Source organism: Halogeometricum rufum (genome assembly GCF_900112175.1).
GTDB classification, from domain to species: Archaea; Halobacteriota; Halobacteria; order Halobacteriales; family Haloferacaceae; genus Halogeometricum; species Halogeometricum rufum.
Genome location: NZ_FOYT01000001.1, coordinates 608,183 through 662,134 on the forward strand (window position 1 = coordinate 608,183; position 53,952 = coordinate 662,134).

General features: G+C 67.6%; 59 protein-coding genes and 2 tRNA genes (1 of these 61 running past the window's edge). 23 read left to right on the forward strand and 38 right to left on the reverse strand.

Annotated elements, in window-relative coordinates; all coding sequences use genetic code 11:
• Together leuS and BM310_RS03210 are read left to right on the forward strand one after the other, a co-directional pair.
• On the forward strand, nucleotides 1-2,058 hold the 3' portion of the coding sequence (gene leuS / locus BM310_RS03205) for a leucine--tRNA ligase (RefSeq protein ID WP_089804557.1). Its footprint begins 819 nt before the window's first position; only the last 2,058 of its 2,877 coding nucleotides appear in the window; its start codon lies beyond the left edge, outside the window; it ends in the stop codon at nucleotides 2,056-2,058.
• 391 nt (nucleotides 2,059-2,449) lie between these two features.
• Complete coding sequence (locus tag BM310_RS03210; protein ID WP_089804559.1) at nucleotides 2,450-2,671, forward strand: DUF7535 family protein; 222 nt, start codon at nucleotides 2,450-2,452, stop codon at nucleotides 2,669-2,671.
• A gap of 4 nt (nucleotides 2,672-2,675) precedes the next feature.
• On the opposite strand, the gene BM310_RS03215 is transcribed toward BM310_RS03210, so the two are convergent.
• The 4 genes from BM310_RS03215 to BM310_RS03230 form a co-directional block, all read right to left on the reverse strand.
• A complete protein-coding gene (locus BM310_RS03215) occupies nucleotides 2,676-3,677 on the reverse strand; it encodes an ornithine cyclodeaminase family protein (RefSeq protein WP_089804561.1) in 1,002 nt (333 codons plus the stop codon).
• Nucleotides 3,678-4,086: 409 nt separating this feature from the next.
• Entirely contained in the window at nucleotides 4,087-5,727 is a 1,641-nt protein-coding gene (gene thsB / locus BM310_RS03220; protein ID WP_089804563.1) for a thermosome subunit beta, read from the reverse strand.
• 356 nt (nucleotides 5,728-6,083) lie between these two features.
• Nucleotides 6,084-6,263, reverse strand: a complete 180-nt coding sequence (locus BM310_RS03225; protein WP_089804565.1) for a hypothetical protein — start codon at nucleotides 6,261-6,263, stop codon at nucleotides 6,084-6,086.
• A 133-nt stretch (nucleotides 6,264-6,396) separates the two neighbouring features.
• The gene (locus tag BM310_RS03230) at nucleotides 6,397-6,786 is read right to left on the reverse strand and encodes a DUF2237 family protein (protein ID WP_089804568.1); all 390 of its coding nucleotides are present in this window, start codon (nucleotides 6,784-6,786) and stop codon (nucleotides 6,397-6,399) included.
• A gap of 294 nt (nucleotides 6,787-7,080) precedes the next feature.
• Between BM310_RS03230 and BM310_RS03235 the strand changes: the two genes are divergently transcribed.
• Nucleotides 7,081-7,536: an OsmC family protein gene (locus BM310_RS03235; RefSeq protein ID WP_089804570.1), complete on the forward strand. Its 456-nt coding sequence runs from the start codon at nucleotides 7,081-7,083 to the stop codon at nucleotides 7,534-7,536.
• 93 nt (nucleotides 7,537-7,629) lie between these two features.
• On the opposite strand, the gene BM310_RS03240 is transcribed toward BM310_RS03235, so the two are convergent.
• The 8 genes from BM310_RS03240 to BM310_RS03275 all read right to left on the reverse strand — a co-directional run bounded on the left by BM310_RS03240 (nucleotide 7,630) and on the right by BM310_RS03275 (nucleotide 13,700).
• Nucleotides 7,630-8,061 (reverse strand): universal stress protein, encoded by a 432-nt coding sequence (locus BM310_RS03240; protein WP_089804572.1) that lies wholly within the window; start codon nucleotides 8,059-8,061, stop codon nucleotides 7,630-7,632.
• A 236-nt stretch (nucleotides 8,062-8,297) separates the two neighbouring features.
• Nucleotides 8,298-8,378: transfer RNA gene (locus tag BM310_RS03245), tRNA-Ser, on the reverse strand.
• Nucleotides 8,379-8,406: 28 nt separating this feature from the next.
• Entirely contained in the window at nucleotides 8,407-8,613 is a 207-nt protein-coding gene (locus tag BM310_RS03250; RefSeq protein WP_089804575.1) for a hypothetical protein, read from the reverse strand.
• A 1-nt stretch (nucleotide 8,614) separates the two neighbouring features.
• Nucleotides 8,615-9,001, reverse strand: a complete 387-nt coding sequence (locus tag BM310_RS03255) for a Rid family detoxifying hydrolase (RefSeq protein ID WP_089804577.1) — start codon at nucleotides 8,999-9,001, stop codon at nucleotides 8,615-8,617.
• 80 nt (nucleotides 9,002-9,081) lie between these two features.
• Nucleotides 9,082-10,116, reverse strand: coding sequence for a cytochrome d ubiquinol oxidase subunit II (cydB, locus tag BM310_RS03260; protein ID WP_089804579.1), 1,035 nt, complete (start codon nucleotides 10,114-10,116; stop codon nucleotides 9,082-9,084).
• Nucleotides 10,116-11,534, reverse strand: coding sequence for a cytochrome ubiquinol oxidase subunit I (locus tag BM310_RS03265; protein ID WP_089804581.1), 1,419 nt, complete (start codon nucleotides 11,532-11,534; stop codon nucleotides 10,116-10,118). Before BM310_RS03265 ends, cydB begins: the two co-directional genes overlap by 1 nt.
• 221 nt (nucleotides 11,535-11,755) lie before the next feature.
• Nucleotides 11,756-12,967 carry a threonine ammonia-lyase gene (ilvA, locus tag BM310_RS03270; RefSeq protein ID WP_089804583.1) on the reverse strand — a complete coding sequence of 404 codons (1,212 nt, stop codon included), beginning with the start codon at nucleotides 12,965-12,967 and terminating at the stop codon, nucleotides 11,756-11,758.
• 304 nt (nucleotides 12,968-13,271) lie between these two features.
• Entirely contained in the window at nucleotides 13,272-13,700 is a 429-nt protein-coding gene (locus tag BM310_RS03275; protein ID WP_089804585.1) for a gamma-glutamylcyclotransferase family protein, read from the reverse strand.
• A 71-nt stretch (nucleotides 13,701-13,771) separates the two neighbouring features.
• Here BM310_RS03275 and BM310_RS03280 point away from each other — a divergent pair, with 71 nt between their 5' ends.
• Entirely contained in the window at nucleotides 13,772-15,151 is a 1,380-nt protein-coding gene (locus BM310_RS03280) for an MATE family efflux transporter (RefSeq protein ID WP_089804587.1), read from the forward strand.
• A gap of 93 nt (nucleotides 15,152-15,244) precedes the next feature.
• Here the strand turns inward: BM310_RS03280 and citZ are convergent, their stop codons facing one another.
• Nucleotides 15,245-16,384 (reverse strand): citrate synthase, encoded by a 1,140-nt coding sequence (citZ, locus tag BM310_RS03285; RefSeq protein ID WP_089804589.1) that lies wholly within the window; start codon nucleotides 16,382-16,384, stop codon nucleotides 15,245-15,247.
• A 266-nt stretch (nucleotides 16,385-16,650) separates the two neighbouring features.
• Here citZ and BM310_RS03290 point away from each other — a divergent pair, with 266 nt between their 5' ends.
• From BM310_RS03290 to BM310_RS03300, 3 genes are all read left to right on the forward strand, one after another.
• Entirely contained in the window at nucleotides 16,651-17,874 is a 1,224-nt protein-coding gene (locus tag BM310_RS03290) for a potassium channel family protein (RefSeq protein ID WP_089804591.1), read from the forward strand.
• An 81-nt stretch (nucleotides 17,875-17,955) separates the two neighbouring features.
• A complete protein-coding gene (locus BM310_RS03295; protein ID WP_177232518.1) occupies nucleotides 17,956-18,594 on the forward strand; it encodes a helix-turn-helix domain-containing protein in 639 nt (212 codons plus the stop codon).
• Between the two features lie 140 nt (nucleotides 18,595-18,734).
• Nucleotides 18,735-19,010 carry a HalOD1 output domain-containing protein gene (locus BM310_RS03300; protein ID WP_089804596.1) on the forward strand — a complete coding sequence of 92 codons (276 nt, stop codon included), beginning with the start codon at nucleotides 18,735-18,737 and terminating at the stop codon, nucleotides 19,008-19,010.
• 5 nt (nucleotides 19,011-19,015) lie between these two features.
• On the opposite strand, the gene BM310_RS03305 is transcribed toward BM310_RS03300, so the two are convergent.
• From BM310_RS03305 to BM310_RS03315, 3 genes are all read right to left on the reverse strand, one after another.
• Nucleotides 19,016-19,333, reverse strand: coding sequence for a DUF7536 family protein (locus BM310_RS03305; protein ID WP_089804598.1), 318 nt, complete (start codon nucleotides 19,331-19,333; stop codon nucleotides 19,016-19,018).
• Nucleotides 19,334-19,366: 33 nt separating this feature from the next.
• Complete coding sequence (locus BM310_RS03310; RefSeq protein ID WP_089804600.1) at nucleotides 19,367-20,695, reverse strand: MFS transporter; 1,329 nt, start codon at nucleotides 20,693-20,695, stop codon at nucleotides 19,367-19,369.
• Between the two features lie 116 nt (nucleotides 20,696-20,811).
• The gene (locus tag BM310_RS03315; RefSeq protein ID WP_089804602.1) at nucleotides 20,812-21,426 is read right to left on the reverse strand and encodes a DUF7504 family protein; all 615 of its coding nucleotides are present in this window, start codon (nucleotides 21,424-21,426) and stop codon (nucleotides 20,812-20,814) included.
• Nucleotides 21,427-21,578: 152 nt separating this feature from the next.
• Between BM310_RS03315 and BM310_RS03320 the strand changes: the two genes are divergently transcribed.
• The 3 genes from BM310_RS03320 (at nucleotide 21,579) to BM310_RS03330 (ending at nucleotide 25,478) form a co-directional block, all read left to right on the forward strand.
• Nucleotides 21,579-22,535 (forward strand): succinylglutamate desuccinylase/aspartoacylase family protein, encoded by a 957-nt coding sequence (locus tag BM310_RS03320; RefSeq protein ID WP_089804603.1) that lies wholly within the window; start codon nucleotides 21,579-21,581, stop codon nucleotides 22,533-22,535.
• A complete protein-coding gene (locus BM310_RS03325; RefSeq protein WP_089804605.1) occupies nucleotides 22,535-23,626 on the forward strand; it encodes a pyridoxal-phosphate dependent enzyme in 1,092 nt (363 codons plus the stop codon). Before BM310_RS03320 ends, BM310_RS03325 begins: the two co-directional genes overlap by 1 nt.
• A 127-nt stretch (nucleotides 23,627-23,753) precedes the next feature.
• Nucleotides 23,754-25,478 (forward strand): PAS domain S-box protein, encoded by a 1,725-nt coding sequence (locus tag BM310_RS03330; protein WP_089804607.1) that lies wholly within the window; start codon nucleotides 23,754-23,756, stop codon nucleotides 25,476-25,478.
• Nucleotides 25,479-25,562: 84 nt separating this feature from the next.
• Here BM310_RS03330 and BM310_RS03335 read toward each other — a convergent pair whose 3' ends face one another.
• The 3 genes from BM310_RS03335 to BM310_RS03345 form a co-directional block, all read right to left on the reverse strand.
• Nucleotides 25,563-25,844, reverse strand: a complete 282-nt coding sequence (locus BM310_RS03335; RefSeq protein ID WP_089806982.1) for a YgaP family membrane protein — start codon at nucleotides 25,842-25,844, stop codon at nucleotides 25,563-25,565.
• An 81-nt stretch (nucleotides 25,845-25,925) separates the two neighbouring features.
• Entirely contained in the window at nucleotides 25,926-26,681 is a 756-nt protein-coding gene (locus BM310_RS03340) for a protein-L-isoaspartate O-methyltransferase family protein (protein ID WP_089804609.1), read from the reverse strand.
• Between the two features lie 21 nt (nucleotides 26,682-26,702).
• A complete protein-coding gene (locus BM310_RS03345; RefSeq protein WP_089804611.1) occupies nucleotides 26,703-27,644 on the reverse strand; it encodes a methyltransferase domain-containing protein in 942 nt (313 codons plus the stop codon).
• A 226-nt stretch (nucleotides 27,645-27,870) separates the two neighbouring features.
• On the opposite strand from BM310_RS03345, the gene BM310_RS03350 reads away from it, so the two are divergent.
• Complete coding sequence (locus BM310_RS03350; RefSeq protein ID WP_089804612.1) at nucleotides 27,871-28,353, forward strand: DUF7344 domain-containing protein; 483 nt, start codon at nucleotides 27,871-27,873, stop codon at nucleotides 28,351-28,353.
• Between the two features lie 93 nt (nucleotides 28,354-28,446).
• Here BM310_RS03350 and BM310_RS03355 read toward each other — a convergent pair whose 3' ends face one another.
• Nucleotides 28,447-29,103: an HVO_0476 family zinc finger protein gene (locus BM310_RS03355; RefSeq protein WP_089804614.1), complete on the reverse strand. Its 657-nt coding sequence runs from the start codon at nucleotides 29,101-29,103 to the stop codon at nucleotides 28,447-28,449.
• A gap of 115 nt (nucleotides 29,104-29,218) precedes the next feature.
• Between BM310_RS03355 and BM310_RS21205 the strand changes: the two genes are divergently transcribed.
• On the forward strand, nucleotides 29,219-29,380 hold the full coding sequence (locus BM310_RS21205) for a hypothetical protein (RefSeq protein WP_177232519.1): 162 nt from the start codon (nucleotides 29,219-29,221) through the stop codon (nucleotides 29,378-29,380).
• A 106-nt stretch (nucleotides 29,381-29,486) separates the two neighbouring features.
• On the opposite strand, the gene BM310_RS03360 is transcribed toward BM310_RS21205, so the two are convergent.
• Nucleotides 29,487-30,446 (reverse strand): aminopeptidase, encoded by a 960-nt coding sequence (locus tag BM310_RS03360; protein ID WP_177232520.1) that lies wholly within the window; start codon nucleotides 30,444-30,446, stop codon nucleotides 29,487-29,489.
• Between the two features lie 190 nt (nucleotides 30,447-30,636).
• On the opposite strand from BM310_RS03360, the gene BM310_RS03365 reads away from it, so the two are divergent.
• Nucleotides 30,637-31,719: a type II glyceraldehyde-3-phosphate dehydrogenase gene (locus BM310_RS03365; RefSeq protein WP_089804618.1), complete on the forward strand. Its 1,083-nt coding sequence runs from the start codon at nucleotides 30,637-30,639 to the stop codon at nucleotides 31,717-31,719.
• A gap of 48 nt (nucleotides 31,720-31,767) precedes the next feature.
• On the opposite strand, the gene BM310_RS03370 is transcribed toward BM310_RS03365, so the two are convergent.
• The 4 genes from BM310_RS03370 to gap all read right to left on the reverse strand — a co-directional run bounded on the left by BM310_RS03370 (nucleotide 31,768) and on the right by gap (nucleotide 35,032).
• On the reverse strand, nucleotides 31,768-32,256 hold the full coding sequence (locus BM310_RS03370; protein ID WP_089804623.1) for a metallophosphoesterase family protein: 489 nt from the start codon (nucleotides 32,254-32,256) through the stop codon (nucleotides 31,768-31,770).
• 60 nt (nucleotides 32,257-32,316) lie between these two features.
• Nucleotides 32,317-32,598, reverse strand: a complete 282-nt coding sequence (locus BM310_RS03375) for a hypothetical protein (protein WP_089806984.1) — start codon at nucleotides 32,596-32,598, stop codon at nucleotides 32,317-32,319.
• A 114-nt stretch (nucleotides 32,599-32,712) separates the two neighbouring features.
• Nucleotides 32,713-33,924 carry a phosphoglycerate kinase gene (locus BM310_RS03380; protein WP_089804626.1) on the reverse strand — a complete coding sequence of 404 codons (1,212 nt, stop codon included), beginning with the start codon at nucleotides 33,922-33,924 and terminating at the stop codon, nucleotides 32,713-32,715.
• A 55-nt stretch (nucleotides 33,925-33,979) separates the two neighbouring features.
• On the reverse strand, nucleotides 33,980-35,032 hold the full coding sequence (gene gap, locus BM310_RS03385) for a type I glyceraldehyde-3-phosphate dehydrogenase (protein ID WP_089804627.1): 1,053 nt from the start codon (nucleotides 35,030-35,032) through the stop codon (nucleotides 33,980-33,982).
• A 283-nt stretch (nucleotides 35,033-35,315) separates the two neighbouring features.
• Here gap and BM310_RS03390 point away from each other — a divergent pair, with 283 nt between their 5' ends.
• Nucleotides 35,316-35,678: an Hsp20/alpha crystallin family protein gene (locus BM310_RS03390; protein ID WP_089804630.1), complete on the forward strand. Its 363-nt coding sequence runs from the start codon at nucleotides 35,316-35,318 to the stop codon at nucleotides 35,676-35,678.
• A 24-nt stretch (nucleotides 35,679-35,702) separates the two neighbouring features.
• Here BM310_RS03390 and BM310_RS03395 read toward each other — a convergent pair whose 3' ends face one another.
• On the reverse strand, nucleotides 35,703-36,569 hold the full coding sequence (locus BM310_RS03395; protein ID WP_089804632.1) for an ATP-grasp domain-containing protein: 867 nt from the start codon (nucleotides 36,567-36,569) through the stop codon (nucleotides 35,703-35,705).
• 168 nt (nucleotides 36,570-36,737) lie between these two features.
• Nucleotides 36,738-37,268, reverse strand: a complete 531-nt coding sequence (locus tag BM310_RS03400; RefSeq protein WP_089804634.1) for a 50S ribosomal protein L16 — start codon at nucleotides 37,266-37,268, stop codon at nucleotides 36,738-36,740.
• A gap of 175 nt (nucleotides 37,269-37,443) precedes the next feature.
• On the opposite strand from BM310_RS03400, the gene BM310_RS03405 reads away from it, so the two are divergent.
• Together BM310_RS03405 and BM310_RS03410 are read left to right on the forward strand one after the other, a co-directional pair.
• Nucleotides 37,444-38,961, forward strand: a complete 1,518-nt coding sequence (locus tag BM310_RS03405) for an SLC13 family permease (RefSeq protein WP_245778419.1) — start codon at nucleotides 37,444-37,446, stop codon at nucleotides 38,959-38,961.
• 90 nt (nucleotides 38,962-39,051) lie between these two features.
• On the forward strand, nucleotides 39,052-39,711 hold the full coding sequence (locus BM310_RS03410) for a type 1 glutamine amidotransferase (protein WP_089804638.1): 660 nt from the start codon (nucleotides 39,052-39,054) through the stop codon (nucleotides 39,709-39,711).
• Nucleotides 39,712-39,725: 14 nt separating this feature from the next.
• On the opposite strand, the gene nucS is transcribed toward BM310_RS03410, so the two are convergent.
• Nucleotides 39,726-40,598: an endonuclease NucS gene (gene nucS / locus BM310_RS03415; protein ID WP_089804640.1), complete on the reverse strand. Its 873-nt coding sequence runs from the start codon at nucleotides 40,596-40,598 to the stop codon at nucleotides 39,726-39,728.
• A 110-nt stretch (nucleotides 40,599-40,708) separates the two neighbouring features.
• On the opposite strand from nucS, the gene BM310_RS03420 reads away from it, so the two are divergent.
• A complete protein-coding gene (locus tag BM310_RS03420) occupies nucleotides 40,709-41,164 on the forward strand; it encodes a pyridoxamine 5'-phosphate oxidase family protein (RefSeq protein WP_089804642.1) in 456 nt (151 codons plus the stop codon).
• Between the two features lie 15 nt (nucleotides 41,165-41,179).
• Here BM310_RS03420 and BM310_RS03425 read toward each other — a convergent pair whose 3' ends face one another.
• The 5 genes from BM310_RS03425 to gvpH all read right to left on the reverse strand — a co-directional run bounded on the left by BM310_RS03425 (nucleotide 41,180) and on the right by gvpH (nucleotide 43,811).
• Nucleotides 41,180-41,566, reverse strand: a complete 387-nt coding sequence (locus BM310_RS03425; RefSeq protein ID WP_089804644.1) for a VanZ family protein — start codon at nucleotides 41,564-41,566, stop codon at nucleotides 41,180-41,182.
• Between the two features lie 64 nt (nucleotides 41,567-41,630).
• Nucleotides 41,631-41,831 carry a hypothetical protein gene (locus BM310_RS03430; RefSeq protein WP_089804646.1) on the reverse strand — a complete coding sequence of 67 codons (201 nt, stop codon included), beginning with the start codon at nucleotides 41,829-41,831 and terminating at the stop codon, nucleotides 41,631-41,633.
• Nucleotides 41,832-41,836: 5 nt separating this feature from the next.
• On the reverse strand, nucleotides 41,837-42,658 hold the full coding sequence (locus BM310_RS03435) for an aldo/keto reductase (protein WP_089806986.1): 822 nt from the start codon (nucleotides 42,656-42,658) through the stop codon (nucleotides 41,837-41,839).
• A gap of 174 nt (nucleotides 42,659-42,832) precedes the next feature.
• A complete protein-coding gene (locus tag BM310_RS03440; protein ID WP_089804648.1) occupies nucleotides 42,833-43,027 on the reverse strand; it encodes a cold-shock protein in 195 nt (64 codons plus the stop codon).
• A gap of 310 nt (nucleotides 43,028-43,337) precedes the next feature.
• A complete protein-coding gene (gene gvpH / locus BM310_RS03445; RefSeq protein ID WP_143105100.1) occupies nucleotides 43,338-43,811 on the reverse strand; it encodes a gas vesicle protein GvpH in 474 nt (157 codons plus the stop codon).
• A gap of 382 nt (nucleotides 43,812-44,193) precedes the next feature.
• Between gvpH and BM310_RS21695 the strand changes: the two genes are divergently transcribed.
• The 5 genes from BM310_RS21695 to BM310_RS03470 all read left to right on the forward strand — a co-directional run bounded on the left by BM310_RS21695 (nucleotide 44,194) and on the right by BM310_RS03470 (nucleotide 48,951).
• Entirely contained in the window at nucleotides 44,194-45,102 is a 909-nt protein-coding gene (locus BM310_RS21695; RefSeq protein WP_089804652.1) for a hypothetical protein, read from the forward strand.
• A complete protein-coding gene (locus BM310_RS03455; RefSeq protein ID WP_089804654.1) occupies nucleotides 45,092-45,586 on the forward strand; it encodes a hypothetical protein in 495 nt (164 codons plus the stop codon). Before BM310_RS21695 ends, BM310_RS03455 begins: the two co-directional genes overlap by 11 nt.
• 354 nt (nucleotides 45,587-45,940) lie before the next feature.
• Nucleotides 45,941-47,086 carry an MBL fold metallo-hydrolase gene (locus BM310_RS03460; RefSeq protein WP_089804656.1) on the forward strand — a complete coding sequence of 382 codons (1,146 nt, stop codon included), beginning with the start codon at nucleotides 45,941-45,943 and terminating at the stop codon, nucleotides 47,084-47,086.
• Nucleotides 47,087-47,140: 54 nt separating this feature from the next.
• Nucleotides 47,141-48,043 carry a DUF5995 family protein gene (locus BM310_RS03465; protein ID WP_089804658.1) on the forward strand — a complete coding sequence of 301 codons (903 nt, stop codon included), beginning with the start codon at nucleotides 47,141-47,143 and terminating at the stop codon, nucleotides 48,041-48,043.
• Between the two features lie 140 nt (nucleotides 48,044-48,183).
• Nucleotides 48,184-48,951, forward strand: a complete 768-nt coding sequence (locus BM310_RS03470) for a DUF502 domain-containing protein (protein ID WP_089804660.1) — start codon at nucleotides 48,184-48,186, stop codon at nucleotides 48,949-48,951.
• 54 nt (nucleotides 48,952-49,005) lie between these two features.
• Here BM310_RS03470 and BM310_RS03475 read toward each other — a convergent pair whose 3' ends face one another.
• From BM310_RS03475 to BM310_RS03485, 3 genes are all read right to left on the reverse strand, one after another.
• Nucleotides 49,006-49,314, reverse strand: coding sequence for a HalOD1 output domain-containing protein (locus BM310_RS03475; RefSeq protein ID WP_089804661.1), 309 nt, complete (start codon nucleotides 49,312-49,314; stop codon nucleotides 49,006-49,008).
• A gap of 47 nt (nucleotides 49,315-49,361) precedes the next feature.
• On the reverse strand, nucleotides 49,362-50,714 hold the full coding sequence (locus BM310_RS03480; RefSeq protein WP_089804663.1) for a helix-turn-helix domain-containing protein: 1,353 nt from the start codon (nucleotides 50,712-50,714) through the stop codon (nucleotides 49,362-49,364).
• A 151-nt stretch (nucleotides 50,715-50,865) separates the two neighbouring features.
• A complete protein-coding gene (locus BM310_RS03485; protein WP_089806988.1) occupies nucleotides 50,866-51,243 on the reverse strand; it encodes a DoxX family membrane protein in 378 nt (125 codons plus the stop codon).
• 471 nt (nucleotides 51,244-51,714) lie between these two features.
• Between BM310_RS03485 and BM310_RS03490 the strand changes: the two genes are divergently transcribed.
• Nucleotides 51,715-52,515: a hypothetical protein gene (locus BM310_RS03490; RefSeq protein ID WP_143105101.1), complete on the forward strand. Its 801-nt coding sequence runs from the start codon at nucleotides 51,715-51,717 to the stop codon at nucleotides 52,513-52,515.
• Nucleotides 52,516-52,990: 475 nt separating this feature from the next.
• On the opposite strand, the gene BM310_RS03495 is transcribed toward BM310_RS03490, so the two are convergent.
• Together BM310_RS03495 and BM310_RS03500 are read right to left on the reverse strand one after the other, a co-directional pair.
• Nucleotides 52,991-53,064: transfer RNA gene (locus BM310_RS03495), tRNA-Phe, on the reverse strand.
• A 57-nt stretch (nucleotides 53,065-53,121) separates the two neighbouring features.
• Complete coding sequence (locus BM310_RS03500; RefSeq protein WP_089804668.1) at nucleotides 53,122-53,625, reverse strand: hypothetical protein; 504 nt, start codon at nucleotides 53,623-53,625, stop codon at nucleotides 53,122-53,124.
• Nucleotides 53,626-53,952 lie beyond the last annotated feature (327 nt).

Genomic DNA, 53,952 nt, shown 5'->3' on the forward strand with positions numbered 1-53,952 from the left:
GTCGAACGCCGCGTCCCCGGCACCGAACTGGTCGGCGAACGCGTCACCAACCCCGTCACGGGCGACGAGGTACTCGTCCTGCCCGCGGACTTCGTGGACGCCGAGAACGCCACCGGCGTCGTCATGTCCGTCCCGGCGCACTCGCCGGACGACTACGTCGCCCTGCAGGAGGCGAAGGCGGACGACGGCCGGATGCGTGAGTACGACATCGACCCCGCCGACGTCGAGGCCATCGAACCGGTCCCCATCCTCTCCGTCGAGGGCTACGGCGAGATACCGGCCAAGTCGGCCGTCGAAGAGGCCGGAATCACCTCCTCGGACGACCCCGCTCTGGAGAAGGTGACGAAGGACCTGTACAACAGGGAGTTCCACGCGGGGCACCTGAACGACGACTACGGCGAGTTCGCCGGCGAGTTGGTCGAGGACGTGCGGACGCGCTTCCGCGACGCCCACCGCGACGAGGGGGCGTTCGGGACGATGCAGGAGTTCTCCGAGGACGTCGTCTGCCGGTGCGGCGGCGACGTGGTCGTCGCCGAACAGGACACGTGGTTCCTGCGCTACAACGACGAGGCGTGGAAGGCGAAGGCCCACGACGTCGTCTCGCAGATGGAGGCCATCCCCGAGAACACCCGCGGCGAGTACGACCACACCATCGACTGGCTGAACGAGTGGCCGTGCATCCGCAACTACGGGCTGGGCACCCGCCTCCCGTGGGACGACGACTTCGTCATCGAACCGCTGTCGGACTCCACCGTCTACATGGCCTACTACACCATCGCGCACCGCCTGCAGGACGTGCCGGTGGCGGACCTGGACCGCGAGTTCTTCGACGCGTTGTTCTACGGCGCGGACGCCGTCGAGGACGCCCCCGAACGCGCCCTCGAACTGCGCGAGGAGTGGGACTACTGGTACCCGGTGGACTACCGGTTCTCCGCGAACGACCTCATCTCGAACCACCTGACGTTCTACCTGTTCCACCACGCCGAACTGTTCGACCGGGACAACTGGCCGCAGGGCATCGTCATCATGGGGATGGGCCTGCTGGAGGGCGAGAAGATGTCCTCCTCGAAGGGACACGTCGTCCTCCCCGGCGCGGCCATCGACGACTACGGCGCCGACACCGTGCGCTTCTTCCTGCTCAACTCCGCGGAACCGTGGCAGGACTACGACTGGCGCGCCGAACAGGTCGAGTCCGTCCGGGACCAGTTAGAGCGCTTCTGGAACCGCGCCGACGAGATACTCGCGGCCGACGCGCCGGACGAACGCCCCGAACTCGAACAGGAGGACCGGTGGCTGCTGTCGAAACTGCAGTACACCGTCCGCGACGTCACCGAGGCGATGGAGTCCTCGGAGACTCGGACCGCCAGTCAGGCCGCCTTCTACAACTTCGAGGAGGAACTCCGCTGGTACCGCCGGCGGACGGACCTCGACCGCCCGGCCGCGAAGTGGACGCTCGAACGGGTGCTGGAGACGCGCCTGCGACTCCTCGCCCCGTTCGTCCCGTTCATGACGAACGAACTGCACGAACGGCTGACCGGGACGCCCGCCGAGGACGCGCCGTGGCCCGAACCCGACGCGTCCTTCGAGAGCGCTGCCGTCGAGGCCAGTGAGTCGCAGATAGAGCGGCTGACCGAGGACATCAAGGGTATCCAGCAGTCGCTGGCGAACGCCGAGGAGGACGTGCCCGAGGCCGACCCCGACCGCATCACCGTCACCGTCGCCGCCGCCTGGAAGCGCGACGTGCTCCGGACCGTCGTCGAGGAGGACGCGAATCAGGGGGCCGTGATGAGCAGCGTGATGCAGGACCCCGACCTGCGCGAACGCGGCAACGAGGTGAACGACCTCGTGCAGGAACTGGTCGAGTTCGTCCGCGGACGCGACGAGAGCGAGGTGGCCGCTCTCGCCGAACTCGACGAGTACGCGACGTACGAGGCGGCGACCGACTTCCTCTCGCGGGAGTTCGACGCCGACGTCGAACTCGCTCTGGAGGGCGAGGACGCCGACGCGACGAAGCAGGCGATTCCGCTCCGCCCGGCCATCGAACTCGAAGCCGAGTGAGCGACTCGCGGATTCGGCCTCTTTCCCCCGTGCCGCGCTGTTTCAGCGTTGATAATCTCGCGGCGTAGCGGTTCGCTGACGCCGATTGCTACTCTGCCAGACGTGTCTCTGGCGCGTCGTACACACGGTTCTCGTTCGATCGCTATCACTTCCGACTAGTTACCTAGATTGATACTGACACGCAAACGAACGTCTGGCATGCATTGTTCGGAGTGCGACGTCGAGATGCACCGGGTCGACTCGCGACGCGGGTCCGACTGCGAAGACCACACCACGTTCGAGTGTCCCGAGTGTGGCGACCGGTCCCAGCGAACGCGGTGGCGCCCGCTCTGAGCAGCAGACGCTGCGAACGTCACGAACTGCTAATGCCGACGCGCACGTACTGGTAGTCATGGCAGAAGAAGACTCTCCGAGTGCGCTCCGACAGGTCTACAGAACGGTCACGCCCGGCTACAAGTCCCACCCCGACGCGGAGATGAACTCCGTCGGCTGGGTGATCTTTCTCGTCATGGTCGCCGTGATGCTCCCGCTCTTGCCGTTCCTCGTCGCCGTCTGGGTCGTGACGAAACTCATCGACTACGTCTCCCGCGGCGGCGGCCGGACGGAGACGTGAGTTCTCAGTTCCCGCGGCCGGCGAGTCCCAGCAGGTCGAACTCGTAGCCGTTGTCGTTCTCCCGGGCGTGTTCGTAGACGATGTGCGCGGCGGCGACGTCCTGAATCGCCAGTCCCGTGGAGTCGAACACGGTGATGCCGTCCTCGTCGGTGCGGCCCTCCCTGTCGCCGACGACTATCTCGCCGATTGCGCCGTAGATGTCGTCGTCCGAGAGGACGCCCGCGTTGTAGGGGACGTTTATCTCGCCCGAGTGGGTCGTCTGCTCGTGGTCGTCGATGACGAGTTTGGCGTCCAGCAGTATCTCGTCGGCGAGTTCGTGCTTCCCCTCGGCGTCCGCACCCATCGCGTTGACGTGCGTGTGGTCGCCGACGGCGTCGCGGGAGACGACGGGGTCCTCGACGGGCGTCACCGTCGAGAGGACGTCGCAGGAGGCGGCCTCCTCGATCGACCCCGCGCGGACGTCGAACTCGTCTTCGAACGCGTCGATGAAGCGCGCGACGCGTTCCTCGTCGAGGTCCGAGACGACGACTTCCTCGATGTCGCGCACGGTGGCGATGGCCTCCAACTGCGTGTACGACTGGACGCCCGCGCCGACGATGCCCAGCGAACTGGCGTCCGCGACGGCGAGGTGGTCGGTGGCGACGGCGGCGGCCGCCCCCGTCCGCTTCATCGTCAGTTCGGTGCCGTCCATGACCGCGAGGGGGAACGCCGTCTCAGGCGAGGAGTACACCATCGTCCCCATCACGGTGGGGAGGTCGAACTGCTCCTCGTTGTCGGGGTGGACGTTCACCCACTTGATGCCCGCGGCGTCCCAGTCGCCGGCGTCCATGTAGGCGGGCATCGACCGGAAGTCGCCGTTGTACTGCGGCAGGTCGATGTACGACTTCGGCGGCATCTGGGCGTCGCCGCGTTCGAAGGCCGCGAACGCCTCCTTGACGGCGGGGACGAGTTCCGCCATGTTCGCGTTCTCGTGAACGTCCTCGCTGTTCAAGAGCAGTGTTTGCATCTTGCGTCACGTTTCTGCGGACCGTTACTTAGTTCATGCTAATCCGACCTAACTGCCATCGAACGGATTATTTTCGAATCGAGTTCGCTTTCGGCACCGCATCTCGAACTCTTCTCGGGCTAGACGCAGTTCGTTGCAGCGACGGTGCGTACCGCGAGACGCGTCGCTGGCGGGCGCGGCGTCGAAAGAAAGTCGGGTTCGGCGTGAAGCCGACGGTTTCGCGACGATTCAGGCTGGGGTCGTTGGGGCGTACGGGTCCGGCGTCCGAAGGGGCTCGCGGGTCACGTTCGTTCCCCGCTCGCCTGTCGAGGCGGGTTTCCGCTCCCTTCGGTCGCGTTTTCCCGCCTCGCTCACATCGGCTGCGTCAGGCGGTGCCTGACGGCCTCTGGAAATCTGTCTCCGACAGATTTCACATAGCGCCGCCCATGCCGCCCATGCCGCCCATGCCGCCGGCGCCGCCGGGCGCGCCGCCCTCGTCGCCGTCGCCGCTGGTGCTGAGGTCGCCCGCGGCGATGATGTCGTCGATTTTGAGCACGAGGTTCGCCGCCTCGGTGGCCGAGGAGATGGCCTGCTCCTTGGCGTGGGCGGGCTCGACGACGCCCGACTCGAACGTGTTCTCGACTTCGCCCGAGAAGACGTTCAGACCGGCGCGTTCGTCGCCGTCCTCGTGGGCCGCGCGGAGGTCGACGAGCGTGTCGATGGAGTCGAGACCGGCGTTCTCCGCGAGGACGCGCGGGACGAGTTCGAGCGCGTCGGCGAACGCCTCGACGGCCAGCTGTTCGCGGCCGGAGACGGAGTCAGCGTAGTCGCGGAGGCGCGAGGCGAGTTCGACCTCGGTCGCGCCGCCGCCGGCGAGGACGCGGCCGTCGGAGACGGTCGTCGCGACCACGTCGAGGGCGTCCTCGACGCCGCGTTCGAGTTCGTCGACCACGTGGTCGGTCGAACCGCGCAGGAGCATCGTCACGCCGTGCTTCTCGTCGCCGAGACCCTCGACGTAGAACAGTTCGTCCTCGCTGTCGCGGCGGACGGAGGCGACGCCGAGGTCGGCCTCGGTGACGCTGTCGAGGTCGGAGACGACGTTGCCGCCGGCGACGTTCCGGAGGAACGCGATGTCGGACTTCTTCGTCCGACGGACCGCAAGGATGCCCTCCTTGGCGAGGTAGTGCTGGGCGAGGTCGTCGATGCCCTTCTGGCAGAAGACGACGTCGGCGCCGGAGTCGACGATCTTCTCGACCTTCTCCTTCAGCTGCTTCTCCTCCTGGTCGAGGAACTTCTGGAGCTGGTCGGGGGACTCGATGTTGACCTGCGTGTCGACGTCGGCCTCCTCGACCTCGATGGGTTCGTTGAGGAGGAGGACGTCGGCCTCGTCGAACTCCGTCGGCATGTCGTCGTGGACGGGGTCCTTGTCGATGACCGCGCCGTTGAGCAGTTCGGACTCGGACGCGGAGCGACCGGTCTGCGTCTCGATGGAGACGTTCTCGAGGTCGACCACGAAGGAGCCGTCGTCGGCCTGCACGGTGACCTGTTTGACGGCGTCGACGATGATTTCGGCGAGAAGCTCCTTGTTGAGTTCGGAGCTCTTGCCCGTCATCGACGTCTCGGCGACCTTCTTCAGGAGGTCCTCGTCGTTGGGGTCGACCTGCTCTGCGATGTTGTCTATCTCCTCGCGGGCCTTCTGGCTGGCGAGGTGGAAGCCCTTGATGATGGCCGTCGGGTGGATGTCCTGTTCGAGGAGGTCCTCGGCGTTCTTCAGGAGTTCACCCGCGATGGCGACGGCCGTCGTCGTCCCGTCGCCGGCCTCGTCCTCCTGCGTCTCGGCGACTTCGACGATCATCTCGGCCGTCGGGTTGTCGATGTCCATCTCCTTGAGGATGGTGACACCGTCGTTCGTGATGGTGACGTCGCCCATCGAGTCGACGAGCATCTTGTCCATCCCCTTCGGACCGAGTGTCGAGCGTACCGCCTCAGCGACGGCGCGGGCGGCACTGATGTTGTACTCCTGCGCGTCGCGGTCTTTCACGCGCTGCGCGTCCTCACCCATGATGATCATGGGCTGACCCTGCTGCATTCGCTGACTCATAGTCACCGCAGGATTGTTTGTGATTCTATATAAAAGCTACGTTCGAGAACGTCGTGTGGCGTGTCACCACGATTCACGACCCCGCCCCCGAAGTCGGCGACGTGTCGCGTTTCTGCCGCCGTTCGTCCGCGCGCACGCCGTCGCCTCCGCGACCGAACTGAAGCGAGTAGCGCCTCCCTTTATATACTCAGCGTCGCAGCCGGCGGGTGGCACCACGTCACCGAACGCGGCGTCGCCACTCCGGGTCGGGCGAGAGCGAGTGGACGCGGCGTCGTCACTGGCGGGTGAACCTTCGAAGAATGGAACGGTGACGACCGGCCGGCCGACTACTCGTCGTCCGGCAGTTCGTCCGCGAGGAACTCTGACCGGCGAGTCCGTTCAGACTCGAACGACGGGAGTTCTTCGTCGGCCTCTAGCGCCTCTATCTCCTCCGAGTAGAGACTCTCCTGGAGTTGGCTCCGCTTGTTCCGACCTTTCCGCTCCCGGCCGTTCTTAGTGTCTGGCATTGTCAACCGTGGGTACACGCGACACACTCATGAATCTTTGGGAGGATGTCACACGGTGAATAAACCGCTTCGGCGGCGCTGTGGAGGCGAACTACTCCGGTGGTGGCTGGCGGCAGGCGGGTGCGGTCGGAACCTATTCGTCGTACGCGTGCGCTTCGAGCGTCTCCATCGAGACGGAATCCAGCACCGCCTCGTTCGTCGCTTCGAGGACGACGGGCGGGACGGTGGTCTCCGGCAGGCGTTCGCTCCGCGTGGCTTCGAGCGCTTCGGTCCACCGCCCCAGGCAGAGACACCAGCGGTCGCCCGGTTCGAGGCCGGGGAACCGCAACGTCGGGCGCGGCGTCACGAGGTCGTTCCCCCGCCGTTTGCTGAACGCCAGAAACTCCTCGGTCATCACCGCACAGAGTTCGTGTCGCCCCGGGTCGTCGGGGTGGGTTCCGCAACAGCCGTCGCGCTCGAACCCGGTCGTCGGGTCGGTGCTACAGGGAGCGAGTTCCTCGCCGAGAACGTTCCGTTCGGACATATCGGCACGATAGGGCCGTGCGAACAAAAGGCCCGTCGTGCGGGTATCGCTCCGCCGCCGCGGTTCGTTCGGCTGCGAGACACCTCGCTGGAGGTGTGAAATCGGAGACTCCCGGGACAGAGACTCGAACTCACTCGGCTCTATCGCACCCCCCGCCGCTGGTAGTCTGCTGCGGCCCCGCGGAGTCCGGAGCGCACACTCACGGCCGAACGGGCGACGCGCGCTCCTCACTGCCTTCTCACTACCTGAGAACCTCCACCTGTGGTTACGTTCTCGCGAGTCCCCGTGGTAGGTATGGGTTCAGAAACTCCACAACGACTCACCTTCGACGTCTCCGCGTCGGCGGAGTCCCCGACCCGGACCCGCGTATCGACCCGTGACTTCGAGTTCGTCGTCGACGAACCGGCGACGCTCGGGGGGAGCGACGAGGGACCGAATCCCGTCGAGTACCTCCTCGGCGCACTCGCCGGCTGCATGAACGTCGTGGCCCACCAGGTCGCTCGCGAGATGGACCTGGACGTGCGTGACCTCGAAATCGAAATCGACGGTGACCTCGACCCCGCGAAGTTCATGGGCGAGAGCGACGAGTCGCGGGCCGGGTACCAGGAGGTCCGCGTCGACATCTCGGCCGACGTGGACGCGACGGACGAGACGATTCAGACGTGGCTCTCGGCGGTCGAAGAACGATGTCCCGTCAGCGACAATCTGAGTCACGAGACGCCGCTCGCCGTCTCCTTCGAATCCCGCTGAACGAGTCGTCGGCATCGACTCGGACCTGTTCTGCCTTCTCTCCTACCGGCGGTGGTCCAGTATCCACCGAGTGCAACGGAGGCGGTGACCGGCTCACGCTCGAGCGACCAGAACAGAGACGGTCGCCGACTGAACCACGTCCTCCGTCGTGCTACCGAAGAGCCGCTCTGAGAGGGTCGAATCCTCGCTCTCTCCGATCACGATCAGGTCGATTCCGTTCTCGTCGCTGTACTCCTGTATCGCGTCCTCCGGAAACCCTTCGAGAATGACCCGCTCTGCCGAAACACCGGCTTCGTCGACCATCTTCTCGGCCTGATTCAGCGCCTCTCTCGCCTCCTCGTCGAGGGTTTTCGTGAGGTCGTCCGCGATGTCACCAACACCGGATGCGGCCATCTCCGTCTCGACGTCGACGACGTGCAGGAGATGTACCGTGGCACCCGTCCCAGACGCAATCTCCACGCCCTGTTCCAGCGCGGTCGTGCTCGCAGCGGATCCGTCTGTCGGGATGAGGATATCGTGGTACACGATTCTTTGCTACTGTTTGGACGATGAAAAAAGTGGCGTGGCTCGCTCTGCGACGAGACGCCTCGCTGGAGAAGTGAAGTCAGTAGAACGCCGGGACAGGGATTTGAACCACGGTCACTCTGCTCGCTTCGCTCGCGCCGTTCCCTGATTCAAATCCCTTCGTCGTCGGTTACAGCGAACTCCCCGTCGTCCGCTCGGCGACGAGACGCCTCGCTGGAGGGTAGTTCGCAGAGAAACGCCGGGACAGGGATTTGAACCCTGGATCCCAAAGGGAACACGCTTTCCAGGCGTGCGCCTTACCACTCGGCCATCCCGGCTCTAATCCGGACTACCCGGTTGACGTGTTTAAGTCCTTCCTTTCGCGGCGATGCGCTTCTCGGTGGCGTAGGACGCGGCACCGACGACCACACCGACCGCAACCGCGACGCCGAGGGCCGCCCCCACGTCGAGTCCGAGTGACCCGACGACGAGTCGGTAGCCCTGCACGAGGACGAGGAAGGCGAGTGCGCCGACCACGCCCCACAACGCCGCGGACCTGACGCGCGAGGGCACGCTACTTGTCGGCCACGTCGGCGATGGCCTCTATCTCGACGCCGACGCCCTTCGGCAGGTTGCCCACCTCGACGGCGCTTCGCGCCGGCGGTTCCTCGTCGAAGTACGTCGCGTACGTCTCGTTCATCTCCTCGAAGTCGTCGATGTCGGCGAGGTAGACGTTCACCTTCAGGACGTCACCCGCGCCGGCCCCCTCCGATTCGAGGATGGCCATCACGTTGTCCAGCGACTGCGCCGTCTGCGTCGCGATGTCCTCGTCGTCGAGGAGTTCGCCCTCGGGGGTCAGCGGAATCTGCCCCGCCGTGAACAGGACGGACCCGTTCGTCGTCGCCTGACTGTACGCGCCGACTGCGGCGGGCGCCTCGTCCGTGCTGATGGTTCGTTTCATACCCGACGGGTCTTCCGCCGTGGACTTAAAACCGAAAGAAGCGGCCGCCTCGTCGACGCATCGCACCGTGCTCCGCGGCGTCAGTCGCCGGCGTACGACTCGCCCGCCTCGACGGGGCCGCGGAACGTCGAGTAGAGGACGGCGAAGTAGACGAATATCAGGGGGAGCAGGAGCGCAGAGGCGATGCTCATGAGGTTCAGCGGGAGCGTCGAGACGATGCCCGCCGACAGCGTCAGCCCCGTCACCGGGTCCACGAGGGGGTAGAGCAGCGCGGCCACGAGTGTGACCAGCCCGTACGTCAGACCCGCGGCGGCGGCGAGGGCGAGGACGTATCGCTCGCGCCGCATCGCCGCGACGTAGGCGACGCCGAGGAGGGCGCTCAGGCCGACGAGTCCGAGCGACGCGGGCGCGAGAAGCGCGGGCCGCATCCCCGGCCGGGTGACGAGCAGGTAGGCGACGGCGACGACGACGAGGCCGAGGTAGGCGGCGAGCGCTGGGGTCCCGTACCGGGCCGTCTCCCCGCGGAGCGACCCGCGCGTCTTCAGCCCGAGGAACGCCGCCCCGCTGACGACGGTGAGGGCGACGACGGCGACGCCGACGACGACGGAGGCGACGGAGAGAATCGTCGTCGCGCCGAGCAGCCAGTTCGCCGCGAAGACGCCGAGGAAGAACGGCGCGAGGACGCTGCCGGCGACGAACGCCCGCCCCCACCAGCGCTGCCACGCCTCGTCGTGCCGTTGCTCGTACATCTCGGGGGCGAGGCCGCGCAGGATGAGTGCGCCGAGGATGGCGAACATCAGCAGGTAGTTCCGGCTGAACAGGTCCGCGTACACGGACGGGAACGCGGCGAACAGCGCGCCGCCGAAGACGACCAGCCACACCTCGTTGCCGTCCCAGAACGGGCCGATGGCCGACAGCAACTGCTCTCGCTCCTCCTCGTCGTCGCGCGTGGCGAAGATGGCGCCGACGCCGAAGTCGAAGCCGTCGAGGAACAGGAACGTCCCGAGCATGAAGAACACCAGCCCGAACCATATCTCGGGCAGGGGGAGGCCGAACAGCGGACCGTCGGCCAGCCCGTACGTCTGGAGCGGCAGGGGCGACGCGAACGCGGGCATCAGTCGTCCCCCGCGGCGGCGGCCGTCTCGTCGAGCGTCGCCTGCGTGTGCCCCGTCACCGTCGGCGGCCCGCCCCGGATGATGCGGGCGACGACGTACGTGTAGAGCGTCAGCAGTCCGAGGTAGACGAGGGCGAACCCGGCGAGCGTCAGCGTCGCCTCGAAGCCGGCCAGGCCGGGCGAGACTCCGTCGGACGTCCTCATCACCCCCTGCACCACCCACGGCTGTCGACCGACCTCGGTGACGATCCACCCCACCTCGACGGCGAGGATGCCGAGCAGCGACGACGCCATCAGCGACTTGTGCAACAGGTCGTCTTCGCGGAGTTGCCCCCGCCACCACCGGTAGGCGGCCCAGAACGCCAGCAGGACGAACCAGAAGCCGAGTCCGACCATGATGCGGAAGGACCAGAAGACGATGGCCACCGGCGGCGCCTCCGTCTCGAACTCGTTCAACCCGGTGATGGTGGCCGTGGGGTCGCCCCCGCTTGCCAGCCACGACGCGCCGCCGGGGATGCCGAGTCCGAACAGTTCCTTGGCGCGGGGGTTCGTCAGGTCTTCGAGGTTCGTCGGCACCGCGACGATGTACTCGGGGACGTAGCTCTCGGTCTCCCAGACGGCCTCCATCGCGGCGAACTTCTGCGGTTGCGTCTCCGCGACGTGCCGCCCGTAGGCGTCGCCGTGGACGACCTGCAACGGCGCCGTGACGACGAGGACGACGATGGCTATCTTCAGCGTCGTCTCCCAGAAGGCGACGTTCTTCACCGGGTAGCCCCAGTGGTGGTGTCGGAAGACGTAGTAGGCGGCGACGCCGGCCATGAACAGGGCGACGGAGAGGACGGCGGCGTTCTGCATGTGGACGAACATCCAGGGGAATCGCGGGTTGGCGTAGGCGGCGATGGGGTCCACCAGCGAGATGATGGGCTGACCGTTCTTCGTCACCACCTCGAACCCGCGCGGCGTCTGCATCCAGGAGTTGGCGACGAGAATCCACACCGCCGACAGCCACGTCCCGAGGCCGACGGCGACGGCGGACACCATGTAGAGCGCGTCGGACACCTTCTCGCGGCCGAAGACGAACACGCCGAGGAACGTCGCCTCCAGCATGAACGCCATCATCCCCTCTGTCGCCAGCGGTCCGCCGAACAGTTCGCCGGTGAACGCCGAGAACGCGGCGAAGTTCGTCCCGAACTCGAACTCCAGGACGATGCCCGTCACGGTGCCGACGACGAACGAGACGGCGAATATCTTCGTCCAGAACCGCCGCAACTGCTCGTACACCGGGTCCTCGGAGCGGATGTCTTTCCACGTGAAGTAGACGAGGAACGGTGCGAGGCCCATGCTCATCACCGGGAAGATGATGTGTACGATGGTCGTCAGCGCGAACTGCAGTCGACTTGCGAGAACTGGGTCTATCATGGGGCGAAGGCCGCGTGCGAGCGGAGAGACTCCCGCTCAGCTACTATCTATGCCTTAGAGAGAGACTCATATATCGGGCCGATTGCTTCTCAGCCGCTGGGAACGATTCGGCCGCCGACAGGTCACGGACGGCGACTCGGGAGCGTCGCGGTTCGAGAGCGTCGCGGTTCGGGAGCGTCGCGGTTCGAGAGCGTCGTGCGGCCGGGGACGTCGGCGACCGCTCAGACGAGGACTTCCACGCGGTAGCCCTTCTCGCGGAGGGCGCCGAGGAGGTCCTCGACGTGGTCGTGGCCGCGCGTCTCCAGGTCGAGTTCGACGTCCGTCTCGTTCATGCCTATCTCGCGGGAGGTGCGGTCGTGGCGGATGGCGTAGATGTTCGCCTGCGCGTCGGCGATTATCGCCAGCAGGTCGTGCAGGGCGCCGGGGCGGTCCCGCAGGACCGTCCGCACCTTCAGGTAGCGCCCCGTCTCCACGAGGCCCCGCATCACGACGGTGGTGAGCTGGTTCATGTCGATGTTGCCGCCGCAGAGGGCGGGGACGACGACTTCGTCCGGCGCGAAGTCGAACTTCTCGAACAGGAGGGCGGCGATGGGGACGGCGCCCGCCCCCTCGACCAGCGTCTTCGAGCGTTCCAGCAGGTACGTGAGGGAGACGGCTATCTCCTCGTCGGAGACGGTCACCACCTCGTCGACGTACCGCTGGATGACCTCGAAGGGCTTGTCGCCGACGCGACGGGTGGCGATGCCGTCGGCGACGGTGTTCACGCTGTCGAGTTCCTGCACCGACCCCTTCTCCAGTGACTGGGCGACGCTCGACGCCCCCTCCGCCTGCACGCCGACGACGCGCACGTCGCCGAGTCGCTCCTTGACGGCCGTGGCGACGCCGGAGATGAGGCCGCCGCCCCCGATGGGGACGACGACCGTCTCCACGTCGGGGCAGTCCTCGGCTATCTCCAGCCCGATGGTCCCCTGACCGGCCATCACGTAGTCGTCGTCGAACGCGTGGACGTAGGTGCGGTTCTCCCGTTCCTCTATCTCGTGCGCCTTCGCCTGCGCCTCGTCGTAGTCCGCGCCGTGGAGGACCGTCTCCGCGCCGTACCGCCGCGTCGCCTTCACCTTCGAGATGGGCGCGTGTTCGGGCATCACGACCTTCGAATCGACGCCCGCACGCGTCGCCGCGAGGGCGACGCCCTGCGCGTGGTTGCCGGCACTCGCGGTGACGACGCCCGCGTCCTTCTCCGCCTCCGACAGCGTCGTGATGCGGTTCAGCGCGCCGCGAATCTTGAACGACCCGGTGCGCTGGTTGTTCTCCAGTTTCAGATAGACCGCGGCGCCGGTCATGTCGGAGAACGTGTGTGAGTAGTCCAGCGGTGTGTGCTTCGCGACCCCCTCGATTCGGTCCCGGGCCGCCTCGATGTCGGCGAGCGAAATCATACGCCGCGGTTCCGTGGCGCGACGTGTAAGCGTTCGGATTACAGTTTCGTTCGTTACAATTTATGCGAGCGCGGCGGTCGGCCCGCGCGGTCGCCGTGGCGGCGTCGGGGAGCGTTCGAGACGAGGCGACGATACCGACGGCTGGTCGTTCGTTCCTGCGTCTCAGAACGTGTAAAGGGGGGAATGCACGCGTGTGACGTGCAGTTACTCTACTGTTCGGATGGTATATAAACGTCCTGCAGGCGGAGTGGAAGTGAAATCGCAAGACAGCGGCGACCCGAACGCGCCGTCAGACGCCCGTCTGTCACTCGTCGTGCCCGGCGTCCGTCGGTTCGACGACGACCGAGTTCGCGGAGCGATAGCGTTCGACCCGGGTTCGAAGGTCACCGTCGCCCGGCCACCCGGCGTCGGCGCTCTCGTCTTTGCCGGCGGAGCGAACGCCGAGACGGGCCGCGTCGCCGACGTAGACGAACGCCCGGCCGCCGTCGGTCCGGGGGAGTTCGACTCGGACGTACAGGCCGGAGGCGACGCCCTCGTACCGGTCCAGCGTCGTCACCTCGTCGGTGCGGAGGAGGCGACCCGACACCGACCCGCCGGGTACGAGCGTCGGATACCGCCCCTCGACGCGGTGGAGTCCGTCGACGCGGGCGTCCGGCCCGAACGACCAGTCGTCGAGCAGTTCGTCCGCTCGGTCGGCGTCCGTCAGCGTCCCGTAGACGAAGAACGAGGGCATGGATGTCGATTCACGCCGGAGCGACGTTCCGTTTCCGGTATCGTCAAGCGTCACACGTCGCTGGTGACTGTATGAACGGCGGGCGACTCCGCGACGTCTGGACGCGAGTGTTCGCACTCGCGTGGCCCGTGATGGCCGAACAGACGACGCGGACGCTCATGCGCACCGTGGACATCGTCGTGACGGCCGCGCTCTCGCCCGCCGCCGTCGTCGCCATCGGCCTCGCGGACCTGTTCGCTCGTTTCCCCCTCCGCATCGGCCTCGGACTCGGCGGGGCCGCCATCGCCCTCTCCAGTCAGGACACCGGCAGCGGTGCCGACGCCAACCGCGACGAGGCGGTGACGCAGGCTCTCCTCGTCGCCTTCCTCGTCGGCGTCCCGTTCGTCCTCGTCGGCGTCCTGTTCGGCGAGACGGCCGTGGGTCTGTTCCCCGCCAGCGACGACGCCGTCCGCCTCGGCGGCACCTACCTCGCCGTCGTCTTCGCCACCGCGCCCGCCAGACTCGTCGCCCTCGTCGCCGCCCGGTCGTTACAGGGCCTCGGCGACACGCTGACGCCGATGTACGTGAACGTCGTCGCCAACGTCGTCAACGTCTCCCTCTCGGTCGGACTCGGGTTCGGCCTCCTCGGCCTGCCCCGACTGGAGGTGTTCGGCGTCGGCCTCGCCACCTCGGCGGCGAACGCTCTCTCGGCCACCCTCCTCGTCGCCGCCGTCTACCGCCCCGAGTCGCCGGTGACGTTCGCGCGGCCGACGGACGCGACCATCGGCGCGCAACTCGTCCGCGTCAGCCTCCCCCGCGTCGCCGAGGGGTTCGCCGCCGAACTCGCGGAGTTCCCGTTCAACGCCCTCCTGCTATCGTTCGGGGACGTGGCGAACGCCGGCTTCCAGATCGGACGCCGCGTCTACCAGCAGGTGACGGGACCGCTCGTCCGCGGTTACAACACCGCCGCGAGCATCCTCGTCGGACAGGCACTCGGCCGAGGCGATCCGGCGACGGCCCGGTACGAGGGGTGGGCGACGGCCGTCCTCGCTCTCGGCACCGTCGGCGTCGTCGGTCTCCTCCTCGTCGTCTTCGCCGACCCGGTGGTGGCCGTTCTCGGCTTCGGCGGGTCGGGCGAGGCGCTCACCTACGCCGCCGAGTTCGCGGTCGTCTACGGCCTCTCCGCGCCGCTTCTCGCCCTGTTCGTCGCGCTCTCCGGCGCGTTGCAGGGCGCGGGGGCGACGCGCATCCCCTTCGTCGCCCGCCTCACGGGGATGTTCGGCTTCTTCGTCGGCCTCTCGTACGTCGCCGTCGAGGTCCTCGGTACGGGCCTCGTCGGCGTCTACGTCGGCGTCTTCGCCGCCTACGCGTGGATGGGTCTCTTCGTCTTCGTCGCGTTCCGGTACGCCGACTGGGCGGGGACGGCGGCGGGACTCCTCCGAGAGCGAGGAAGCATCGAGGGCGACGACTGACGCCGTCGACGGCCGCCGGACGGCGTCGCCACTCGCCGTCGGCCGCGAAAGGAGAGCGGGGTGTCCAGCCCGTGTGCGTCGTTCGACCGCCGTCTACCGCTCGTCTATCGGCGTGAGCGTCAGGTCCTCCTCGCCGACGTAGCGCGCGCGCGGTCGGATGAGGCGGTTGTCCTCGTACTGTTCGATGACGTGCGCTATCCACCCGCCGACGCGGGACATGGCGAAGATGGGCGTGTAGATGTCCACGGGGATGCCCATCTGGTAGTACGTCGAGGCGGAGTAGAAGTCCACGTTCGGCGCGAGGCCCTTCTCCTCGCCGATGTACTCCTCGATGGCGACCGAGTAGTCGTACCACTTCATGTCGCCGGCGGCCTCGCCGAGTGCCTCGGACTTCTCGCCGAGAATCTTCGCGCGCGGGTCCTTGACGTTGTAGACGCGGTGGCCGAACCCGGGGACGCGGCGGCCCTCTTCGAGGGCGTCCGTGACCCACTTCTTCGGGTCTTTGTCGCTCTCGTCTATCTCCTTGAGCATCTTCATCACGTTCGCGTTCGCGCCGCCGTGCAGCGACCCCGCGAGGGTGCCGACGGCCGACGTGACCGCGCTGTGCAGGTCCGAGAGCGTCGAGGCGGTCACCTTGGCCGAGAACGTCGAGGCGTTCAGGCCGTGGTCGGCGTGCAGGACGAGTGCCATGTCGAACGTCTCCGCCAGCACGTCGTCCGGTTCCTCGCCGTTGAGCATGTAGAGAAAGTTCTCCGCGTGGCCGAGGTCCTGGCGCGGACTCACCACGTCCTCGCCGTTCCGCAGGCGATTGAACGCCGCCAGCGCCGTCGGAATCTTCGCCGTGATGCGCCGCCCCTTGCGGACGTTCGCGTCGAGGTCCGTCACGTCCTCGTGGTCCGCGTCGTCGTCGTACGCCGACAGCGACGAGACGACGGTCCGCAACGCCGCCATCGGCACCTCGTCGGCCTCGGCGAGCGCCCGAATCTCGTCGAGCACGCCGTCGTCGAGTTCGCGCTCCTCCGCCATCGTGGACGAGAACTCGTCCAACTGTTCGCGCGTCGGTAGCTCCCCGTGCCAGAGGAGGTAGACGACTTCTTCGTACGAAGCGTCTCGGGCGAGGTCTTCGATGGCGTACCCGCGATACACGAGTTCGCCGGCGTCCCCGTCGATGAAGCTCAGTTCGGACTCGGCAACGAGAACGCCTTCCAGACCCCGCTTCAGGTCGTCTGACATACCAATCAGGTTCCCATCGGTATCAAAAAAGCGTTATCGTTCACACCAAAACGAAATCGACTATTGCCGAAAAACGGTTTCGACAGCCGCGCTCTCGGGCGTCGAGGTATCGGGACCGGCGCGACGGGACGCGGAGGGGCCTCTCCCCACGTACCGCCGTGACACGGCCCGTCCCGCCGACACGGAGATATTGCCGCTTCGCGTAGAACGTCCGACGGACGTCGTCGCTAACAAACCTTTTCACCGAACGACGTGAACCTCGGCGTATGAACCCCGAGGACGTGGAGTACGAACCGGTGAGCGTCAAGGAGGTGCTCGCCGAGATGAAAGACACGGCGGAACTCCTCATCGACCTCTCGTTCTCCGCGGTCCTCAACGGGAGCGACGACATCGCCCGCGAGGTGCTGGAACTGGAGGAGCGGATGGACGTGCTGAAACTGCAGGGACGGATGAGCCTGCTCATGGCCGCCCGCACGCCCGAGGACGCCGAGCAACTCGCCTCCGTCCTCGGCGTCGTCGGCGCGGCGGAGAAGATAGCCAACGCCGCGGGCGACATCGCCAAGGTGGTGCTGGAGGACATCGGCCTCCCGGACGCGATTCGCTCGGCCCTCCCGGAGGCGGCGGAGATGCTCGTCCGCGCCACCGTCGTCGCCGACTCCGACTACTGCGGTCGGTCGCTGGCCGACGTGAACATGGAGACGGAGACGGGCGTGCGCGTCATCGCCATCCGTCGGCAGTCGGTGACCGGCAAGCGCCGGTGGATACTCAACCCGAACCGCGAGACGACGATACAGGCCGACGACGTCCTCCTCCTCCGCGGCCCGCAGACGGGCGTCGCGACGGTGTTCGAGACGGCGACGACCGCCCCGTACGAACTGCCCGAGACGCACGACCCGCCCATCGAGGACCTCGAACGCGCCGTGGACTCCATCATCCTGATGAAGGACATGAGCGAACTCGCCGTGGACCTCGCCTACGGGTCGGTGCTGTTCGACTCCGAGGACGTGGCCGAGGAAGTCGAGGAACTGGAAGCCGAGGTGGACGCCCTGAAGTCGCGCTTCGAGGCGTGGGTGCTGCAGGCGGCCCAACGCGTCGACGACCCGGTCCAACTCCGCGGCCTCGTCCACATCGCCTCGGCGACGGAGGTCATCTCCGACGCCGCCCTCGAAATCTCCGAGGGCGTCCTCCGCGGTATCGACGCCCACCCCGTCGTCGCCGCCGCCGTCGAGGAGTCCGACGAGATTATCGTCCGCCTCCACGTCGGCGGTGAGAGTTCGCTGGCGAACGAGACGCTCGGCGACCGCATGGTGAAGACCGAGACGGGGATGCGCGTCATCGCCGTCCGCCGCGCGGACGGGAGCGAGTGGGTGGTCCAACCCGGTCCGACCACCGCGCTGCACCCCGGCGACGCCCTCATCGCGAAGGGCACCCGCGCGGGGGCCGAACGCCTCGGCGAACTCCTCGACGACCCGCAGGCGTTCGAGGAGTGACCGGACGGCGCTCCGCCTCGACTGTTCAGGTGTCCGACCGGTTCGACAAGAGTTATCTCCGGTATCTGCAATACCTCCCACGTGAGTCTCGTCGCCGACTTCTCGCTCCCTCGGAGTGAACTCCTCCTCGAAGGCGTCCCCAGCGACTGGACGGGTCGCGTGGAGTTCGAACGGTTCGTCCCCGCGTCGCCGGACCCGCTCCCGTTCGTCAGAGTCCGCGGCGACAGGGAGGCGTTCGCCGCCTCGGCACGCGCGGACTCGGCGGTGGCGTCGCTCACCGAGCGAGACGTGACGTCGTCGTGGACGCGCTACCGCCTCGCGTGGACGCCGGACGCTCGGCGCTCGATTCGGCGACTGTTCGGCGACCCCGTGGTTCTGGAGGCCGTCGCCGTCAGGGACTGGACGTTCTGCGTCCGCTTCCCCGAGTTCGCCCACGTGGCCGCCTTCCGCGAGACGGCCGAGACGTCTGGGTACCCGCTGGAACTCCACCGCCTGCGCGAGGAGTCGCGGACCGAGGACGCGGCGACGGACCTGACCGACCTCCAGCGAGAGACGCTGGCGCTGGCGATTCGGCGGGGGTACTTCGAGGTGCCGCGGTCGGCGACGCTGTCGGACCTCGCCGCGGAACTCGGCGTCTCGAAACAGGCCGTCTCCGAACGACTCCGCCGCGCCCTCGCACTCCTCGCCCGGGACGCCGTGGGTGAGTCCCCCTCTCGGTGACTTAAACGCCCGGACAAATCAATGCGGACGCTCATCCGTTCACCCGTGGTTGTGAGTAGCACGATGAGTGGAGTGACGTTTTGGAACGGTAGCAGTCAGAGTCCGTCGTCCGACACGACGGGTCGGTGGGTGGGACACCCGTGACGACCCCCGCGTCCGGGTCGTCAGACGGTATCGTCGCGGGCGGCCGCCTCGACGTTCGTCTCGTCCGACGAATCGCGCGAACGCTCGACCGAGACCCGATGGACCTCCCGCCGTTGGCGTGGGAGGTAGACCTGGACGCGCTCTCGACGCTGGCGACGAACGGGCACGTGAGCATCACCTTCGAGTACGAGGGATGCGACGTTCGTATCCACAAGGACGGCACCGTCTCCATCTCCATCGACGACGCGGACGCCGACACCGCCTCGGCGTAGGCGGCTCACACCTCTTTCAGCAGTCTGTACGCGGAGACGAGCGTCAGGACCGCCGTCACCAGAAGCGCCGTCGCGGACGCGAGGACGAACGCGAGGACGGCGAACCAGCCCTCGGGGCCGAGGACGGGGTACTCGCGCGTCCCGGCGAACGGGCCGAACAGTTCGAGGACGCGGAACGCGTAGGCACCGACGGCGAGTCCGACACCCGCGAGTGCGCCGACTTTGGCGTTCCGCGAGACGTGTAACGCGTGGGCGAGTCCGCGTTGCGGCGGCCGCCCCGGAACCTCGTCGCTCACGCTCGCCCGTAGCGGCCGAGAGCGCATAGCCTCGTCGGAATCGGCGCTCCGGAACCGCCCTCAGTCGTACGCCTCGAACTCGCGCCCGAAGACGAGGAAGTAGCCCGTCCCGACCAGACCGACGGCGGTGGCGACGAGAAACGCCGTCTCCGGGTCGTTCGCGTACAGCCACCCGCCGACGGCCGCCGAGGGGATGGTGACGGCGTTGCGGAGGAGGTAGTACGACCCGACGACGCGCCCCCCGGCGTTCTCCTCGGCGGGGCCGACGATGAGCGCCTTGTGCGCCGGCAGTCCCGCGAACCGGAGCCCCGAGAACGCGAACAGGAGGGTGAGGACGAGGGCGCTGTCCGGCGCGTTTATCAGGAGGACGGGGAACGCGGCGTAGACGGCGAAGCCGAGGCCGACGACGGGTTTCAGGCCGACGCGACGGGCGAGTTTCGCCACCGGCACCATCGTGACGAGGGCGACGGCCATCTCGACGGCCAGCAGGACGCCGAAGAACGCGTCCGGCGACAGCGACCCGACGAACGGGAGGCGCGCGCCGACGCCGAGGAACTCCACGACGACGATGACGAAGAAGACGTACACCATCCCGTTGGCGAAGCGGACGAGGGTGTCGCCGACGAGCAACGGGCGGAGGGCCGCGGGCATCTCGCGGAGGTCAGAGACGACGGTGGCGACGCCCTCGAACGACTTGCCGAGACTGTCCTCGGAGGCGTCGTAGCGGACGTGCTGAGCCACCGTCGCCACGGCGGCGAAGACGGCGGCCACGGCGAGGACGACTCTGAAGCCCGTCTCGAAGGCGAACACGGCGAGGACGGCCGCGGCGAACAGCGGACCGAGGAAGAACGCCGTCCGCCGGAACGTCTCCGTGCTGGCGAATCCCGTCGCCAGTCGACCCGGCGGCACGCTCTGCTTCACGATGGCGAACGTCGCGCCGAGGCCGAACGACTTCCACGCCTGCGCGAACAGGAGGCCGAGGAAGATACCGACGGGGAGCGAGAGGGGGTCGACGACGAACGGCCCGACGGCGAACCCGGGAAGGGCGAGGACGCCGAACGCGCCGGCGAACAGCCATATCAGGAAGCCGACGGTGGAGGCGAGGCCGAACGCGGTGAGGGCGACTCGGGAGCCGACCCGGTCGGAGAACGCGCCGCCGGGGTAGGGGTAGACGGCGCTGATGAGGTTGCCGAAACTGCCGTACAGGCCGATGGCGACGCTGCCCGCCCCGAGGACGCTCACGTACCGGGGCATGTACCGCCCCGTCATCTGAAAGCCGAGGCTGAACGCGAACATCGACAGCGAGAGGACCAGTACGTCGCCGTCGAGGGCGAAGAACTGTCGGAACGTCGAGAGCGCGTCCGGGTCGTCCGCCTCACCGTGTGCCATACGCGTCTGTGTCGCCCGCCGGACGAAATGTCTCCCGGTCGCGAGACGCTATATAGCGGTCAGGAGAGCTGTGTAGGCCAGTTCCCGGTGGATGACGTGCCGCGACCCGCGACGCGCTACAGGTGGACCCAGCCGGTCGACCCCCGTTCGGGGAGGTGCCACCGCTGGTAGACGGTCCCGCCGTCGGTCCGCACCTCCACCTCCGCGTCGCAGGACGACGCGTGCGACGCCCGCGTCTCCTCGTCGTCGGCGTCGACGTGGTAGTACGCCATCCCGCAGACGCCGCTGACCGAGTCGGTGATGGCGTCGGTCACGTCCAGCGTTCTGTCGCCGCCCACCTCGCCGGCGACTTCGGTCACCGAGTCGACGCTGACGCGGAGTTCGCCCGGCCCGATACCGCCCTTGTCGAACGTCTCGACGGCGTCGCAGACCGTATCGCGCAGGCCGTCGGCGCGGGTCTGCGGGTCCGACGACTCCGCGAACACGTCGCGGAAGTTCACGACCGAGACGGAGTCGCTGTCCGTGGTGACGCCGCGCGGGAGTCGGTCGCCCAGACCGTCCTCGTCGCCGGTCACCAGCACTCGCGAGTACGACGGCACGGCACCGAGCGTTCGCCGACTCGCCCTGTCCGTGCCCACGTCGTCGTCGGAGCTAACGAGAATCGAGCACCCCTCGCGCTTCAACCGGAGGAGAGCGCGACGAAACTCCTCCGGAGCCAAATCTGCGGCCATAGTGTCTGGAGACGCCCATATATTTCAGAGCTATCTAACTTGTTATTAAGTCTCGAAACGGATAACTGTTGTTTCCGCTTGGATACCGTTTTTTGCCGCTTCTCCGGGAAGATACCGAACCCATAAAGGGAGATGCATCCCTGTGTCTGGTAATGATTTCCCTCGGTAGTGCGAGTGCGGCCCCGGGCGAGGTGGACACGGGGCGTCTCGAGGTGGGTGAGACGCGCGATGGGACCACCGTCGGTCTGCCGTGCGCCGTCGTGAACGGTGCCTCGGACGGGAAGACGCTCTACGTGCAGGCGGCCTCGGACGGCGACGAACTGAACGGCGTGGGCGTGATACAGCGACTGTTCCCGCAACTGGACCCCGCGGACATCTCCGGTCAGATTCTCTTTGTCGGCATCGTCAACTACCACGCGTTCCAGGTCGCACAGCACCGAAACCCCGTGGACGACACGAAGATGAACCGGGCGTACCCCGGCGACGAGAACGGCACCTCCTCGGAGCGCATCGCGGCGGCGACGTTCGACGTAGCCCGCCGCGCCGACCTGATTCTCGACCTGCATCAGGGCTCCACCTCGCAGATGATAGACGAGGTTCGCGTCCGGTGCGGACGGCACCACCGCCTCCACAGCGAGTGTCTCCGCCTCGCCAAGACGTTCGGCTGCGGGTACGTGCTGGACCAGAAGGGACCGGACGGCCAACTCGCCCGCGCCGCCCCCGACGAGGGCGTCCCGACGGTGGACCCCGAACTCGGCGGCTGCGTCGGGTGGGACGAGGAGAGCATCCGGAAGGGCGTTCGCGGCGTCCACAACGTCCTTCGCGGGTACGGCTTCCTCGACGGCTCCGTCGAGACGGAGCGACAGACCCGCGCGAAGGGGTTCGACCAGTACGGCGCTCCCGCCGGCGGTCTGGTCCGATTCGAGAAGCACCTCGGCGAGCAGGTGTCCGCGGGCGACGTGGTGTTCGAGGTGACCGACGTGTTCGGCGGACTCAAGGCGCGCGTCACCGCCGACGGCTCCGGCATCTTCTGGCGGTCCCGCCGCCTCCCGCAGGTCGCCACGGGCGAGTACGTCTGCTCGGTCGGGACGGGCATCGACACGTTCTGATGGCGCTCGACGCACTCTCGCTGCGGTGTTCGGCCTGCGGGGAGACGTACGAGACGGCGTGGCAGTGGCGCTGTGACTGCGGCGCGCCGCTGGACTTCCTCGCGGACGCCCGCCCGTCGCGGGACGCCCCGGACCCGCGCTCGTTCGACGCCCGGCGGGGCCTCTGGTCGTTCGCCGACTTCCTCCCCGTCGGCCCGCGCGTCACCCTCGGGGAGGGAACGACGCCCCTCGTGGACGCCCCCGAGTGGGACGCCTCGTTCAAACTGGAGTACGTCTTCCCCACGGGGTCGTTCAAGGACCGCGGCGCGACGACGACGCTCTCCGTCGCCGCGGAACTCGGCGTCGACACCGTCGTCGAGGACTCCTCCGGCAACGCGGGCGCCGCAATCGCCACCTACGCCGCCCGCGCCGGCATCGACGCCGAGATATACGTCCCCGCGTCGGTGAAGGCGTCGAAACTCCGGGCCATCGAACGGGCCGGGGCGACCCCCGTCCGCGTCGAGGGCTCCCGCGAGGACGTGACCGACGCCTGCGTCGACGCCGTCGAACGCGGCGACGGCTGGTACGCCTCTCACGCGTGGAACCCCGCGTTCTTCGCCGGGACGGCCACGTTCGCCTACGAGGTGGCCTACCAGCGCGGGTGGTCCGCGCCGGACGCCGTCGTCACGCCACTCGGGCACGGCACCCTGTTCCTCGGCGCGTACCGCGGCTTCCGCGCCCTCCGGGACGCCGGGTGGATAGACGAGATGCCGACGCTCCTCGGCGCGCAGGCCGCCGGCTACGCGCCCGTCGCCGAGGAACTGCACGGTCCGACCGACGGGCGGAACCGGGTCGCCGACGGCATCCAGATACGCGACCCCGCCCGCCTCGGGCAGATTCTCGCCGCCGTCGACGCCACCGGCGGCGACGCCGTCGCCGTCTCCGAGGAGGCGGTCGAGGCGGAACTGGACCGCCTCCACCGCCGCGGCTTCTACACGGAACCGACCTGCGCCGTCGCACCCGCGGCACTCCGCGAGTACCGCGACCGCGGCGTCGTCTCGCCGGACGACGACGTGGTGGTGCCGCTGACCGGCAGCGGGCTGAAGGGCTGAGGGCGTCGTTCCGGTCCGCCGACTCGCTCGTCTGCCACCGCGCGCCCTCTCGACGCGGCGGACGCCCCGGTGAGCGGACGGGTTCGCGAGGAGAGAGCCTTATACATCGATACGTCGAACGCAGTCCATGGACGATCTCCCTCCCGACTCCTCGTACCGGACGTACTTCGAGCAGTCACCGGTGGGCGTCTTCGTCGCGAACGAGCGGGGGGAGTTCCTCGACGTCAACGACAGAGGGTGCGAGCTGGTCGGCTACTCGCGCGAACAGCTACTCTCGATGAACGTCGCCGACCTCGTCGGGAGTCGGGGAGTGGCCGCCTTCGAACGCCTCGGAGAGACGGGCCGGGTCGAGGCAGAAGTCGCTCTCACGCGCGCCGACGGCCGGGTGGTGGAGGTGTCCCTCGACGCTGTGGCGCTCGACGAGGGAGACTACATCGCGTCCGTGACGGACATCTCCCAGCGGAAAGACGACGAGCGGCGACTGGTGCAGTACGAACACGCCGTCGAGCAGGCGAGTGACCTCATCGCGGCGGCCGACCGCGAGTACACGCTCCTGTTCGCCAACAGGCGGTACCGGCAGTTTCACGACCTCTCCGACGGCGACGTCGGCACCGTCACCCTGCCCGAACTCCTCGGGTCGGCGACGTTCGAGGCCATCGAATCGAAACTCGAGATGGTCCTCGACGGAGCGCCTCTCCGAGACGAGATAGGCCGGACGGCCGCGGACGGCACCGACCGAACGCTGGACGTTCAGTACTACCCGCTCGAACGCGACGACGGAGCGGTGTTCGGTATCGTCGCGACGATGCGCGACGTGACCGAACAGGAACGGCGTCGGCGACAGCTCACGCAGTTCGAACTCGCGATAGAGAGTTCGAACGACTGGATGGCGGCGGTCGACACCGACTTGAACCTCCTGTTCGCCAATCAGGGGTTTCGGTCGTTCCACGGCCTCGACGCGAGCGACGTCAGGGGCACGCCGCTGTCCGACGTTCTCGACGACTCCGCCTTCGACTTCGTCAGGAGTCGGGTGGCGACCCTCCGCGCCGGCGAATCGCTCACGTTCGAACACCAGACGGCGGTCGAGGGCGAGCGAATCCCGGTTCGGAGCGTCGTCTACCCGCTCGAAGACGACGACGGAGAGATTCTCGGCTTCGTCGCCGCTCTCCAGGACATCAGCGAGCTGAAAGACCGGGAACGGCAGTTACACGTGCTCGACCGCGTACTTCGGCACAACGTGAGAACCACGATGAACGTCGTGGCCGGCTACGCGGACCAGATTCGGACGGTCAGCGCCGACGCCGAGGTCGGAGAGTACGCGAGGACGATAATCGACCACAGCGAGCAACTGAACGAGATGGTGGCCAAAGAGCGGGAGATCACGAAGATACTCTCGGACCCGCCGCGCACGACACGAATCGACCTCACGCGGGAGGTGGCTGCGATCACGTCGGAGTTCGAACGTGCCCATCCGGAGGCTGTCATCTCGACCGAGGGACCGGAGACGAACGTGGAGGTACGCGCCGGAGCGCTCGGTCGGGCACTCAGAGAACTGGTTCGGAACGCGGTCGTCCACGCCGACCGCGAGCGGCCGGTCGTCGAGATTCGGACCAGCGTGACCCCCGAGACGGTCGACGTCCGGGTCGTCGACGAAAACCGGGCGATTCCGGAGATGGAACAGGAGGTCCTCCTGAAGCAGGCGGAGATCGAACCGCTCGTCCACGGGAGCGGGTTGGGGCTGTGGCTCGTGCACCTCATCGTGGACCGAGCGGACGGGACGCTGAGTTTCGAGGCGAACGAACCACGGGGCAACGTCGTCGGCATTCACGTGCCGAACGCCGAGGACGCGTGAGCGCGGTATCCGTCGCCGGAGCCCCGGCGTCTTCGACCCGGACTCGCGTCGTCGAGGGGAGTTTCGCTGCCGCCAAAAATCAGCTCAGCTCGGGCGACCCGCGTCCTTCCCGGGCGTTTCGGTCTCCTTCTTGGCCTTCCCGCGGAACGTGTCGATACCGAGGACGTTGTTGAGCGGACACTTCTGCGTGATGCCCGTCGCGAGGAGGACGGCGCCGACGAGGAGCGCGATACCAGCGACGACGAGACCGAGGGTCCCGGCCGCGATGGTGAACAGTCCTCCGAACGCCGCGGCGCCCGCGACGATGAGGAGCGGTCCGACGACGAGTCGGGCGATACGGTCGTAACCACCGACGTTTTTCTGCATGATTCTCACCTATCTCTACGTACGCCATGCGAGGGTATAACGAGGCGACCTGGTTCTCGAAAGCGGAGAACCGGGGGCGATTCAGCGGTCGTACCGACGCTGTCTGCCGCTGAGGCGTTTGTCCCAGTCGATCCACTCCTGCTCCCATCCGGTCGGCGCGAAGTACCCCGACTCGCTGAACTCGGCGTCCTCGCGGACCGTCCGGTTTCTGGTGACGCCGCTCCGCTGTTCGCCCTCGACCAGGAGGGGGTCGAACGCGACGGGGCCGTGTTCGTCCACCACCTCGCCCGCGGCGTCGACGCTGACGAGCGTCTGCTTCGGGCCGCCCATCGGGAGGACGAGTCGACCGTCGGGTTCCAGTTGCGAGAGGAGTCGTCGCGGCGGTTCGATGGCCGCCGCCTCCACGAGGATGCGGTCGAACGGCGCGTACTCGGGGAGTCCCTCCGCGCCGTCGCGACGGTCGACGAGGACGGCGGGCGACCCGACGGACTGGAGGTTCGCCCGCGCCGCGTAGACGAGTTTCCGGTCGATGTCGACGGCGTGGACGTGCGTCTCACCGACGATTTCGGCCAGCAGCGCGGGGGTGTAGCCGACGCCGGCGCCGACGACGAGCACGTCTTCGTCCGGTTCGGCAGAGAGCGCAGAGAGGAGTCGGGCGACGTTCGCCGGAGAGAGGATGGTCGACCCCTCGAAGTCGCCGGAGCGGTTCTGATAGGGGGCGTCCTCGACGAACTCGTGTCGCGGGACGGTTCGCATGGCGAGAGAGACGGACTCGGCCACGTCCATGCCGTGTTCGAGGCCGTCGACCATGTCTTCGCGCAGTACCGCGGGGTCCATAGCTCATCTCGGTGGTCCGCACTAATCAACCGCACGCTCCGGCCGGCGGCCGACGACGACGGCGCGTTCGTCGCCGGGCACCGACCGCACCGTCACGTCCGCGAACCCGGCGTCCGAGAGCCACGTCCGGTACGTCTCCTCCGCGTAGGCGTCGCCGCGGCCGACGCCGAGGGCGCGGACGCGCGCCCGGACGGACTCGGCGGACCCGTCGCGGAGGACGTCCACGAGGGCGAGCGTTCCGCCGGGTTCGAGGGCGTCGAACGCGCTCTCGACCAGCGTCCGGTTCTCGTCGGGGTCGAACCGACTCGTCGCGTCGGCGGCGAAGACGAGTCCGTACCCGTCGGCGTCGAAGGCGGGCACCGCGGCCGCCCGAGTCCGCACGTCGCGGTGTTCGAGCATCGGCGCGACGGCGTCGACGGCGTCGGGCACGTCGAGGAGCGTCGTCTCGTACCCGCGGGCGGCGAACTCCGTCGCGTACGCGCCGGAGGCCCCGCACACGTCGAGGACGCGTTCGGCGTTCGGCGCCGCGCGGACGGCCGCCGTGACGCGGGCGCGGACGACGGCGTCGTCCGTCGCGGCGTGCGCGCCGAGGCGGTTTCGCGTCCACTCCGGCGGGAGTTCCGGGGCGTCGCCCGTCGACATCGTCTCCGGGAGGGCGGTCCACAGGTCGAACAGGTCCAGTGCGTGCGGGAGGCGGCCGATGGAGCGCACGTCACGCTTGGCGAGGAACCCCAGCGCGCGGTTCGTTATCTCGTACTCGTCGTCGACGCGGCGGACGAAACCGAGGTCCGCGAGCGATTCGACGACGACGCGGGCGGCGTGTTCGGTCACGTCGGCCTCGCGGGCGACTGCCGCGGGCGTCCCCGCCGTGTCGAGGAGGGCGGTCAGGACGCCGCTTCGACGGGCGGCCCACAGCACGAACAGTTCCTCCGCGCCGAGCGACGACCGGTCTCGAGTCGGCATACACCCCCCGACGGTTCGACGGGTGAAAAGTCGGTCTCCTCGGGGCCGAACCGACGGGGAATCCGGCTGAAATACCTCCCTAACGAGTTCGAATTGCTAACTGTTTCAGACTGTTTCACGCACGTAATCGACAGACAGCGGCGCATCCGGTCGTCGTCCATTCCGGACAGTAACGGTCCGAAACGTGTTCTACTGTTTATGCACATCGCGGCAGTTCTCAGGGACGATGGGCGCCCGAGACTCCCCCGCACACGACTCGGCGTACGACTCGACGACCACCGGAACCAGACCCGGCGACGACCGGTCGGACCGGTACGTCCGCATCTCCCGCGACGACGCGTTCCACCTCCTCCAGAACGACTGCCGCCGCGCGGTCCTCCGCCTCCTCCTGACCGAGGAACGGGACGACCCGACCCCGCTCTCGACGCTCGCCGCGTTCGTCGCGGCCGTCAAGTACGAGGGCGGCGACTCGGACGCGGTCGGCGAGATACAGGAACGCGTGCGTATCGCACTCCACCACTCGCACCTCCCACTGCTCGCCGAACACGGCGTCGTCGACTACGACCCCGAGGCCGAGACGGTCGCGGCGGCACCGCTTCTGGCGGCCCTCGCGCCGTTCCTCTCGGACGGACTCGGCGGCGACGACGACCTCGTGGTCGACACGGTACAGGTCGAACGACACGGTCACCACGACGCCGTCGAGCACTGAACGGTCTCGCAGCATCGCTCGAAGAGAAGCTCCTCCTCCCGCAACCGCAGTCGTCGCGCGTCTACTCGCCGGAGAGCGTCCGCGACGGGCGGTTCACCAGGCGGACCACGCGGACGTGGTCTTGTCGGTGCCGTACAGGCGGTTGACGTCCTTCGCGTACACCATGTCGCCGTCGTGGTCGAGTTTCCCGTGGCGGTACTCCGGCGCGTCGTCGCGGACGTGAAGCGCCTTCACGAGGAACTTCTCGTCGCCGAACTCCTCCGTCTCGCCGACGACGAACTCGTAGTCGCCGGGGACGTTGACCTTGAAGCTCCGGGTGTCCTCGCGGTAGCCCGTCCCCTCCTTGGGGTTGACCGTGACGTTGACGGCGACGTTGTCGACGGCGCGGGTCCAGATGGTGTTCGCGTCCTCGACGCGGGCCTCCTCGGCGCGCTGTTCGGGGCCGACTTCGATCCCCGTGATGCGAACGAGCATGATGGCCTCGGGCGTGTCCACGATGAACTCCTCGCCGACGGCGATGGTCTCGCTCGCCGGCGCGTCGACCATCGTCGTGAACGAGTCGCCGTCCTGCGAGACGACGACCTTCCGTTCGACCTCGGTCTCCTCCTCGACGGCGACCTTGTGGACGTGACTGCACTCCGTACAGCGAACCGTCGCCTGTCCGCCCATCTTCAGCACCTCGTGAACCGTCTCCTCCTCGGGCGAACAGGAGGGACAGACGACCGCGATGCGGTCCTGCGTATCACTCATGCGCGCCTCTATCCCGTCACGCCGTAAAAGTCCGCCCCTCCGCGGGTCCCCGTGAGACGGTCTGTCTGACACGCGTCGACCGGAGTTTGATGTCGATGGCCCGTCACGTCCGCGTATGGTCTCCCGCGACACCAAACTCACCGCCGCCTTCGTCGTCCTCGCGACGGCGCTGTGGCTCGTTGCACAGCAGTTCACGACCGACTCGTGGGTCCTCTGGGCCGTCCTCGTCGGCGTCGGCGTCGTCGTGCCGACGGTGCTGAACGAGGTTTCGGACTGACCGACCGGCTGACCCGCCCGCTAGTTACGGGTGCGACGGCTCCGTCGACTCGCGCCGCCGACGCTCGTTCACCGAGGAAGTTCCACTTCCTCGCCGTCTCGCGGTGTCACCGCTCGACAGTTGGGAGGTCTACGACCTCCCCGTCCGCGTACACGGTCGGCTCTCTGATGATACCGTCCAGATGGAGTGGTGCCTCGGTGTCGCCGCCGATGCCGGCGTCGTCGCCGATGGCGATGTGGACCGTGCCCGCGGCCTTCTCGTCGAGGAGGACCGACCCGACCAGCGTCTCGACGCCGACGTTGGTGCCGATGCCCAACTCCGCGAGGTTGTAGGCGTCGCGGCCGACCTCCTCGGCGCCCGCCTCCACCTGTTCGCGGACGCTGTCGTCGGAGATGTCCGTCACGAAGCCGTCCTCCACCTCGAACCGGAGTTCCTGCCCCTCCTCCAGCAGGCCGTGGGGCATCATCGTCCCGTCCACGACGTAGGTCCCGTCCGCGGTCACCGGCGAGACGAACACCTCGCCCGCGGGGAGGTTCGAGAACCCGCCCGCCTCGTGGACGACGCCCGTGTCGGCCAACCAGTCGCGCGTTCCCGGTTCGAAGGTGATGTCGGTGCCCGCGGGCGTCGTCACGCGAATCACGCTCGCCTCCGTCACCTGCTGGAGGACGTCCAGACAGTGCTGCGAGATGACGTCGTAGTCGGCGTCTAACCCGGACAGGAACACCTCCTCGGTGATGCCCGGGAGCGTCGCGCCGCGCGCGCCCGCCTCGCAGGCGTCGCTCCGGGCGCGGGTGTGACTCAGGCTCTTGGTCGTCGGCGCGAGGAACACGTCCGCGGTGGCCATCGCGGCGGCGACGGCGGCGGGCGGTTCCTCGCCGTGCTGGTCGCCCGGTGGGTACCGCAGGAGGGTCGCGTCGTCCGTCACCTCCGCGGCCACGTCGTACAGCGCTTCGCCGATGGCTCGACGCCTGTCGTCGGTGACGACGACGCACGACTCGTCGGTACCGAGGTTCATACACTGCAGGACGGCCGTCTCCGCGCCGGCGCGTAACTCGTCGTCGGTCATGTCCCCGTGTGGGAGGCCCGCGGGGTTAGTCGTTCCCATCCCCGCCGCGTCGTGCGGTCCCGGCGACGACGGCCGACGACCGATTAGTAACTCACCTCCGCGAGAATCCTCGCCGTTACTCGCCCCAGAGTTAATTTCTGATAAAAAATCTCCGAAATAACTATGGCTGTCCGCATTCGACAGTCGACCGATGATACGAGTGGGTGTCAACGGCTACGGCACGATCGGAAAGCGCGTCGCCGACGCCGTGGACGCACAACCAGACATGGAGGTCATCGGTGTGGCGAAGACCCAACCCAACTTCGAGGCCCACACCGCCGTCAAGCGCGGCTATCCGATGTACGCCGCCATCCCCGAGCGGATGCCCCTGTTCTCGGAGGCGGGCATCGACGTCGAGGGCGCCGTCGACGAGATGGTCGCCGACGCGGACGTCGTCGTCGACTGCACGCCGTCGGGAATCGGCGCGGACAACAAGGCCCTCTACGAGTCGCACGACACGCCCGCCATCTTCCAGGGCGGCGAGGACGCCGACGTGGGCGAGGTGAGTTTCAACGCCCGCGCGAACTACGACGACGCCGTCGGCGTCGACTACGTCCGGACCGTCTCCTGCAACACGACGGGGCTCTCCCGCATCATCGCGCCCCTGCGCGAGGAGTACGGCGTGGAGAAGGTGCGCGCGACGCTGGTGCGCCGCGGCGGCGACCCCGGGCAGAACTCCCGCGGCCCCATCAACGACATCCTGCCGAACCCCATCCACATCCCGAGTCACCACGGCCCCGACGTGAACACCATCTTCCCGGACCTGTCCATCGACACGCTGGGACTGAAGGTGCCCGCCACGCTGATGCACGTCCACAGTCTCAACGTCACCCTCGAAGACGACGTGACCGCGGCGCACGTCCGGCAACTCCTCGAATCGGAGTCGCGCGTCTACGTCATCCCCGAGGGACTCGGCATCGACGGCGCGGGGAAACTGAAGGACTTCGCGCTCGACGCCGGCCGCCCGCGCGGCGACCTCTGGGAGAACTGCGTCTGGGGCGAGTCCATCGCCGTGGAGGGTCGCGACCTGTACCTGTTCCAGGCCATCCACCAGGAGTCCGACGTCATCCCCGAGAACGTCGACGCCATCCGCGCGATGACCGAGTCGGCCGAACAGGCCGAGAGCATGGTCACGACGGACGAACACGTCGGTATCGGCATCACGGGTGACCCGTCGGGTTTTAGCCACGAGGACGACGACGCCGTCGCCGAGACGGAACTCGCCGACGACTGAGCCACCATCGACGGCTCGCTTCGTCGGTCCTCGTCGGTCGCCGCCGGTTCAGACCTCGTAGAAGGCGACGTCGTCCGCTTCCGTGTCGAGGAGTGCGACGTGGTACGTGTCGTCCGCACCCGGTATCGGCAGTCCGCCGGGGTTGACGTGGACCGTCCCCTCTCGTTCGTCGTACGTCCGCTGGTGGGTGTGCCCCCGGAAGACGTAGTCGTAGCTCTCCGAGTCGACCAGTCCGTCCACCAGCGTTTCGCTCGTCCCGTGGTAGGCGGCCACCGCGACGCCGTCGAACTCGAACGTCGCGCACTCGCCGTGGTAGGTTCCGAACGAGTCGACGAAGTTCTCCAGTGCCCACTCGCCGTCGTTGTTACCGCGGACGGCGTGGAACTCGAAGTCGGCGTCGAAGACGTTCGCGGTGAACGGCGAGACGACGTCGCCGCAGTGAATCACCGTCTCGACGCCCGCGTCCTCGAACGTCTCCACCGCGCCGCGCGCCAACTCGAGGTTGTCGTGCGTGTCCGAACAGATGCCGACTCTCATACGCGGACGTTCGGCGGAATCGCGTAAGAAGGTTGGTGCGCGGGTCGCTCGGTGCCCGCGTCAGTCGTCGCGTTCGGTCGCCTCGCGGCTGGCGGCGATGAGGTTCTGCCGGTACTGGCTCAACGCCTCACCCATCTTCCGAACCTCCTCGTCGCTCATCGTGTCGTGTTCGTCGGCGTCGAAGAACGGCAGTTCCTCCTTCTCGGGAACGTCCATGACGACACCAAGCTGAGATATCTGCTGGTAGTAGTTCTCCAGCACCCACTCCTCGCCGTGCGCCGTCACCGCTTGCTCGATGTACTCCGCCGCCTCGGGGTAGTCGGCGCGTAAGTCGTCGGTCACGCGTGTGAGTATCACGCCCCAGAGATTGTGTGCTGGGGCCCGGCCAGTATCTGCCTGTATCTCGCACGTGGCACGCGAACCCGCCGAATCCGCCGAACGGTCGAACTCCTCCCGTCAGTTCCGCTGGAGGACTTCCACGCCGACCAGCGACGCGCCGGTCAACGCGCGGATGTACGCGCCGCCGGCGATGGAGACGTGGCCGAAGTCGTCCTCGCTCAGCCCGTACATCTCGATGGCGCGGGAGGTGTCGCCGCCGCCGACGACGGAGAAGCAGTCCGTCTCCGCGATGGCGCGCAGGACGCCGACCGTCCCCTTCGAGAAGCGTTCGTCCTCGAACAGGCCGAGTGCGCCCTTCACGAAGACGGCCTCGGAGTCGCGAACCACCTCGTCGTACGACTCGACGGTGTCGGTGCCGACGTCGAGGTACGCGCGGTCCTTCTCGTCGACGTCGTCGACGGCTATCTCGGCGCGTTCGTCGTCGTCGTCCTCGTACGCGAGGTCGACCGCGAGCGAAATCTGGTCGCCGCGTTCGTCTAGGAGGGACGCGATGGTCTCGTGGTTCGCCTCCCACTGGTCGTCGAACAGGTCCATGTCGCCGACGTCGAAGCCGACGTCGTGACCGGCAGCGCGGAGGAACAGTTCGCCCGCGATGCCGCCCAGCAGGAATCGGTCCACCGTCCCGCCGAGGTTGTTCATCACGTCGATGACGTCCGTCGCCTTCGTCCCGCCGACGACCATCGTCACCTGTCCGTCGAACTCCCGAGTGGCGATGGCGGAGTTGGCCTCGTACTCCGTCTCCATCACGCGCCCGGCGTAGGCGGGCAGTTCGAGGGGGAAACCGACGAGGGAGGCGTGCGACCGGTGCGCCGCCGAGTAGGCGTCGTTCACGTAGGCGTCGAAGTGCGGCGCGAGGGTCTGCACGAACTCCGTCTCGGCCTTCGTCTCGGGCTCTTCCTCGGGGAGTTCGTCGTCGCACATCCGCGTGTTCTCCAAGAGGAGTATCTCGCCGGATTCCAGCGACTCGACGGCCTCTATCGCCGCCTCACCGTAGGTGTCGGCGACGAACCCCACGTCGCGGTCGACGTGGGATGCGAGGATGGCGGCGTGCTGTTCGAGTGAGACGAAGTCGTCGTCGCCGGGGCGGCCCTGGTGGGCCATCAGGACGACGCGGTGGCCCGCCTCGGCGAGTTCGCGGACGGTCTCGGCGTGGCGTTCGAAGCGTCGGTTGTCCTGCACTTCGCCGTCCTCGACGGGGGAGTTCAGGTCGAGGCGGACGAGGACGCGCTTGTCGGGTTCGAGGTCGTCGAGTGTCTTGAACGTGGACATGTGTGTGGTGGTTCGAAAGACGAGGAGATTTCACTTAGTGGTGGGCGGTCGAGGCTCAGTCGGCGGTGACGAACTCGGCCACGTCGAGCATCCGGTTCGAGAAGCCGTACTCGTTGTCGTACCACGTCAGAATCTTGTAGAGGCCGCCGTCGTTCACCATGTTCGTGGACTGCAGGTCGACCGTCGAGGAGAACGGCAGGCCGACGATGTCCGAGGAGACGACTTCCTCGTCGGTGTAGCCGAGGACGCCCGCGAGGGGGCCGGAGTCGGCGGCGTCGCGGAACGCGTCGTTCAGTTCCTCGACCGACGGCGCCTCGTCGAGAGAGACGACGAGTTCGGTGATGGAGCCGTTCGGAACGGGGACGCGCATCGCCATGCCGTCGAGTTTACCCTCCAACTGGGGCAGAATCTCGGTCGTGGCCTGCGCGGCGCCCGTGGAGGTGGGGACGATGTTCTCGGCGGCGGCGCGGCCGCGGCGTGTCTTGGCCTTCGGGCCGTCGATGAGATTCTGCGACCCGGTGTAGGCGTGGACCGTCGTCAGGAGACCGGACTCGATGCCGAACTCGTCGTCCAGTACCTTCGCGACGGGCGAGACGGAGTTCGTCGTACAGGAGGCGTTCGAGACGACGTCCTCGCCGTCGTACTCGTCGTGGTTGACGCCGTAGACGATCTGCTTGACCGGTTCATCGCCCTTCGGCGGCGCGGAGATGATGACCTTGTCCGCGCCCGCGTCGAGGTGCGCGGAGGCGTCCTGCTTCGTGCGGAAGATGCCCGTGCACTCGAGGGCGACGTCCACGTCGAGTTCGTCCCACGGCAGTTCGGCGGGGCTCTGGATGTTGAACAGGGAGACGGCGGTGTCGCCCGCGACGAGTTCCTCGCCGTCGAGCGAAACCTCGTCGAGGCGGCCCATCACGGTGTCGTACTTGGCGAGGTAGGCCATGTCCTCGAAGTCCATCACGTCGTTGATGCCGACGAGTTCGACCTTCGGGTTGTCCATCACCGCGCGGAACACGTTCCGCCCGATTCGCCCGAACCCGTTCAGTCCGACTCGCACCACCTCGTCGTCGTCGACGTTCTCGCCCGCAGCGAGGTACGATTTTTCACTCATATCCGAGTTTTCTCCGGCAAGATACTTGAATCCCTGTGTCTCTGACCAGACCCGCGAACGGACGAAATCCGTGTCGTAAGAGAGTCGTACTGTCGCTTTAGCCTGAACAATGATGGAGTTCCCGCCCGTCGGCGGCGAACGAGAGTGATCAGAGAAACGCACGTTCGTTCACGACCGCGCACGTTCGGACGACCGGGCGACGACCGCGAATCGACCCGGCGTCGGCGTCGGAACCCGCCGGGGGGAGAAGGCTTTTGACAGAAAGTAACCAAAGGTCGCGTGCATGAGAGATGAACGCGACGATCCGTTCGACAACATCTTCGACGAGATCGAACGGATGATGAACGAGATGACCGGTGGTGACTCCACCGGGTTCGCCTCGGAGACCCACATCGACGTGTACGATGAGGGCGAGGCGGTTCGACTCGTCGCGGACCTTCCGGGTGTGGAGAAGGACGCAATCGACCTGAAGTGCGACGGCGAGACGCTCACGGTGAGTGCCGCGAGCGACCGCCGCGAGTACGACGAACGAATCCGCCTCCCGGTCCGGGTGGACGAACACTCCGCGAAGGCGTCGTTCAAGAACGGCGTCCTGCAGGTCACCTTCCAGAAGTCGGAGGACTCGGCCGCAATCGACGTCGAGTAGCGCGACACCTCGGTGCGACGATTTTCATTCGACCTTCGACCGTTCGGCAGTCTCCCGTATCAGCGCCGCCAGCCTGTCCCAGAAGTCCGCGTCGTACTTCTCGTGGTCGATGGTCGGTCGGGCGTTCGTCTCGGAGACGACGGTTCGGTCGTCGGCGACGAGGAGGTCGACGCCGAGGTAGTCGATTCCGAGCGTCTCGGCCACCGCGACGGCCAGTTTCTGATGTTCGGCCGAGACCGTGAGTTCGGTCGCCGTCGCGCCCCGGTGGACGTTGTGCTTCCACCGACCCTCGCCGAGTCCCTCGGGCAGTCGGCGTTCGACGCCGCCGACCACCTCACCGTCGACGACCATCACGCGGTAGTCCCGCGCGTCGGGGACGTACTCCTGAAGCAGGTACGACTTGTCGCCCGTCGCCCGGTAGTCGTGGACGAGGTTCAGGTAGTCGACGACGCCCAGCAGCGAGTCCACGTCGCGCACCTTGGCGACACCGACGCCGCGCGTGGCGGAGTTGGGCTTGACGACCAGCGGGAACGACAGGTCGGCGACGGCCTCGACCACCGTCTCCTCGCCGACGGGGTTCGACACCATCCGCGTCTCCGGGACTGGCAGTCCCGCCCGCGAGAGCGCGGCTATCACGCCCGCCTTGTTCCGCGAGGTGAGCACCGCCTCGCGACCGTTCACCCACGGTATCGGCGTCCGCGCGTCCAGCGCACCACCCTCCATCAGTCGCGTCGGGTAGACGAACCCCGCGTCGAACGACTCGCCGTCGTCGGTCAGTCGAATCGCCCGCTCCTTCGCGGGCAGGTGTTCGACGGTCACGCCTCGGTCCGCGAGTGGCCGGCGCATCCGCTCGAACGTCTCGCTGGACGTCGTCACCGCGAGTCGAAGCATCGGCTACGAGTTGGCGTGAGAGTGTAAAAGTGGCCGGGTCCGGCGACTCCGACGCCGGTGCCGGAAGTCGACCGATTCCGTCGGAAGAACCGCGAAGAGACTCGCTCCCGATCAGGAGACGAGGAGTTCTTCGCCCTTCCGGAGAACCGCGAAGAGACTCGCTCCCGATCAGGAGACGAGGAGTTCTTCGCCCTTCTCCACGTCGATACGGCACGGCGGCGACATCTTGTTGTAGGCGCGGCGAAGCGCGTCCTTGGCGATGGCGGCGTCCTCGACGCTGCAGTAGATGGTGAAGACGCGTTCGCCGTTCTGGATGCGCGCGGCGGTGCCGACGACCTTCCCGAACGACTGCCGCATCCCGTCGGAGACACGGTCCGCGCCCGCACCGGTCGCCTGCTTGTTCTCGCGCAGGACCTGGTGGGGGAACTTGCGGAGCACCATCTTGTAGTTCTCCTGACCGACCTGCTTCAGCATCACGCGGTTCGCGGACAGACGCGCCGATTCGAGCGAGCCGTGGCGAATCTGGCACTCCTCCTCGAGGCGGAGGCTGATCTGGACCGGGTAGTCCTGGGGGCCGGTCTGGAGGTTACCCATGTTGTGCTGTGCGATCTTCGAACCGGGGATGCCGGTGATGTACTCGCGTCGGGTGTACGACGGCTTGTCGATGTTGCGGTACATCGAGGCGGGTTTGTCTGCCATGGTTACTTGTGCGGAAGAACGGTCATCCGGCGTAAAAGCGCTTCGAAGCATCAGCAGTCTGCGTGCCCGTGCGTGCAGTTCCCACCCGGCGTCGTCCGCGCCGCCCGTCCCTCTCGTCGCCCCGCATCGACCCCCGTCGGAACTATCAACTCGGCGACGAGCGTACGGGAGAGTCGTGGTCTCGCTCTCTCGACGCGGCGTCGGCCTCGTCCTCGGCCCGACGGGCTACGCCCTCGTCCGTCTGTTCCCGCCCGCGGGCCTCGACGCGGCGGGTGCCGCCGCCCTCGCTTGCACGCTCTGGGTGGCCGTGTGGTGGCTCACGGAGACGGCGCCCATCGCGGTGACCGCACTCCTCCCGGTCGTCCTCTTCCCCGTCTCCGGTGTCACCGACGCCGCGGCCACCGCCGCCGCCTACGCCGACCCCGTGACGTTCCTCTTCCTCGGTGGCTTCCTCGTGGCCCTCGCCGTCGAACGGTGGGGACTGCACCGGCGCATCGCCGTCTCCGTCGTCCGCGCACTGGGCGACGACCCGCGCCGACTCCTCGGCGGGTTCATGCTCGCGACGGCGTCGCTGTCGATGTGGGTGTCGAACACGGCGACGGCGATGCTCATGGTCCCCATCGCCCTCTCCGTCGTCGGCACGCCCGGCGACGCGCCGCCGGACTACCGCGCGGCCGACGCGACCCGATTTCCGACCGACGACGCCGCGTCCTCGTCCGTCCCGCCCGCACCCGAGTCGTCGGCGTTCGGCACGGCACTCGTCCTCGGCGTCGCTTACGCCGCCTCCATCGGCGGCGTCGCCACGCTCATCGGGACGCCGCCGAACGCCATCCTCGCGGCCGTCGTGGAGCGTTCGCTCGGCGTGCGTCTGGACTTCGTCCGGTGGATGCTGTTCGGCGTCCCGTTCGCCGCCGTCTTCCTCGTCGCGGCGTGGGGGGCGCTCTCGGCGATGTTCGCCGTCGGCGACGCCGACGCGACGTTCGACGCCGCCGACGCGACCGGTCCCGCCGACGAGTCGGGCGAGTTCGGGGCGCTCTCGACCCCGGAGCGACGCGTCCTCGTCGTCTTCTCGCTGGTCGTCGCCGGGTGGCTGACCCGACCGTTCCTCGTCGACCCCTACGTCGCCGGCGTCACGGACGGGGCCATCGCCGTCGCGGGAGCGACGCTCCTGTTCCTCGTGCCCAACGGCGTCGAGGAGGGAGCGCTGCTCTCGTGGGACGACGCGACGCGACTCCCGTGGGAGGTGCTCCTCGTCTTCGGCGGCGGGTTCGCCATCGCCGACGCCTTCCAGACGACGGCGCTCGACGCGTGGGTCGGCGCGTCGCTCGGCGGCGTGGCGGGTCTCGCTCCGGTCCTCACGCTCCTCGTCGTCGCCACCCTCGTCGTCTTCCTCACCGAAGTCACCTCGAACAGCGCGACTGCGTCGCTGTTCGTCCCGCTGGCCGTCGGCGTCGCAGCGTCGTTCGCCGTCGCACCCCTCGTCCTCGCCACCGTCGTCGCCGTCGCCGCCTCCCTCGCGTTCATGCTCCCCGTCGCCACGCCGCCGAACGCCGTCGTCTTCGGTACCGGCTACGTCACGGTGCCCGAGATGGCCCGCGCCGGCCTCGTGTTGAACCTCCTCGGCGTCGTCCTCCTCGCCGTCGCCGCGGTGGTCTGGCTTCCCGTCGTCTGGGGCGTGAGCGTCGTCCCCTGAGGCGCCGCCGGACTCGAACCGTGGACTCGACCGCGGGTTCGCGGGTCGGCGGACCGGAGCGTTCTCGGTGGCGGCCGACGACACACGCGTATGATACTGCTACTGGAGAACGAGGTGGACCCGACGGCGCGCTACTTCGTCCCCGAGATTCGCCGGCACCTCGAAGCCGCCGGTGCCGCCGTCCGCGTCTACCCCTTCGCCGACCGCGGCGGCCGCCCGGACGCCCTCGACGCGGCGGACGGCGTCGTCCTCTCGGGGAGCACCGCCGGCGTCTACGAGTCCGACGACTACCCGTGGATGGACGACCTGCGCGAACTCGTGCGCGAACTGGTCTCGGAGCGAGTGCCGACGCTCGGCGTCTGCTTCGGTCACCAACTCGTCAACGACGCCCTCGGCGGCACCGTCGAACACCGCGGCCCGCACGCCGGCATTGACCCGGTGCGCTTCGCCGACGACCCCCTGTTCGACGGCGTCGGCGCGCGCGTCCCCCTCCTGCACGGCGACGTGGTCACGGAACTCGGCGAGGGGATGGAGGCCATCGCCTCGGCGGACTACTACGACTATCTCGGCAGTCGCCACCGGGACGCACCGCTGTGGACCGTCCAGTACCACCCGGAGTTCACGGAACTGCTACTCCCGGACATCGAGGAGGACTTCGAGTGGCCCGACGACCCGGCCCACCGCGACTTCGACGGCGTGACGGTCGAACGGACGTTCGAGAACTTCGTCCGCCTCGTGGACGCGCGGTGACGACCCGGCGACGGCTACTCGGCGGTGTCGTCCGCGGCGTCGTCGCTCTCGTCCGCGGCGTCGTCGCCAGCGTCTGGACCGTCGTCGCGGCCAGCGTCCGCACCGTCGTCGCCGCCGTCGCCCTCGGCCTTCGCCACGCTGTCGCCGTCGCCGCTCTCGTCGTCGCCCTCGTCGGCGACGGGTTCGACGGCGACGAACGACAGTCCCCGCTCCGCCAGCAACTCCCGCGCGCGGTCGGTCACGGAGGGGGCGACGAGGACGCCGCGCACGCCCTCGTCGGGGAACTCCTCGTCGACGGCCTCGACGTACCGCTGGAGTTGCCCGGCCGCCGAGGGACCGACGCGCCGCCGTTTCAACTCCACGACGACCGGTCTGCCCGCCGCGTCCTCGCCGAAGACGTCTACCGGACCGGCCGCCGTCTCGCGTTCGGTCGCCTGCGGAACGAACCCCTCCTCGACGAGTGCGGGGTCGTCGAGAATCCGACGCCGGAGGTCCTCCTCGCTCCCCTGCAGTCGCAAATCGCTGCGGTCGGTCACCTCGTAGGCCGTCACCTGGTCGATGCGCTCGAAGGCGACGTCGAGACGTTCCGTCGGCGTCGAGCGCTCGCTTCGGACGCGGAGGTGGCCGTCGCGGACGCTCGCTCGGTGGGTGCACCCCGGCGGCTGCCAGTTCACCGGCTTGCGCTTCTCGTCGGTGTGGACGAGGATGGTGCCGTCCGGCTTGCAGACGACGAGTCGGTCGCCCGGGCCGAGACTGGAGGTGGCGCGGCCGTCGTAGTCGACCGTGCAGCGACCGAACAGCGTCACCATGCGTCCGTCGCCGAACGCCTCTTCCAGCAAGTAGAGCGCGTCGCGGTGCGTCGGCCGGTGCAGGGTCGTCGCCGTCATCTGAACCGCTCGTCCGACGTTCGGTGACGGCGGCGTAAAAAGGGCGCGTCGGCCGCCCGGAGGCGCCGCGGACGCGACGATATATCCCGCTTCGGCCCGTACCGTGTGGTATGTCGTCGAACGACACGGACGGGTTCGCGCCGATTCAGGGTGACCCGATGACGGACGAGGAGGTCGAAGCGTACCTGCGTGACCACGGCGTCGGCGTCCTCGCACTCGCGGACGAGGGGCGCGCGTACGGGGTGCCCATCTCGTTCGGGTACGACGGCGACCGCGTCTACTTCGTCTTCCTCCGCGGGGAGACGAGTCAGAAAGAGCGATTCGCCGAGACGACGACGCGAGCGACGCTGACGACGTTCGACGTGTCGGGACGGTACGAGTGGGAGAGCGTCGTCGTCTCGGGGACGATTCGGGAGGCCGACGACGACGAGTGGGACGCACTCGTCTCGGCGATGGAGGCCAACGCCTGGTTCCCCAGCCTGTTCTCGGAGTCCGAACCGATGCGGGGCATCGCCGGGTGGGTGCTGGACGTGGAGACGGCGACGGGACTGCGGAACCGCCCCTGAGGCGACTCGGTGCGTTCACTCGTCGTCCGTGACCCAGACGCGGCGTTCGACGGCCACGTACACTAGCGCTCCGCTGAGGGCACCGACGGCGTTGGCGACGAGGTCACCGAGTCCGAACGTCCGGGTCGGGAGCGTCGTCTGCACGAGTTCGACGCCGCCGCCGAGTGCGACGGCGGCGAGGACCGCCACCGCCAGTCCACGCGCGTCGCGCGCGCCGAGTGCGAACGCCGCGAGGAACGCCGTCACGCCGTACGCCCCGAAGTGAACCAGTTTGTCGAGGCCGACGACGAACGCCCCCGGCGACGCGACGCCGCCGGTCGGCGCGGGAATCACGGACGCGACGACGACGGCGACGCACCACCCGACGAGAACGAGAGTCCGGACCGAGCGCGAGAACTGCATGCTACGACACCGGTTCGCGACTGGACGCCCTGAGCCTTTTCCTCCGGCGCCGCGCGTCATCCGCTCAGCCGACGTTCGTCAGGTCCTCGCCGACGCCCCTCGCCTGCCGCGGGAAGAGGAACACCGCGAGGCCGACGAGCACCGCCGCCGCGCCGAGGAGTCGCGACTGCTCCGCGTAGAACGCGCCACCGCTGGCGACTGCCAGACCGAGGAGCCGAACCGCCGACGACGCGACTCGGTCGGCCGTCTCCTCCGGGTCCGCCATCGGGGTCAGCGCTCGCGCAGCATCCCCTTGACCATCGACGCGCCCGTCTTCAGCAGCGACGGTCGCGTCACCTCGTCGACTTCCGTTCGCGTGAGCGTGAAGTCGAAGACGTCGAGGTTGGCCGCGAGGTGTTCTCGGCTCGTCGACTTCGGGATGACGACGACGTTCCGGTGCTGGGTCGCCCAGCGAAGCGCCACCTGCGCGGGCGTCTTGTCGTACCGGTCGCCGATTCGGCGGAGCGTCTCGTCCTCGACGAGTTCGCCCTGCGCCAACGGACTGTACGCCGTGAGCAGCAGGTCCTCGTCCTGACAGTACCGGAGGAGCTTCCGCTTGGGGCGGTGCGGGTGAAACTGCACCTGATCGGTCAGAATCGGTACGTCGGCCGCCTCGCGGGCGCGCTTCAGCATCGGCAGGGGGAAGTTGCTGACGCCGACGTGGTACGCCTCGCCGCCGTCGACGAGTTCCTTCATCGCGTCCATCGTCTCCTCGATGGAGACCAGCGGGTTCGGCCAGTGGAGGAGCAACAGGTCCACGTACGGCGTGTCGAGACGGTCGAGACTCGCCTTCGCCGACTCGACGAGGCCGTCGTAGTCCGCGTTGCCGGGCTTCACCTTCGTCGTCACGAACAGGTCCCGACGGTCCACGTCGGCGTCGGCTATCGCGCGGCCCACCTCGGCCTCGTTCCCGTACATCTGTGCGGTGTCGACGTGCCGGTAGCCGAGTTCGAGTGCGGTCGAGACGGCGTCGTAGCACTCCTCGCCCTCCATCCGCCACGTTCCGAGACCGACCTTCGGGACGCGCGCGCCTCGCAGTTCGACGTGTTCCATCTCCGTTTCGGACATACTACCGGCTAGGCTCGGCCGGATGTTAACGTATTGGCAGTTGAAGCGGCGTCGCTCAGAAAGATGAGTAGTTCAGAGAACTGCCGCATACGGACCGAACTCAATCGACCGCGGCGTCGTCAGCCTCCGTCCGCTACGTTGTTCGAAGTAGTCGTCGACTTACAGGCGGGTGACGTTCTTCGCGCGGGGGCCCTTGGGGGCGTCCTCGATCTCGAACTCGATCTCCGTACCCTCTTCGAGGTCCGGGCCGCCGACGTCTTCCATGTGGAAGAACACGTCCTCGTCCGCATCCTCGGTCTCTATGAATCCGTAGCCGCCTGTGTCGTTGAAGAAGTCGACTTTGCCTTTTGCCATAGCCTCTGAAGACAACCGCTCCCCACAGATAACCCTTCCGAGAATGGTTTCGGCGAGAAGAAACGAGATAATGGCGGTAGAGCTCCCAAGACGCGTCTAGACGGCACAATTCCGTTTATGATGTGTGGTGGACATCAACACACCGTCGAACGCGACGAAATCGGTCTGGCGGGGAGAAGTCGGGGGGGCGAGAGCGGTCGAACCGTCTCGCCCGCGCCGAAGACGGAGACGCCGACCACCGGTGGAGCGTTCGGCGGGTCGTCGCTCGGAACGCGAGAGACGGCGGCCCCAGCAGGTGTGAGTCGCTTCGTCAGTCGTCGGTCGCGGGGCGGAGTCGGACCTGCAGAATACCGTTGTTGAACGACGTCTCGACGACTTCGACGGGGTCCCACGGGAGCGACACCCGGCCGACGGCGCGGCCGCCGGTGGCGACGACGAGTTCGCTCCGTTCCGGGTCGATACCGGTCGTCACGTCGGCCCGGTCCGCGCCCAACAGGTCGGCGACCACGGTGAGTTCGTCGCCGTCGCGGACGCTCTCGACCCGGTAGTCGTCGTCCACGGATCCGCCCTCCGTCGGTCCGTCGCCGGAGGCGTGGCCCGCGCGCGTCGGTCGGCCGCGCGGCCGCCGCCCGGGCGTTCGCCGGTCGGTCTCCGCGCGCCGGTCGTCGAGCAAGTCGCTCAGGAGGTCGGTCACGGAGATGCTGATGTCGATGCGCGTCGGGGACTGCTCGTCGTCGGGGCCGTCCTGTTCGTCCTCGCCGTCGTCTCGGTGTGAGCGTGTCATGGTGTCGAACCTCGCCGACCGCGGGTTCGTTTCTAGTTGGTCGCCGGCACAGAAAAGTCTCGTGACCGTCTCGCACGGCGGTGAATCAGTCGCCGATGCCCGCGCCGAACGCCTCGCGTTCTCGTCGAGGTCACCGTCGGGGGCGACTACCGGGAGTCGCAAGTCCGCGACGTTCGCCGGCGGGAACCCGTTGGCCGACAGGAGGAAGTGGTCGGCTCTCTCGCCCATGTCGCCGGTGTCGAAGTCGTTCATTTGCGGGGCGTCCCAGTCGTCGGTCGTCGTGCCGGAGTACGAACCCCCGTGGAAGTCGTACTCCGTCGCGCCTCGTCTCGGACACCTGACACCACTACCTCTTTGGTGTGCGGGCGCGAGCGTGGACGGTGTGAGCGAAGACCACCCCTCCAGACGGCGACGCTGGACGCGAATCGCCCTCGTCGTCGTCCTCGCCGTCGTCGTCGTCCTCGCCGTGCTGGCGGGTGGGCTCTGGCTCTACACCGACCACCTCTACCGGACGAGTTACGAGAGCAGTTACAGCTACGACGTCGTCGTCAACACGAACGAGACGCTCGAAGACGTCACCGTCTCCCTCCCGATTCCCGCCGAGGAGGGGAAGCCGAACCTGGCCGCCGCGATGGTCGAGGAAGGCGACGCCGCCGGCGACAACTTCTCGTACCGCGTCGTCGAGACGGAGTACGGACGAATGTTGGAGCTATCAGCCGACCGGGTGACCGTCACGCCGCGCTACTACGAGTTCGTCGAGGAGAACGGGACGGGCAGGCGCGTCGAGATTCCCGCCAGCGAGTACGACCCCTCGAATCCGGACATGATGCGGGACGCCAACGCCGGGACGCTCGTCACCGTCTCCCTCCCGGCGAACGCCACCGTCGCGACGGACGACCCGTGGGGCGTCGAACCGATGTTCTCGCCGCGCGCGAACCGCCGGCCCGTGGCGTGCGAGTTCCCGACGGCCGACTGGCTCCAGTGTTCCGCGTACGATACGAAGCTGTACGCGTCCTACGAGACGAACGAGACGACGCGCGTCGACCTCGTCACCCACGTCGAGGGGCAGAACGCCTGGTGGGTGTTCGGCTGGAACTACGACTCCTACCGCGACACCGTCAGGACCGAACTGTACGGCCCGCAGGACGGCTGGGTAGACGTCACCGGCACCGTCGAAGTCGACACCGAACGGCGTCGACCGCCGGCCGGCCTGACCGCACCGACCGCCGCGGTGGGCGGCGTGCCGGACGGCGCGCGACCCGCGAACGCCGGGGGTGTCCATGTTACGTAGCGTCCGCGAGACGGCCCCGGCCGGACTCGTCCCCCTCGCGTGGGCGTTCGCCGCCGCCGCCCACACCGGACTCCTCGCCGCGCGCGCCGTCTTGATTGGCCACGTCGTCATGGCGACCCTCCTGTTCGCCTTCGCCGCGTTGTCGTGGTCGGAGATGCGCGAGCATCCCGTCCTCCGGGCGTGGTTGGCGGTCATCGTCCTCGGCTTCGTCGTCACGCTCGTCGGGGCGTACTCGCTCGTCGTCGAGAGCGGGACGCTCGCGGCGGTCACCGTCTTCGGCTGGATGGCGCTGCCGACGCTCGCGTTCCTGTACACCGGGTACGTCCTCCCCGACGAAGAGCGCTCGTGGGCCTACATGGCGGGCGCCGGTCTGTCGGGCGTCGCAGCCATCGGCTTCGCGGCCGGCGCGTCCCCGCTGGTCACGCTCGCACTCGCCGGCGTCGGTCAGACGCTCGGCATCGTCGTCGCCGTCGTGACGTACTGACCCCTGCCGGCGCGTGCAGCCAGAACGGCTATGCCGCCACCGACCGCCAGCACCGGCATGCTCGGAACCGTCCGTTCGGTCCTCAGACGCGCCGTCGACCTCCTGATAGCTATCGTCACGTTCCCGCTCCGACTGCTCCGGTCGCTGCTGTAGCCGTTCGGAGCGGGCGCGGCCGGCGAATCGTGTGCTCCTCTCCGGCGGACGGGACGAACCGCTGTCCGCAGTCTGATTACTCACGGCCCGAGACGCGCTCTCGCGCCCCTCTCAGCCTCGACGCTCGCTTCTCGGCCACACGGACTTGCACCGTTCGGCCAAGACGGTCTTCAGTGAGGAGCCAGTACGTGGCACCGAGAGATGTTCGACACCATACCCGCTCGTGAACTCGCAGACGCGATTGACGAAGGGGACCCGGGAACCATCGTGGACACGCGCCCCGAAGACAGCTACGAGGCGTGGCACGTTCCCGGGGCGGAGAACGTCCCGTTCGGCCCGACGGAGACGCTCGACGACGACCAAGCGGCGGAGATAGCCGAACTCGCGGACGACGGGCCGATCGTCACCATCTGCGGAAAGGGGGCCACCTCGACGACGCTCGCCGCGGAACTCGACGCGAACGGCCGCGACCACGTCGAAGTCGTGAAGGGCGGGATGCGCGACTGGAACGCCCTCTACGAGCAGGCGACGGTCGAGACGGCCGACGACGAGGTGGAAATCGTCCAGTTCCAGCGCCGCGGAAAGGGCTGTCTGAGCTACCTCGTCGGGGTCCCGGACGCGGGCGAGGCCGTCGTCGTGGACCCGACGCGGCACCTCGACCAGTACGTCGTCGCCGCCGCCGAACGCGACTACGAGATAACCCACGTCTTCGACACGCACGTCCACGCCGACCACGTCTCCGGCGGCCGCGCGCTGGCGGACCGACTGGACGTCCCCTACCACCTCGGCGAACGCGCCGCAGAGCGCGACGTGGCGTTCGAGTTCGACGCGCTGAGCGACGGCGAGACGGTCGAACTCGGCGACGTCGAGTTCACCGCCCTCGCGGCCCCCGGCCACACCTCCGAGATGATGGTCTACCGCGTCGGCGACGCGATGCTGACGGGCGACGCCCTGTTCCTCGACTCCGTCGGCCGCACCGAACTGGAGTTCGGCGAGGACGCCGCCGAGACGGGCGCGGAGATGGAGTACGACACGCTGCACGACACGCTCACCGACCAACCGAACGGCGTCACCGTCCTCCCGGGTCACGTCACGGTCACGAGCGACGGCCGGTTCGAGAACGGGTCGCCCGGCCGACCGGTCGCCGACGCACTCGGCGACGTGACCGAGCGACTCGACCTGCTCGGACTGGACCGCGAGGCGTTCGTCGAGCGGATGGTCGAGGACGTCCCGGAGAAACCCGCCAACTACGAGACGGTCATCGCCATCAACACCGGCCACGAGGAGTACGATTCCCGCCGCGAGGCGACGCAACTCGAGACCGGAGCGAACAACTGCGCGGCGTAGCGCGCGACGGACCCGGGGGCGAACCGTTATGCCCTCCGCCGACGCTCTCGTCGCATGGACGCGACTGCGCCGGTCGACGGACGGCGTCGCAAGCGACTCAGAGCGGCCGCCGTCGGCGTCCGACGCGACCCGTCGGCCGCCGGCCCCGGTACGTCGGCGACGCTCGACGCTCCGGGCGACGCCGACCGAACCCGTTCCGAGGGCGACCCCGAACTGCTGGCGCTGACCGCCGAACCGTACGCCGACGTGACCGACGCCCGCGACAGACTCCGGGCGCTCCAGGCCGCCTTCGAGGCGCGGGACGACCGCCGCGCCGTCTTCCTCTCGGTCTACTCGCGCATGACGGCCGCCGTCGCGGAGCGCATCCGCCGCGGCGAGTTCGCCGACCCCGCGTGGGTGAGCGACTACCTCGTCGTCTTCGCGAACCACTACCGCGAGGCGGTGTCCGACTACGAGTCCGGCGCGGTGGACCGACTGGCCGACGCGTGGCGAGTGGCGTTCGACGCCGCGGCGCGGGGCGACTCGCTCGTCCTCCAGGACACCGCGCTCGGCGTGAACGCCCACATCAACTACGACCTCGCCCTGACGCTCGCCGCGGTCGGCGTCGACCCGAACCGCTCGGAGCGGTACGCGGACCACAGCGCCGTCACCGGCGTCATCCGGGACGTGCTCGACGAGACGCAGGACGCGCTGGCGGCGCGCGACGCGCCGGGCATCGAACGGCTCGACGACTCGCTCGGGTCGTTCGACGAGTGGCTCTGCGTGTTCACGGTCGACGAGTGTCGCGACAGCGCGTGGCGGACGGCGCTCGGACTCCGCTCTCGGTTCGGACTCCGCCGCCGACTGGCCCGCTGGACCAACGACGTCACCGCGACCGGTGCCGCCCACCTCATCCTCGCCCCGCGCGCGAGCGAGCGCGTTCACGACTCCTTACGGACGCTCGAAGGAACCGGCTAACGCGCCGGACGCGTCGGATTGGCGAATACGTTGATATGCCTGTAGCCTCTGTAGCCGATGACTGAATGTCTCGTTCAGACTCTCCTCGGGCAGCGAGGGAAGCCGGTGAATCTCTCTACGAAGGAACGCTGGACGTCCTGATGCGGGGAGTCGGGATAATCATCCCGTTCGTCGTCACGCTGTACATCCTCGACGTCGCACTCGAGTTCATCACCTCGGCGCTCCGTCCGGTGATTCGACTGCTTCGGTGGCTGGGCGTCATCGAACTGGTCGAGAGCGCCGGGTTCATCCGCTTTCTGATAGAGCTGAACGTCTACTCGGTCGTCATCGACTTCTTCACGGAACTCGTCGCCGTCGCCGTCCTCCTCGGCGTCGTCGTCGTCGTCGGCTCCGTCGGTCGGAACCGCCACGGCGAGCGCATCATCGACCTCGTGGACCTCGGCATCGCCTCCATCCCCGGTATCGGCACGGTGTACAAGAGCTTCCGCCGCATGGGCGACGTGATGCTCGACCAGGAGGCCGAGAACTTCCAGGAGATAAAGCTCGTTCAGCTGCTCGGCGACGACGTGTACGCCATCGGGTTCGAGACGAGCAAGTCCCCCGAGACGGTGACGACGGCCACCGGACACGACGACATGGTGACGATGTTCATCCCGATGGCGCCCAACCCGGTGACCGGCGGCTTCCTCACCTACGTCCCCGAGAGCCAGGTGTACGACATCGACATGACCATCGAGGAGGGCGTCCGCAGCATCCTCACCAGCGGCGTCGCGACTGGGGAAGGAGCCAACCAGACGACCGAAATCGCCATGGGCGACCTGGAGAAGATAACCGACATCGAACGGTTGCAGGACGCCATCGCCCGCGACGAGGACGAGGACGGGGACGGCGACTCGAAGTGGCGGTAGGTCGCTGCGTCCGCGAGTTCCCGGTCGGGACGCCTCAGCGAACCGCTCCGCTCGTCACTCCTCCTCGACGACCACTTCGCCACCGCTCGTGACCGCGACGGTGTGCCCTTCGTACGTGAACGAAATCTCTGCGCATCCGGGCGGTGCCTCGCTCAGCAAACTGTCGAGAGCGTCCGGGTCGATGGCGCCGTAGAGCGGGTCCATGTCGAGCGGACGCCGTCCGGCGACCGCCGAGACGGTCCGCACGACTGTGAGACTGAGGTGGCTCGAATCGTTCCAGTCGTGCTGGTTGTGGTGGGTCTCAGTCGCCGGGTCGAAGCCGACGCGGTCGGAGCCGTCGGCCAACGTTTCGTTCGAGCTCATCTATCGGTGAGAAGAACGGGAGACGCCTAAGCGGTCAGACTGACTAGTCAGCGTCCCCCCTTCCCCGACGCCTCGAAGAGTCGTTCGAGGACGGCCCGCTCGCCCTTCCGGAGGTGCTGGTTGAACGTCTGCCTGGTCACGCCCAACTGGTCGGCCAACTCGTCACCGGTGCTCGCGCGCGGCGTGTCGAAGTAGCCGCCGTAGTACGCCGTCCGCAACGCCGCGAACTGGCGTTCCGTGAGGACGTCTTCGACGACGTCGTACAGCAGGCGGGGGGTGTAACGGAGTTCCTGCGACACCAGTTCGACGTCCGCGTATCTCTCTCGCGCTCTCCGGAGCACCGTTCGCGGTTCGACGTCCCCGGGCAGTACGCCGGTGAGGACGGCTTCTCGGTTCTCACGGCATCTGACGAGGGAGTCGACCTCGCCGCCGAGGTCGGCGAACAGTTTCGGCAGCGTCCGTTCGTCCGTCTGCACGGCGAGCCGACAGCGGTCGCCGGTCGAACGAAGCAATCGCACGTTCCGCGCGCCGAACTGCCGTTCGAACACGTCTGTCAGCGCGCGCGGCGAGATACCTGTCGCCGCGACGTACTGCAACACCGTCCCGTCTGGCGACGTCATCACGTCCTCGACGTCCACGCGGACGTCGTCGTCGGCCGCGTCGAGAAACGGCGTCGTCAACTGTTCGGAGCGGAGTTCGACCACGCGTCGCCGGTCGCTGGTCAACTTGTCCTCGCGCTCTTTCATCGGCGTCGCGTCCTCGAACCCGACGACGACGTACTCCACTTCGCCGTCGTCGTTCAGCACGGGCGCCGAGTTACTCGACAGCCATCGCTCGCTCCCGTCCGGGAGCGTTATCCAGTGTTCGAACCCGTAGTCCGGTTCGCCCGTCTCCAGGACGCGGGTTACCGGGTGCTCCTCGACGGGCACCGGCCTCCCGTCATGGTAGTGGATGTCCCACTCCGGTTGGCTGTAGGTCCGACTCGCGATCTCCTCGCGTTCGAGTCCCAGCGTCTCCGCCGCCCGTCGGTTCGCGAACGAGATTTCGCCGGACGGTTCGACGACGACGATGCTGACCGGACTGGCTTCGAGGACGCGCTCGATGGGTCCGCTGTGGTCGTCGCTCAGCGACGGAACGCGGTGGCCTCCCGACGAGTCGTCCGCCGACGCCGGGCGAGCGGTTGTCGCCGAGGGAGGCCGCCACCACACCGTTCGGTCGCCGATCCGTTTCGACTCGAGCGAGCCGCGTTCAGCCAGCGCGTCGAGTCTTTCGCGGGCCTCGGTGTCCGTACATCCGACCCGTTCGGCGACGTCGGGCGCCGTCAGCGGCTCTACGGGGTCGTCTCGCTCCCCGAAGACGGCGAGGACGCTTCGAGACGGTGGAGTCCCAGGTGCCTCCATGCACGTCGCATTCGGCGCCTCGACACAATTAATCTCCACGCTAAGTCGTATGGCTCCCGATAACGACCCCCGAGACTCCCGGTGCCCACGCCGTCGCTGTGCCGGGTACTCAACCCCGGCCGGAGAACGACGGACCGTCTCGAACCGCCGGTCACGAGTTCTCTCCCGCCCGCTCCGAATCCGTGTACCACCACGCCCACGCGACGAGGACGGCCTGTAGCGGCAGACGGGCCCACAGCGCCGCGTCCGACGAGTCGCGAAATCGCTCCGGGACGCCCTGTAGGTCGAGGTCGTCGCTGGTCGCCATGTGGACGTTCGCGGGGAACACCGCCACGAGCAGGGCGACGAGTCCCCACGCCGAGACCCGCCGCGTCCGCTCGAACATGACGCCGAGACCGAGACCGACCTCGGCGACCCCCGAGAGGTAGACGAGCGTCCGCGGCCGCGGGAACCCCGGCGGGACGACCTGTTCGTACACCTTCGGCGCGACGAAGTGGAGGACGCCGGCGACGACGTAGGTGAGCCCCATCACGTACCGGAGCGGGCGTTTCAACCGACCGAGTGGACTGGTGCGAACCACGACTTCCGGTCGGGCGCGAAGCGGGGAAAATGTTGACCTACGCGCTCGCTTCGTTCGCGGGAACGGGGACGACTCGATTTCGGATCGGTCTCGGGGTTCGGTGATATAGTGACCGACCTCGCTACGGCGGCGACGCGGAACGGCTGGATGTCTTCATCGATCAGAGTCAGAGACGCCGCTGACGAACGGCGAACAGGCCGAACGGATGACCGCTCTGAACGCGGGTGTCTGTTGTATTATCAAAAACGCATCGAGCATGATGGATATGGAACGACCGACGACCACGGTCGTAAACCCCTGTTCACCAGTCGGTACGGACGGGTGAGTCGTCCACCATTCTCCTCTTCACACCTATTCGATGTCTCCTTACTGTCTGTCGGTCGGCTCTCCGAATCGTCAAGGTGGTGTCGAGCCCCCTCTGTGAATCTCGAAGCCACGAACGGGATAGTCGCGGCGGTGGTTCTAAGGATCGGTTCGTGTAACAGGTCAGACAGAGAACTCGTTGATATGACAGAGTACGACGTGGAGCTTGAGAAGTTCAGGAGGTGGGAACAGGAGACGGGGATCGAGTTAGACTCACTTACGAAACAGGCGATGCACGACTCGCTGTACTCGAACCCCAACCACGAGGAGGCGTATGTTGAGGCTCAAGAGAAAGGAGTGGACGTTCAGGCCTATTCGATCTGGAAGTTGGGTTGGGATCATCACGTCGACGGCTGGGTTTACGACGACGAACTGGGATGGCAGCGAGAAGAAGCCGGAGAGTCCACACCCGAGTCGAGTCGCGAGAGGGGCGACGAACCCGACTTAGACCAGGATGAAGGTAGACAAATTGCCTTGGCCGAATTTGAGACAGACGCCGACTCTGGAGCGGAAATCGCTGAAGAGAGTGAGGCCTCGGCGGAACCGGCACCGCTCAGAAACGTCGATTTCCCTACTGGGCACACGGATGACTGTGTAGTCGCCGTCTACGCGGCTCGGCAGTACATTCTTGACCGGGACGGTGCTACGAAGTCGGAGATATTCCGTGCCCTCGTCCCCGAGGAAAACCATTCAATCGGGCCAAACGGAGTCGCGGCAAACGCCAAAGGGGTGGTTCCAAGTTTCCGAGAGTGGTGGTGGAGGGAGATAGTCAAGCCTGGATTACGAGCGCTCCCGGATGTAGAAAAGAGCGATGAAAAGGAGGACGTATGGTACCCGGTCGACGTGGCCGACTATTGAGCCGGCTACAGACGGGTTTCGGCGATGGTGACAACTCAAACACACAAAATACACTTGTGTGACCTCTCCGAAGATATTCCGGCGGACACCCGTGCTACTCCAGGGTTGCATCCTGCTGCGAGAGACGGGGCGCATGCCGCCGCCGCTAAATTCGGTCTGATTGGGCCGGAGTTCCTCGACCGAGCAGCCGTAGACCTTGATCTCGAAAACGACAGATAGCTAACGCACCGTCGCTAACCCCGGAGGTCCGATCTCCAGCGAGGCCGTGGTTGCCTGAACCCTATGCGCCGGACGCGCGGCACGGCCTCTCGAGGGCGACGCTGTCCGATGAAGGAGTACCGAGTAAGTGCTGATGCCGCCTCCCGGATTCGACCCGAGTCGAGACGGACCGCTCGCTTCGCTCGCGGGTGCGGCTCGCCGGGTTCAGAATCCGCTCGGGGGAGTCTTTTCACCGCTCACTTCGTTCGCAGGAAAATGCCGCCTCCCGGATTTGAACCGGGGACAGCTCGATCTTCAGTCGAGTGCTCTCCCAGTCTGAGCTAAGGCGGCGCGTTTCGAGAGAGGCCGATGATTCAAAAAAGGGTTTCGATGTGGCGTCGCCGCGCCCTACGCCACTTTTCGTCGCTCGGTGAACGTCTCGGTACCCGAATCCCACGCCACCGTCGTGTTCGCCGTCACGTCGCCGCCGTTCGCCAGTACCGCGAGCGCGTCGAAGTACCCGACCGTGACTCGCTTCGTCACCGTCGTCGACTCGCCGGGTCCGAGTTCGGCGACCGACTCGTTCCCGCGCCAGACGACCCGCTCGCCGGTCTTCAACCGCGTCTGAACGGTGACGTTCTCCGCGGTGGCGTCGCCGGTGTTCGTGGCGGTGATGGTGACGTCGCGGCAGGTGAACCCGCAGTCGGAGACGCGCTGTATCCGGAAGGCGAACTGCCGGTCGTCGGACCGATTCGCCGCCGAATCGGTCGCTGCCGAGGCGGGTGCGTGCTGTGCGGCCGAAGCTATCGTCGCGCCGTTCGCGGCGGGCGACCCCGCGGCGGCCGCCACCCCGGGACCGATTCCGGAAGCGACGACGAGGAGAACGACGCCGAGTGCGACCAGTCGGACCATTCGTCCGACACTTGCGCCGGCAGACGTGTGTGTCTATCGGCCCTCGGCGTCGAAACCCGTCAGCGAACCTGTTATTCGGCGTTTCGAGCTTTTTCGGCTCCCCTGCCTCCGGTCACCTCGCTGTTGCCCGTCGTCGCGTGTCGTCAGAACAGGCTCGGGCGGAGTCGAACCACTCCGTCGACCTCGCTACGCTCGGTCGCCGCAAGGTTCGACCGCCCTCACAGATGTTTCTGGGCTCACGTTGTTCGCCACAGAAACATGGGCTCGGGCGGAGTCGAACCCCGGTCACGCCGTTCGCTTCGCTCACTTCGTTCCCTGCTTCGACTC

Bases quoted from the DNA above. Each gene is read 5' to 3' on its own strand.
- BM310_RS03210 (WP_089804559.1), top strand. From the start codon at position 2,450: ATGGCAGAAGAAGACTCTCCGAGTGCGCTCCGACAGGTCTACAGAACG.
- BM310_RS03215 (WP_089804561.1), bottom strand. From the start codon at position 3,677: ATGCAAACACTGCTCTTGAACAGCGAGGACGTTCACGAGAACGCGAAC.
- thsB (WP_089804563.1), bottom strand. From the start codon at position 5,727: ATGATCATCATGGGTGAGGACGCGCAGCGCGTGAAAGACCGCGACGCG.
- BM310_RS03225 (WP_089804565.1), bottom strand. From the start codon at position 6,263: ATGCCAGACACTAAGAACGGCCGGGAGCGGAAAGGTCGGAACAAGCGG.
- BM310_RS03230 (WP_089804568.1), bottom strand. From the start codon at position 6,786: ATGTCCGAACGGAACGTTCTCGGCGAGGAACTCGCTCCCTGTAGCACC.
- BM310_RS03235 (WP_089804570.1), top strand. From the start codon at position 7,081: ATGGGTTCAGAAACTCCACAACGACTCACCTTCGACGTCTCCGCGTCG.
- BM310_RS03255 (WP_089804577.1), bottom strand. From the start codon at position 9,001: ATGAAACGAACCATCAGCACGGACGAGGCGCCCGCCGCAGTCGGCGCG.
- cydB (WP_089804579.1), bottom strand. From the start codon at position 10,116: ATGCCCGCGTTCGCGTCGCCCCTGCCGCTCCAGACGTACGGGCTGGCC.
- BM310_RS03265 (WP_089804581.1), bottom strand. From the start codon at position 11,534: ATGATAGACCCAGTTCTCGCAAGTCGACTGCAGTTCGCGCTGACGACC.
- ilvA (WP_089804583.1), bottom strand. From the start codon at position 12,967: ATGATTTCGCTCGCCGACATCGAGGCGGCCCGGGACCGAATCGAGGGG.
- BM310_RS03275 (WP_089804585.1), bottom strand. From the start codon at position 13,700: ATGCCCTCGTTCTTCGTCTACGGGACGCTGACGGACGCCGACCGAGCG.
- BM310_RS03280 (WP_089804587.1), top strand. From the start codon at position 13,772: ATGAACGGCGGGCGACTCCGCGACGTCTGGACGCGAGTGTTCGCACTC.
- citZ (WP_089804589.1), bottom strand. From the start codon at position 16,384: ATGTCAGACGACCTGAAGCGGGGTCTGGAAGGCGTTCTCGTTGCCGAG.
- BM310_RS03290 (WP_089804591.1), top strand. From the start codon at position 16,651: ATGAACCCCGAGGACGTGGAGTACGAACCGGTGAGCGTCAAGGAGGTG.
- BM310_RS03305 (WP_089804598.1), bottom strand. From the start codon at position 19,333: ATGCGCTCTCGGCCGCTACGGGCGAGCGTGAGCGACGAGGTTCCGGGG.
- BM310_RS03310 (WP_089804600.1), bottom strand. From the start codon at position 20,695: ATGGCACACGGTGAGGCGGACGACCCGGACGCGCTCTCGACGTTCCGA.
- BM310_RS03315 (WP_089804602.1), bottom strand. From the start codon at position 21,426: ATGGCCGCAGATTTGGCTCCGGAGGAGTTTCGTCGCGCTCTCCTCCGG.
- BM310_RS03320 (WP_089804603.1), top strand. From the start codon at position 21,579: ATGATTTCCCTCGGTAGTGCGAGTGCGGCCCCGGGCGAGGTGGACACG.
- BM310_RS03325 (WP_089804605.1), top strand. From the start codon at position 22,535: ATGGCGCTCGACGCACTCTCGCTGCGGTGTTCGGCCTGCGGGGAGACG.
- BM310_RS03330 (WP_089804607.1), top strand. From the start codon at position 23,754: ATGGACGATCTCCCTCCCGACTCCTCGTACCGGACGTACTTCGAGCAG.
- BM310_RS03335 (WP_089806982.1), bottom strand. From the start codon at position 25,844: ATGCAGAAAAACGTCGGTGGTTACGACCGTATCGCCCGACTCGTCGTC.
- BM310_RS03340 (WP_089804609.1), bottom strand. From the start codon at position 26,681: ATGGACCCCGCGGTACTGCGCGAAGACATGGTCGACGGCCTCGAACAC.
- BM310_RS03345 (WP_089804611.1), bottom strand. From the start codon at position 27,644: ATGCCGACTCGAGACCGGTCGTCGCTCGGCGCGGAGGAACTGTTCGTG.
- BM310_RS03350 (WP_089804612.1), top strand. From the start codon at position 27,871: ATGGGCGCCCGAGACTCCCCCGCACACGACTCGGCGTACGACTCGACG.
- BM310_RS03355 (WP_089804614.1), bottom strand. From the start codon at position 29,103: ATGAGTGATACGCAGGACCGCATCGCGGTCGTCTGTCCCTCCTGTTCG.
- BM310_RS21205 (WP_177232519.1), top strand. From the start codon at position 29,219: ATGGTCTCCCGCGACACCAAACTCACCGCCGCCTTCGTCGTCCTCGCG.
- BM310_RS03360 (WP_177232520.1), bottom strand. From the start codon at position 30,446: ATGACCGACGACGAGTTACGCGCCGGCGCGGAGACGGCCGTCCTGCAG.
- BM310_RS03365 (WP_089804618.1), top strand. From the start codon at position 30,637: ATGATACGAGTGGGTGTCAACGGCTACGGCACGATCGGAAAGCGCGTC.
- BM310_RS03370 (WP_089804623.1), bottom strand. From the start codon at position 32,256: ATGAGAGTCGGCATCTGTTCGGACACGCACGACAACCTCGAGTTGGCG.
- BM310_RS03380 (WP_089804626.1), bottom strand. From the start codon at position 33,924: ATGTCCACGTTCAAGACACTCGACGACCTCGAACCCGACAAGCGCGTC.
- gap (WP_089804627.1), bottom strand. From the start codon at position 35,032: ATGAGTGAAAAATCGTACCTCGCTGCGGGCGAGAACGTCGACGACGAC.
- BM310_RS03390 (WP_089804630.1), top strand. From the start codon at position 35,316: ATGAGAGATGAACGCGACGATCCGTTCGACAACATCTTCGACGAGATC.
- BM310_RS03395 (WP_089804632.1), bottom strand. From the start codon at position 36,569: ATGCTTCGACTCGCGGTGACGACGTCCAGCGAGACGTTCGAGCGGATG.
- BM310_RS03400 (WP_089804634.1), bottom strand. From the start codon at position 37,268: ATGGCAGACAAACCCGCCTCGATGTACCGCAACATCGACAAGCCGTCG.
- BM310_RS03410 (WP_089804638.1), top strand. From the start codon at position 39,052: ATGATACTGCTACTGGAGAACGAGGTGGACCCGACGGCGCGCTACTTC.
- nucS (WP_089804640.1), bottom strand. From the start codon at position 40,598: ATGACGGCGACGACCCTGCACCGGCCGACGCACCGCGACGCGCTCTAC.
- BM310_RS03420 (WP_089804642.1), top strand. From the start codon at position 40,709: ATGTCGTCGAACGACACGGACGGGTTCGCGCCGATTCAGGGTGACCCG.
- BM310_RS03425 (WP_089804644.1), bottom strand. From the start codon at position 41,566: ATGCAGTTCTCGCGCTCGGTCCGGACTCTCGTTCTCGTCGGGTGGTGC.
- BM310_RS03430 (WP_089804646.1), bottom strand. From the start codon at position 41,831: ATGGCGGACCCGGAGGAGACGGCCGACCGAGTCGCGTCGTCGGCGGTT.
- BM310_RS03435 (WP_089806986.1), bottom strand. From the start codon at position 42,658: ATGGAACACGTCGAACTGCGAGGCGCGCGCGTCCCGAAGGTCGGTCTC.
- BM310_RS03440 (WP_089804648.1), bottom strand. From the start codon at position 43,027: ATGGCAAAAGGCAAAGTCGACTTCTTCAACGACACAGGCGGCTACGGA.
- gvpH (WP_143105100.1), bottom strand. From the start codon at position 43,811: ATGACACGCTCACACCGAGACGACGGCGAGGACGAACAGGACGGCCCC.
- BM310_RS03455 (WP_089804654.1), top strand. From the start codon at position 45,092: ATGTTACGTAGCGTCCGCGAGACGGCCCCGGCCGGACTCGTCCCCCTC.
- BM310_RS03460 (WP_089804656.1), top strand. From the start codon at position 45,941: ATGTTCGACACCATACCCGCTCGTGAACTCGCAGACGCGATTGACGAA.
- BM310_RS03465 (WP_089804658.1), top strand. From the start codon at position 47,141: ATGGACGCGACTGCGCCGGTCGACGGACGGCGTCGCAAGCGACTCAGA.
- BM310_RS03470 (WP_089804660.1), top strand. From the start codon at position 48,184: ATGCGGGGAGTCGGGATAATCATCCCGTTCGTCGTCACGCTGTACATC.
- BM310_RS03475 (WP_089804661.1), bottom strand. From the start codon at position 49,314: ATGAGCTCGAACGAAACGTTGGCCGACGGCTCCGACCGCGTCGGCTTC.
- BM310_RS03480 (WP_089804663.1), bottom strand. From the start codon at position 50,714: ATGGAGGCACCTGGGACTCCACCGTCTCGAAGCGTCCTCGCCGTCTTC.
- BM310_RS03485 (WP_089806988.1), bottom strand. From the start codon at position 51,243: ATGGGGCTCACCTACGTCGTCGCCGGCGTCCTCCACTTCGTCGCGCCG.
- BM310_RS03500 (WP_089804668.1), bottom strand. From the start codon at position 53,625: ATGGTCCGACTGGTCGCACTCGGCGTCGTTCTCCTCGTCGTCGCTTCC.